This window comes from Clostridium pascui (assembly GCF_016908015.1).
GTDB classification, from domain to species: Bacteria; Bacillota; Clostridia; order Clostridiales; family Clostridiaceae; genus Clostridium_AK; species Clostridium_AK pascui.
This window is the reverse complement of the sequence record NZ_JAFBDB010000011.1, coordinates 1-52,194: the sequence shown is the minus strand read 5'-3', so window position 1 is coordinate 52,194 and position 52,194 is coordinate 1. Positions and strand designations below refer to the sequence as shown.

Below are 52,194 nucleotides of genomic sequence, written 5' to 3'. Positions count from 1 at the left end.
ATGTGTTAGGCACGCCGCCAGCGTTCGTCCTGAGCCAGGATCAAACTCTCAATTTAAAAGTTTAATCTGTTTCGCTCATCGCGTTTCTTAACATTAAATGTTAAGTAATTGACTGGTTTCTATTCTCTGTTCAATTTTCAAAGACCTTGTCGCTTTAAGCAACTCCTATATAATAGCATTTCTATTTATATTTGTCAACAATCTTTCAAAATGTTTTTCAAAGTATTGTTAACCACTGTGTTGCATGTCATTTATCTTAGCGACGAATATCATCTTATCATGGCTTGACTCATATACTATTACTATTTAATGGCTTTAATCCAAGCTAAGACGCATTATCCTTTATTGCTCGACCATATGCTTAATATCTCACATAGTGATACACCAGATAAAGTTTAAAGGAAATTGCACCGCAATTTCCTTTAATTATGAATGTTTTACATTCCAAGTAATTTTATAACTACCTTTATGTTTTCCTTCAACTTTTAATTTATAGGTGGAATCTTTTTCTATTTTAATTTTCTTGCTAATTAACTCATTAGGATTTTCAATTTTAAATAACTCATTATCATTTTTGTCAACCAAAGTTATTTTTAAGGTTCCCTCTTTTGTAACTATTTCAATATTTAAATTTAGTTCATCTCCTTCTTTAAGTTTAATAGAATTAAACTTGTGTCCGTCAAAACTTGAGTATGACATTTCCATACTGTTTTTAGTATTATTTTCAATAGAATTTGTTGATTTATAACTTCCTCCAGAACATCCTACTAAAAATAATATTATTAATGCATTTATTAATATCATAATTTTACTTTTGAACTTTTTAATCATCTCTTATATTTCCCTCCATACTTTGTAACAAAAATTAATTTACAACATTACACTTACGTCATATAAATTGAATATCACCTAAAATCTAACTTTCTTCTTGCTTACAAAGAATCATAGCAAATATATGCATATAAAGCCCTATGGATATAGTTATAAAACTTTTAACTGCATATACTATGATATTAGTATCAGGTATTACCTTTAATACACTTGCTATTAAACTCGTTATCACACCAATTATCGCTAACTTCCAAAAGTATTTCTTTCCTATCTTCCTACCTTCACTAAATGCCTCTTCTGCAGTTACATCATGATATATTAAGTAAGCTTCGCAAGGAATTACTGTTACTACTACATATGCAAGAAGGATCATAACTGCTATTATGAAGAAAGGAATCATTATACCAAAAATTGATAAAAGCGATATCCCTATAATTAAGGCCCCTATTATAATAGTCAATATCAAGTATCTTAGATAAAATGAAAAACTATCAATAAAAGTTTCCTTGTAATTTACTTCTTCATCTCTTACTATTATTTTTATAACTAAGTACAAAAACGAATAGACTAAAGGCATTACAAGAATAGAAATTATAATTAAAAATAAATTACTTATAACTGCAGTCTTAACATTTGCACCTGAAATATTTCTTAGCAGCGTTTCTCCTTCTGTTATCATATCGTATTTATCTAGTGTTACATTACTATTTGTAAACTTAAAACTAGAAATTTCAAATATTAGCTTTACTAAAATAAAGGGCAATAAAATCTTAAATCCTTTCCTATATTTTTCCCAAGCTTCTTTATACATTTACACCCATCCCATCTATAATGTTATACACTATTATTTTATCACAATATTCATACTATTACTTTTTAGTAAAACTTGTTCCTATTTTTATGATGCACTACCATCTATTGTTATAATTTATGTTTATAGAATAGAGAATATAATTTTTGTATATTTTTCTTATGATTACAGAAAATACTTTTATGGGAAAAAGATTTGTATTTTATGGTTTGTTAGGTTTTTGTATAGAGGTTCTTTGGACTGGACTTGGCTCTCTTCTTCGTGGAGATATAAAACTTACAGGCTTCACATATATATGGATGTTTCCAATATACGGTCTGGCATTGTTTTTAGAACCCATTCATGACAAGGTAAGGCATCTTCCTTTTTATATTAGAGGAGGGATATATACAGTACTCATATTTATAGTAGAATTTTCAACTGGAATGATTTTAAGAAAGGTTTTAGGTGTTTGTCCTTGGAATTATACCACTCAACCTCTATCAATATGTGGTTTAATCACATTAAGCTATGCTCCTGCTTGGTTTGTTGCTGGAATGTTTTTCGAAAGAGTACACGATACTTTAATAAGAATTCAGCACAGCTTAATATAACTCAAATAAGTTATAAAGTTGAATTTATTTTAATCAAGCTTCTTTATAAGCAGTTTTAGATCTCCTAGTAACTTTTCTGTAAATCCTAAAAAAGCAAGGTATGCTAAATTATAAGTTAGCGTACCTTGCTTTTTTATTCTAATTCTATATTATAAATCATAACAAAGCGATAATACAAATAATGACAGTTATCTATAAAGTTAAACAAAAACTTTAAATAGACAACTGTCATCATTTATAAAAGCATTATTTAATGCCCTTCATGTTTCCTTTAAGTGCCTTTACACGACCATTTACATAATTCATCAATTCGCGCTTATCATCCTTCACACTGTTAGGAGCATTGGACACTATATTAATAAGATCTAATCTATTCATCTTCACGTCTTCAGCAATTTTATAAGCTAAACATCTATTTTTTACTTTCCAGTAGGTATTATTAAACTCTACCGCTTGTCTTTTGTTATAATATCCTTTTTCTACGCCAAATTCAAATAAATCAGCAGCTACTTCTAGTTCCTCTAAATCTTGAACTTCTAGAGTTTCATTAATAAGATCTTGAAAGTTCTTCATTATAGCACCCTTTCTTTCATTATGTAATAATATTTTGCGCTTCTGCTCCTCATAATATACTTAGTATATTATTTTTACATAGTATAAACTTGAAAAAACCTGAAGACTTATCTTCAGGTTTTTATTATTTTAACAAATTAAAGTATTGTTATATCTTCAGCTTGAGGACCTTTTGCTCCATCAACAACATTAAAAGATACTTTCTGTCCTTCTTCTAAAGTCTTGAATCCTTCTTTGTTGATTTGTGAAAAGTGAGCAAATACGTCATTTCCCTCTTCTGTAGTAATAAATCCAAATCCTTTTTCTCCATTAAACCATTTTACTGTACCAGTCATTATTTCTTACCTCCGAAACTTCTATTCCTTTAATTCTTTATAAAAAGTAAATTACAAACAATTTTTTTCATAAAAATGTTTATTTAGTAAATCATTACTTCTGAATTAAGGTTCTATATTAGTATATACCATATTAAAAATTTTTCAAGTGTTTTTTGATAAATATATTTATGAAACTACAATATTTATTTTTGTAACTACCATATTAATTTAAATTTCCATTATGATAGGCAAAATAATTGGTCTTCGTTTTGTTTTTTCATATAAAAATCTTTCTGTTGCACTTTTCATATTACCTTTTAATACATACCATTCAATAACTTTATTTTCCAAGCAATTACCAAGCTCTTTTTTGACAATTTCTTTCACTTCATTTATCAAAGCTTCTGATTCCTTTGCATATACAAATCCCCTAGTTATTACATCAGGACCTGCTATTATACTATAAGTTTCTCTTTCTAAAGTTACAACAATTGTAAGCATTCCATCTTCAGCTAAGTGCTTTCTATCTCTAAGAACTATATTTCCAACGTCTCCTACTCCAAGTCCATCTACAAATACAGATCCTGTGTGAACCCTTCCGGATATTTTTGTTTCCTTATCTGACAGTTCTAAAACTTGACCTGTTTCCAAAGTAAATATTTGCTTTGCATCCATGCCTAGTTTTTGTGCTAGCTTTGCATGATGTTTTAAATGCCTATATTCGCCATGAACTGGCATGAAGTACTTAGGATGAACTAAAGTATGAACAAGCTTTAATTCTTCTTGATATGCATGCCCTGATACATGCACTTCTTCTAAATCATCATAAATTACCTCTGCTCCCTTTCTAAACAATTCATTAATTACTCTAGATATAAACTTTTCGTTACCTGGAATTGGAGATGCAGAAATAATAAATAAATCCTTTGGTTCAATTTTAATTTTTCTGTGATTGGAAAAAGCTATTCTAGCTAAAGCTGCCATAGATTCTCCTTGGCTGCCTGTAGTTATTATAGTGATTTTTTCATTAGTATAATTTTTAACTTCATCTAAAGTTATCATAGATCCTTCTGGAATATGTAAATATCCAAGTTCCATAGCTACCTTTGATACATTTTCCATACTTCTTCCGCTAAATGCTACTTTTCTTCCATATTCAACGGATGCATCTATTATTTGTTGCATTCTGTGAATATTAGAAGCAAATGTTGCAACTATTACCCTTCCTTCAGCATTTGCAAAAACTCTATTAAAGGTTTCTCCTATAGACTTTTCTGAAATTGTATGTCCAATACGCTCTACATTTGTACTATCAGCCATTAAAAGAAGTACTCCCTCTTTTCCTAAAGTTGAAATACGCTCTAGGTCCATTACTTTGCCATCAATAGGCGTATAATCTATTTTAAAATCGCCAGTATGCAATATTACCCCAATTGGCGTATGAATAGCAAGAGCACATGAATCTGCTATACTGTGAGTTACTCTAATAAATTCAATACTTAAATTTTCTAGCTCTACTATGTCAGAAGTATTTACTACGTTAAGCTGACAATCTGAAATCAATGCATGTTCTTCTAATTTAGTTCTAACCATACCTAATGTTAAATTTGTACCATAAATAGGCGCATTTAACTGTTTTAAAATATAAGGAAGTGAACCTATATGGTCCTCATGACCATGAGTTATAAAAAAGCCCTTTACCTTATCCTTATTATTTAGTAAATAAGTTATATCTGGAATGACTAAATCTACGCCATACATATCTTCATCTGGGAACGCTATACCACAGTCTATAACAATAATTTCATCTTTATATTCAATAGCTGTTATATTTTTCCCTATTTCCCCAAGCCCCCCCAAGGGAATAACCCTTACACTATCTTCATTTTTCACTTAATCACCTCATTCATTTAAAAACTTACTTAATTTTAATGACTATGCTCGTAATGATTAGAACAAGTGGCTTTATCGTGAACTAACTCACCTTTTAAATATCTTTGCATAATATCATCAATTTTCCCTGAAGCTCCACATACAACTCCTAATCCCTTTTCTTCTAAGGCATTGTATGCATTGTCTCCCATACCACCTGCAATAACTACTGAAACTCCCTCACTTTCAAGAAGATCTGCTAAAGCTTCATGGTTATGCTGTAAACCTTGTGCAGTAACTTCTCTAGTGTGAACAATTTTATTTTCTCTACCTTGCTCAACGTCTACAATAGTAAAGCATGAACTTCTTCCAAAGTGCTGATTTAACATTTCTCCATCTTTAGGCAATGCTATTTTCATTTAATTTCACCTCATATTTAAAATTTATTTTATAAATATAATTATTCTCATTTTTAAATATAATATTACATTATAAAAATAAAAAAAAATAAACCTTAGGATTTCTCCAAAGGTTTATTTTTTATTCATTACATGTTATAATAGAGGCTTTCTGAAGCATATATAGGATCACAAGTAATGTCTACTCCAAGCTTTCTAAAGGTTTGTTCATCATTTCCACTTATAATTGCAGTTGAATGAGCTTGACATCCTTTAAGCATTGATAATTTTTCCATAGCTACTTGCGCTGTTGGATTTGTAACAGCACATATGCTAAGTGCCATTAAGATTTCTTCAGCATCTAAAGATGTGCTTCTATTACCTAGTGTTTTTGATTTTAAATTTGTAATTGGTTCTAATACAACTGGTGAAATAAGATGTATTTCATCAGATATATTCCCAAGATATTTGATTGCGTTTAAAACTACAGCAGCAGTTGCATCCATAAGTTCCGAACCTTTACCTGTAACTATTGTGCCATCATTAAGTTCTAAAGCTACTACTGGACACACATCATTTTTATCAGCAGTTTCTTTTAGCTTAGCAGAATATTCTCTTGATGGAATAACTACTTTTCTATCCTCAGGTTTTAAATTAACCTCTTCCATGATAAGCTTTATTCTTTCAAAAGTTTCTTTATCTAAGTACCCTTTTTTATATTCACAGCTTGTTTTGAAATATCTTCTAATTATCTCTTGTTTAGAAGCTTCTTTAACAACTTTATCATCAACTATACCAAAACCTACTCGATTAACTCCCATATCTGTTGGAGATTTGTATACAGACTCCTTGCCAGTTATTTTTTCTATTATCTTTTTAAGAACTGGAAATAATTCTAGGTCACGATTATAATTTACAGACATCTCATTGTAAGCTTCAAGATGGAAAGAATCTATCATATTCACATCTTTTAAATCTACTGTTGCTGCTTCATAAGCAATATTTAAAGGATGCTTTAAAGGAACGTTCCATACTGGGAATGTTTCAAATTTTGAATATCCCGCAACTCTACCTCTTTTATTTTCATGATAAAGCTGGCTTAAACAAGTTCCAAGTTTTCCGCTTCCTGGTCCTGGTGCTGTTACAACAACTATAGGCTTTGAAGTTTCAATATATGGATTTGCTCCATATCCTTCGTCACTGACAATTGTATTCACATCTGTAGGGTATCCCTTAGTTGGAGCATGTTTATATACTTTTATTCCTCTACGTTCAAGCTTGTTTATGAATACAGTTGCAGCTGGCTGATTTTCATATCTTGTTATTACAACACTATTCACATCTAGCTCATATCCCCTAAGCTCATCGATAAGTCTTAAAACATCCATATCATAAGTGATGCCAAAATCTCCTCTTATCTTGTTTCTTTCAATATCTCCTGCATATACGCAAATAACTATTTCAGCTTTTTCTCTTAATTTATGTAGTAATTTAATTTTTACATTTTCATCATATCCTGGCAAAACCCTTTTTGCATGAAAATCCTGTAAAAGCTTTCCACCAAACTCTAGATATAATTTATCATAATTATTAACTCTTTCTAAAATATATTTAGATTGTTCTTCTAAATACTTCTTATTATCAAATCCTATATTCATTTTTAACGCCTCACTATCTATAATAATTATTTAACTATTTGGTGATTGATATAGTTTAGTAAATAGCAACAATTAATTCGTATTTACGACATTTTATTATGACATAAAACTTAATTAAAGTAAATAGAAGAAGGTAATTTACTGAGTATTTTTTATTAACTAAATATAAACAGTAATCAATTATAGGTGTTTTCTATGGCAAAACCACATTTTAATAGATACTGATTAATAAATAACTTCTAGCACTAAAAAAGTTGAGAATAGCAGACTATGCTATCCTCAACTTCTTTTTACTTAAATATGTCTCCACTTATAATTAGTTTCTGAATTTCATTTGTTCCTTCATATATTTGAGTTATCTTTGCGTCTCTCATCATTCTTTCAACATGATACTCTCTCATAAAACCATTTCCGCCCATCATTTGAACAGCTTCAACAGTTACATGCATAGCTGCATCGGTGCATGCAAGTTTAGCCTTTGCAGCCGAAACTGAATAAGGTTTTCCTTCATGCTTATCTATTGCCGCCTTATAAAGTAAATATTTTGCTTGTTCTATTTCTAAAGCTAAGTCAGCCATCTTAAAAGCTAATGCTTGATTTTTACATATTGGTTTCCCAAATTGAACTCTTTGTTTCATATATTCTTTTGCCATATCAAAAGCACCTTCAGCTATTCCCAATCCCTGAGCAGCTACTCCAATTCTTCCTCCATCAAGAGTTTTCATAGCAACCTTAAATCCTTGTCCTTCTACCCCACCAAGTAAGTTTTCAACTGGAACTTTTACATTATCAAATATAAGCTCTGCAACTTGTGCTGCTCTTATACCGCACTTATTTTCAAGTTTTCCTATTGTAAATCCTTCATATCCCTTTTCTAATATAAATGCTGATAGTCCCTTTACCCCCTTAGTCCTATCAGTCATAGCGTATACTACAAAGACATCTGCTAATGGAGCATTTGTTATGAAGCATTTTGAGCCGTTTAATATATAATAATCCCCTTCTCTAACTGCAGTCGTAATAGCATTTGCAGCATCTGAACCAGCATTAGGTTCAGTAAGTCCGAAGGAACCTAATTTTTTACCTGAAAGCAAATCTGGAAGATATTTTTTCTTTTGCTCTTCAGTACCACCATTTATTATTGAGCCGCAACATAAAGATGTAGTAACAGAATAACTAATACCTAATGATCCATCTATCTTAGAAATTTCTTCAACAGCCAATGCATAGGATAAATAATCTCCGCCAACTCCACCATATTCTTCTGCATAAGGTAGCCCCAAGAATCCCATCTGTCCTATCTTTTTATAAGCTTCTAATGGAAATCTGCTGTTTTCATCATTTTCTATTACCTGTGGTAATAATTCTTTCTGCGCAAAATCTCTAGCTGTCTTTTGGATCATTAGTTGATTTTCATTTAGTTCAAAATTCATACACATATCCCCCTAGTTTCCTATAATTTAAAAATTGGTTATGCTAATATATATGTCTTCCAAATGTTAATAATTACTATTATATACCAAATTATGTAAAATGTCTATATGAATTTATTGCTAAATTGTTTTAACTAATAGACAAATTACTCATACAAGGAATGCCATTCAGTGTCTTTACCTAGACAACCTTAGGCAAATAAGCGTATACTTAATTTATTCTTATAAATATTTCAAAAATATACATAAACAAAATAAATGTATCACTAGGAAATTTAATTCATTAGACTTTATCTCTTGTCCATAGCATTTAAGTGAAATTATTTGACAATACTATGTTAAAATAATAATTTAGGAAAGAAGGTATATTGGTGAAAAATCTTACTTATGAAGATATAAAAAACAATGTAGAAATACAATCATATATACAATGGGCAGATCATCTTTTAGAAGTCTTAGGCATAACGAAACATGACATAGGTCATGTTACAAAAGTTGCAGATACAGCTTCTAAAATACTAGCAGAACTAGATTATGATACACGAACAATAGAGCTTGCAAAAATTGCAGGATATATTCACGATATAGGTAATATGATAAACAGAGAAGAACATGCTCAAACAGGAGCTGTTTTATGTTTTAATATTTTAACAAGGCTTAATATGCCTCCGGATGAGATTGCACTAGTGGTGTCTGCTGTTGGAAATCATGATGAAGGTACTGGCTGTGCTGTTAATCCCATATCCGCTGCATTGATTTTAGCTGATAAATGTGATGTGCGCCGAAGCAGAGTTAGAAATATAGATTTTTCAACCTTTGATATACATGACAGAGTAAACTATGCAGTGGAGAATTCAGAAGTTTGTATTAATAAAGAGAATGGTTCTATTCTACTAGATTTAAAGATTGATACTACTATCGTTTCATTAATGGATTACTTTGAAATATTCTTAACTAGAATGACTATGTGTAGAAAAGCTGCAAATTTTTTGAATTTAAAATTTGAGCTTATAATGAATGGAACAAAAATAATCTAAACAAAAGACTGTTTCCAAATAATTAAAATGATTTTTTAGAAACAGTCTCTTTATTAAAGTTTAATTACTGTAGCTTTCTATTATTTAGCAGAGGCTTCTACTTCCAGATACTTATCATAGTCTTCTTTCCAATCAGCATATTTCTCATCATTTCTATGATCTTCTAAATCATATTTTTCTTTTAAAAGCCTTCCAAAGTGAGTTGAAACCTTATTAGACCCCCAAATATTCATATGCCCTTCGTTATACATATCATTTTTAAAGTTAAATCCTATTTCGTCAAATAGGTTATTATAATTTATAAATGGAATATTATTTGCTTTTGCAATTTCTTCTACCTTATTAAACATTTGAGCAGGTTCTTTATGCCAAGTGTCCATATTAGCTGTACTTGTATAATCATGTGGAGCATTGGTGAATATTAACCTAAAGCCTTCTTTTTGGGATAGCTCTATAATTTTATATAAATACTCTTGTGTTTTAGGAGGAAGCTCTGCAGTTTTTGTCTCTTTAATGTCTGACAAAGTGCCTTTTCCGTATACCTCACGACCGGCACCAAATCCTTTTTGATAATACGTAGTTGAGGTGTCATAATTAAAATCTTTCTCTTCTAGTTCCTTCCATCTATCATGATATTTGACAATTGGCAGTAAATAGCTTAACCACTGACCTTTTGGTGTACTGTTTACAACAGCTTCTATCTTATTTACTGAAAACTTCATATTATCTAAAATATATCTAATATATCCCTCTTGACCATACTCTTCCGTTAAACCTAAATAATATAAATCTACTACTACAATTGGATTTTTATGTTTTTTTAAAACTTCCTTAAGTAAATAATACGTAACATCTATGGGCTGTCCCCCAGTTCCGTAATTAAAACTAGTTATTCCATACTCATTCCATAGTACATTAGGATTGATGGACGAGTCCATATGACTAGACCCCATTAAAATAACATCGTATGTATCCCTATCTTCATATACTCCTTGAAATATTTTACCGCGATGACTTACTTTTAACACAAAGATAGAGTTAAGTATAGAAATAATCATGGTTAATATTATTACAAAAATAAATCCTTTTAAAACTATCTTTTTAGCCATGGGTATTCCTCCTAAAATTGAAAATAAATAAACTGCTGTTTACTATATCCTGGTCCATATACGCCAAGTATTAAAATAAAGATAATAGCCGTAAAATATACCGCCCATCTAAATCCTATATTTTGTTTTGAAAGATCTATACGGACACTTTCGGTTGCTTGAATATAGTTTATAATTAAAACTATAATTATACCTAGCACTGCTACTTTAAAATCTTTTGAATCCAATCCTAGACTATAAATCTCTCCTGAATAAAATATCCATGGATTGAAATAAAGCATATTCTTAATCAACATTTTTGCTCCAGTAAAGGAATTCGCCCTAAAAAATATCCATGCAAAATCAACTAATACAAAATTTATTAATACTTGAAAAAACTTAAAACTAAATATATCAGTTTTTATTTTAAAAGTATCTATAATTTTTTCTTTAACTGGTTTTAAAATATTTCCTATTACTTGATAAATACCGTGTAATCCTCCCCAAACTAAAAAATTCATAGATGCTCCGTGCCATAGTCCACTAACTAAAAATACAATCATTATATTAATATAATTTCTAAGCTTACTGCACCTGTTTCCTCCAAGAGGTATATAGAGATAATCTTTAAACCAGCTGCTAAGACTTATGTGCCAACGCTTCCAAAAATCTTTTATTGTTCTTGAAAAATAGGGCTGTTTAAAGTTTACAGTTAGCCTAAATCCCATAATTTCAGCAGCACCTCTTGCTATATCTGAATAAGATGAAAAATCACAGTATATTTGAAATGCATAAAATATAGTAGCTATAATTATTTCTAATCCTCTGTATTTATTGGGATTATTGTATACAGCATTAACTAATATAGCCAATCTATCTGCAATAACTATTTTCTGAAAAAAGCCCCACAGCATTAGAACTAAGCCATTCTTTACTCTATAGTAATCAAATTGATGCTTTTCATCAAATTGATGTAATAGGTTTTTCGATTTTTCTATAGGTCCTGCAAGCACTTGAGGAAAAAATGATACAAACAAGGCATATTTAACTATATTTTTTTCTGCCTTAACATCTTTTCTATAAATATCTATGACATAACTAAGAGCTTGAAATGTATAAAAAGATATTCCTACTGGCAACAAGTAATCAAATGATGGGATTATAACTGTAATATTAAATAAAGAAAATACCCTCTTTAAACTTGATATAAAAAAGTTATAATACTTAAATAAAAATAAAATACCTAAATTACTTATAAGACTCATTAGAATCCAAAATCTTTTAAACTTAATTGATTTTTCTTCATTACTTATTTTGCTTGCTTTTTCTATTAACAGTCCACCAAAATATGTTATTATTGTGCTTGTTCCAATTAAAATTGCATATTTAGGATTCCAGCTCATATAGAAATAATAACTACTTATAAGCATCCATACTTTACGAAATTTAAATGGTATTAAAAAGTATGTAAGGACTACAATGGGAAAAAATATTAAAAAATGAATTGAGTTAAATAACAAAATTATTTTACCTCCTTTAACTATTATCAGATTTCTTTTTAACTCTATACTTATTTTTATACGATTATCCAATATAGTTAACTTACCTAAATACTTGGTAACATCGTAATGTATTTTACCCTTCTATTGTTACAGGCTTGTTACAACTTTGTATTATTTTACTTATCATTCATATCTAAATATTTTTTTGCATAATTATACTAAATCTTGCTATTCCAAATGAATCTATGTAATGCACTGTAAAGTTGTGATAAAATACAATTAAGATTTAAACAAAGGAGTGCTTTACATGAATTATAACCAAGAACAAATTAAATATTACTTAAATAATATTTTGACTACACCAAGCCCTAGTGGATATACAAAAAAAGTAATAGATTACATAAAAAAAGAACTTGATATTATAGGTGTATCTTATGAGCTCACAAATAAAGGATGCATTTTGGTTACATTATCAGGAAAAGACAACGAAAATGGAAGAGTTCTATCTGCTCATATAGATACTTTAGGAGCTATGGTTAAAGGTATAAGATCTAATGGAACTTTGTCCCTTGCTGCTATTGGCGGTTATATGATGAACTCAATCGAAGGTGAAAATTGTATTATAGAAACTTTAGATGGTGAAGAATTTACTGGAACAATTCAAAGTATTAAGCCTTCTGTACATATAAGTGGCGATGAAGCTAGAGAACTTAAAAGAACTGTAGAAAATATGGAAATTGTATTAGATGAGAAAGTGTTTTCTAAAGAAGATATCTTAAAACTAGGGATTGAGGTTGGTGACTTTGTATCTTTTGATTCGAGGACCGTTTTTACTCCAAGTGGCTTTGTAAAAAGCAGGCACCTAGATGATAAGGCGAGTGCTGCAATACTTTTGTATGCTGTAAAATATTTGGTAGAAAATAATATAGCACTTCCTTATACTACAAGCTTCTTTATAACAAATTATGAAGAAGTTGGCCATGGAGCTGCCTCTATTCCTCAAAACACTAAAGAATTTATAGCTGTAGATATGGGTGCACCAGGACTTGAGCAAAACTCCTCTGAGTATGCTGTATGTATTTGTGCCAAAGATTCTTCTGGCCCATATGATTTAGAAATTCGTAAAAAACTTATAGATTTATGCAAGAAAAATGATATTCCTTATAAAATAGATATTTATCCTTACTATGGTTCAGATGCTTCTTCTGCCCTCCGTGCTGGATGGGATATCAGAACTGGACTTATCGGAACAGGAGTCTTTGCATCCCATGGATATGAGAGAACCCATATGGATGGGATTTTAGCCACATTAGATTTAGTAATTAATTATTGTAAAGAAAAGTAATGTACTCTACCTTGCTACAGTTTATATAAAAGTACATAACCCTATATTATAAATATATTGATCATTAATATGAGAAAGCTCCCATAATTTTCAGGGAGCTTTTTATCTTAATTTAATAAATGTGTAAATTTTTCCAAGTTGTTAGCAGTAAAAACTAAAATATCTCCTAACTTTATAATAGACGAGCCATTTGGTATAATTATTTCATCTTTTCTTTTTATCATAACAATTAATATTTCATTAGATATTTTTGATTCTGATATAGTTTTGTTTATTAAGTGATTGCCTTCTTTTACAGCGTATTCCATCAACTGCGTATGTATTTCATCTTGATAGTCATTAAAGGTTTTAAATACTGAAACTTCTGCTTCTACTAGATCTAATCCTTTTGCTATTGCTGGAATCATAGTTCCTTGAACGATAACTGAAAGTAAAGCTATAATAAACACAGTATTAAATATTTCATTTGCTATAGGAAGATTATTCGTCAGAGCGTAAGTTGCAAACACAATAGATGCTGCTCCTCTAAGTCCAACCCAAGATACTAATGCTTGCTGCTTTAGTGGAGTTTTAAAAAAGCTTAGTATACTTATAATTGCAATAGGCCTTGCTACTAATAGTAAGAATATAGCCACAGCCACCCCAGACATTAAAGCTGATGGTAATTGAGATGGAAAAACTAATAGTCCTAGAGTAAAGAATAATACAATTTGCATGAGCCATGACACTGCATCGAAAAAATGCACCAAGTTCCTTTTATATGGAATTTTACTATTTCCCATAATAATTCCAATTATATAAACTGACAAAAATCCATTTCCCCCAAGCCACTCGCTTATTGAGTATCCAAGTATAGCTATAGATATAGAAAGAATAGGATATAATCCATCTATTTCAAAATTGATATTTTTCAAAATAAACACAGAAATTATAGCAATAATAAAACCAATAGATAAGCCAAAAATAATTTGACGTGATAGTAGACTTATTATTGATTCCTGATGGTTATTTGTTATTAAAGACACCATAATAACTGTTAGCATATAAGACATAGGATCATTGCTTCCACTTTCCATTTCCAGCATAGAAGCCAATCCACCTTTTAAGTTCAATTTTTTTGATCTTAAAATAGAAAACACTGAAGCGGCATCTGTGGAAGAAACTACTGAACCTAAAAGCATTCCTTCTAATAAAGTAACCTTTAAAATAAAATGAGCAAATAAACCAACTAAAAATGCTGTCATTACAACCCCCAGTGTTGCCAAAAGTATTGCTTGAGGAGCTACAGATTTTGCAGACTTCCAGTTAACACCAAAACCACCATAGAACATGATAAACACAAGCCCTATATTACATATTTGTTGAGCAAGCATTGAATTATCAAAATATATTCCTCCTATCCCCTCTGAACCTAAAAGCATACCTAACGTTAAGAAAATCATTAGGGTAGGTATACCAAATCTATATAACAATTTGCTAGAAAGTACACAAATAAGCAATACTATCCCTGATAATAACATTATTTGAACCATAAAATCATCCTCTCATAAAAATGTTTGTACAAATAGCTGAATTATATAACATAATATTGTACAATAATTATACAATGTTTAAGCATAAATTAATGTACCAAAGAAATATATTTACTAAACATTCATATTTTCTCCAAAACTTTTAAAAAAGCACCTCCTAAAATTAGGAGATGCTTCGGATTTAACTGCTATTTTTTCCAAAACTCTGGTATAAAAAGTAATAATATAGGATAAATTTCAAGCCTGCCTATAATCATACACATAGATAATACTATTTTACTTAAATTGGAAAAGCCCGCAAAACTTCCCATAGGGCCAACCATTTCAAACCCTGGGCCAACATTCCCTATAGATGTTGCAACAGCTGATATAGTTGTCATTGTATCAACTTCTTCTAAGGAAACTATCAAAATTGCTCCAAGAAATATAGCCATATACATAAAGAAAAATGATGTTATACCCTTAAGAGTTTCTTCATCTACAGACTTACCCCCAAATTTTACAGTATACACTGCTTTGGGATGAATTATCTTTAATAACTCTCTTCGTATAATTTTGAAGAGTAGTAAAAATCTAATATTCTTCATTCCTCCTGCTGTTGATCCAGCGCATCCACCAAAAAACATTAAACTTAATAAAATCATTTTACTAAAAAGCGGCCATAGATTAAAGTCCGTGGTAGCATATCCTGTAGTTGTAACAATAGAGGCTACCTGAAAGGAGGAATGCCTTAAAGATTCTCCAATGGTTTTAAAAATACTTCCATGAATATTTAGTGTTATTAGTACAATAGAAGTAAAAATCAAGCTAATATAAAATTTAAATTCTTCGTCTTTAAAAATCCCCTTAATATTTCCCTTTAGTGCCTGATAGTATAGAGAAAAATTTGCACCACATATAAGCATAAAAAATGTAATTATAATCTCTATCCATACATTTTTGTATGCTCCGATACTCACAGCCTTATTAGAAAACCCTCCGGTTCCAACCGTTCCAAAAGTATGTATAAGTGAATCATACCAAGACATTCCAGCTATCTTAAGTGATATAGCTAAAATAATAGTAACCACTATATATATACCATATAAAATTTTTGCAGTTTGTCCAATCTTAGGTACTAGTTTACCTGGATTTGGCCCTGGACTTTCAGCTTTCATAATTTGAAGAGTACCCGCTCCTGCAGAAGGAAGTATTGCTAGCGTCATAACAAGCACTCCCATACCTCCAACCCAATGAGTAAAACTTCTCCAAAATAAAATGCCATGAGGTAATGCTTCAATATTAGTGATTATGGTTGCACCAGTAGTTGTAAATCCAGAGCTTGACTCAAAAAAACCGTTAATCATGGAAGGTATTGCTCCACTGATTACAAAAGGGAGCGATCCAAAAAATGAAGTAAGTAGCCATCCAATTGCTACAATTGCAAAACCATCTCTTGTATAAATATTTTTATTCTTAGGTTGCTTAAGTAAACCTAGTACACCTAGTGATAACAAAATTTCAATTGTAATAGCAAATGCTTTAGCATCATATCCCCCATGTATTATTGCTACCAAAAGCGATGGAATCATTACAATTCCTTCACAGGTTAATAATATTGCCAAGCTTCTTAATACCATTCCAAAATTCACTATTTATACCTCCATTTGAGCTGCTAATCAAGTCATGTAAATTATTTATATTTTTATCCTTTGCTATAACAATAACACGATCTCCATCTCGTATACTGTCATTACCATGTGGAATTATAATTTCGTCTTTTCTAACTATTGTTGCAATAATAACATCTTGCTTAAATTTTATTTGCCTTAATGGAGTATTCAAAAGTTTACTTTCCTTATTTGCAATAAACTCCAGTATTTCAACCTTTCCTTCAACTATTCTATATAAGGATTCTATATTATTGCCTCTAACATATTTTAAGATTTGATTTGTAATAATCTCTTTAGGGCTTATAATATCATCAATTCCCAAACTACTTACAATATTGTTGTATCTTGTTCTGCTTACTTTTGTAATAACCTTTTTAACACCATTTTGTTTGGCCATTAAAGAAGATAATAGATTTTCTTCATCCATTCCTGTAGCAGCAATAAATCCATCTACATCCTTTGCATTTTCAGACAGTAAAAATTCTTCATCTGTACCATCTGCATTTATAACAAGTGCCTTTGGTAAAAGTTCTGAAAGTTCTATACATCTTTCTTTATTGATTTCAATGATTTTTACGTTCATGCCCATATCGCATAAATTATTTGAAAGATAATAAGCAATTCTTCCTCCACCAAGTATCATAATATTTTTTAATCTCTGTGGTAAAATTCCGGATATTTTACAAAAATTATAGATACTAGAGGATTTTCCTATTACATGAATTTTATCATCTTTATTAATTATAAATTTTCCATTTGGAACAATTACTTTATTCCCTCTTACCACAACTCCAACTAGTACAGAAAGATTAGCTTTTCCCACAATTTTTTCTAGACTTTTACCTACAATAGGCATGTCCTTTGTAATTTTAAGCTGAACAAGCTTTACCCTACCTTTGGCAAAATGCTCTACATTTATTGCTGGAGAAAAATTAATCATTTGTGTAATTTCATCTGCTGCTGCAAGCTCTGGATTAATAATCATCTCAAGTTCTAACTCTTCCTTTAATAAGGAAAGCTCTCTTGCATATTCAGGATCTCTAATTCTTGCAACAGTATGAGCCGCCTTTAATTTCTTTGCAGTAAGACAACAAACCATGTTTACTTCATCACTATTTGTAACTGCAATTAGTAAATCTGCTGCGCTTACCCCAGCTTCTAGAAGTGTACTAGTGCTAACTCCACTTCCTTTAATACACATAACATCTAAGTTTTCTTCTGCTTTTCTTAAGATTCCATAATTTTTATCAATAATTGTTACATCATGTCCTTCCTTTTCCAGGTTATTTGCCAAATTATAACCTACTTTACCCGCTCCAATAATTATAATTCTCATCATAGCCTCCAAAGTTTTTCACTGCATTAAACGCCTCGTAAAAAATATGTACTTTTTGTTAATCGCTTATAATTAATATCATTATAAGACTTTGCTAGGTTTACTTCAACATTCTAACTTCTAAATGACATACAATTCCCTTAAGAAACAACTGTTTCTTTCTCTTTATTGTCACTTCTCTTAGTTTGAAGTAATTAAAATATATGTATTTAATGAAATAAATATGCTTCTAAGCAAACTAACTATTTACAAAACATAATTATAGGGGAGGTAGCTATAAAACTACCTCCCCTATAATTATACTTCTATACTTTTTTCAGATTCTTGTACAACCTCTTCTAAAATTACTTCTTCCTCAGTTATTCTTGCATTTACTATATTATCAGCATTTTCATCTAAATTACCTTCTTGTAATAAAATACCTTCTTCAACAACATCATTACAGTCACTATCTTTTCTAATAATCATTAAGCATTTTGAAGTCTTCTCATTGATTTCAGCTACACCCAATAAAGCAAAGGCAATACCTCCATATATTGCAACTGATTCACATACATTTGGCACTAACTGCGATGGAATTAGTTGACCTGTAACCATACTATATTCATAACCCTGGGCTACATATTGATTAACAGTATCCCTAAACAAAATAATATTGTTAACTAGTAAAGTAACTCCAGCTATAGCTACAATTAAAGCAGCAATATACATGATAATTGTAATAGGTGATTTTCTTGATTCTTTAAATACTTTTTTATCTTCTGTTTTCATAACAAGTTATCTCCATTTCTGCCATAAAGGCCTACGTTGTAAATTGCAAATTAATCATTTTTTGCATCAACATCTTCTATTAATTAATATTACTCAGTCATTGTCACAATTAGGTATCAATACTATTAACAATTTATAACGAAGATATCTACTTTTGATATTTATTTTTTGCTGCTAGCTGTATTTGTTACAAATATATACATATTTTTTCAACATTCCATATATCTTAACCTCTTTGTACCATGATATAATACAAAGGAAATATATTCTTTCGTAATACGACAATATTTTTAAGGAGTGATATAATGCATTCAAAAGAGAAGCATCAAGGCCGGCCTATTAGAGTAAAAATAATAAGTATATTTTTAATTCTACAACTAATTACACTTTCAGTTTTAACATGTATATCAATTAATACTTTTAAGGAAAAACAAGAAAGTCAGTTAGCAAATGATGGTTTGGATTTGGCAAATCAAGTTACTAGAGAACTAGAAATTAATAATTCTGCATTACATACTATAGAGTCGCAATTTGCAGATAAAGTTATAAGTATTGCCAAAACAGTTGCTGAAACTGAAAAGATAACTAATGAATATCTCATTGGTATTTCCAAGAAAGCTGACGTTTCAGAAATAAATATAGCAGATAAAAATAGGAAAATACTCTATTCTAATTTAAACGCTAATATTGGTTGGGTTTACCCTACAGATCATGCCACATATCCAGTTTTTACAGGTGAAAAACCTGAGTTAATTGAAGAAATACGACAAAGCGAAGTAGATAAAAAATATTATAAATATGCAGCATTACCTATTAAAGATGGTGGAATAGTTCAAGTAGGAATTATAGCTGACAAAATTAAGAACGTTGAAGCTGATTTTGATAAACAAAAGTTAGTTGAATCTTTAGCCAAAAGTGAAAATATCGTATATGCTCTTATAATAGATAAAAACTTAAAAGCTGTAGCTCATAGTAATCTCAATAGTATTGGAAAGCAGCTTTCAGATGCAGGTAGCAAATCTGCAGCTGTTGATAAAAAAGTGTATACAGGCACCTATTTTTATGATACGAAAAATGTTGAAGTCATGGATATACTAGTACCTTTATACGATAATGGAAAACATATAGGTGCCGTAAATATAGGTATATCTATGAAAAATCTTAAAGCAGGTATTACCGATATGATGAAGAAATCAATACTTATGGCTATCATTTCCTTTATCGTAATGGGATTATTAATGACCCTAGTTATCAATGCCATAATAAAGCCTTTGAATCTTTTAAAAGAATCTGCTGAGGAAGTTTCTGATGGGGACTTAACTAAAGAAATACCTATTAAAAGTAAAGATGAAATTGGATTGCTTACTAATGCTTTTAATAAAATGACAAAATCATTAAAAGATATTATTAAAGCAACTACTATAAGTGCTAATGATTTAAATGATTCAAGCCAGCATCTTTCAGCCACAACAGAGCAAGTACTCGCTCAAGCTGAAAATGTACATGCCACAGCTCAGCAAATAGCCTGTGGTATGGAAGAAAGTAGTGCCTCCGTAGAAGATATAGATTCATCAATTAATGAAGTAACCTTTGCTACTAGAGCGCTTACGAAGAAAGCTGAGGATGGCAACATAATATCAAAAGAAATAGAAGTTAGAGCCAGAAATTTAAAAAACAATGCTCAAGAATCAAGAAAAGCAACTACTGCCATGTATTCACAAAGACAAGATGCTATTTTAAAAGCTGTAGAAAAAAGCAGTGTCGTTAAAGAAATTGAACAAATGTCCAAAATCATTTCAGATATTGCAGCAAAAATAAATTTATTATCTTTAAACGCTGCCATAGAAGCTGCCAGAGCTGGTGATCAAGGCAAGGGATTTGCAGTTGTAGCTGCAGAAATAGGTAAGTTAGCTGAACAATCAACTAAAACTGTTTCTGGAATAGCTCCAATTATTAAAGATGTGCAATCTTCAGTAATAGCCCTTTCTGAAAATGCAAAGGGTATATTAACTTTTATAAATGAAGAAGTATCATTAAATAATGAACTATTAGAAAAAACTGGAGATCAATATATGAAGGATTCAGAAACTATAAATAATCTAGTGCAAGATTTTGCTGCAAGTACAGAAGAAATATTATCTTCAATGGAAGAAGTAACTGCTGCTATAGAAACTATGTCAAGTTCTATAGAACAATCTAATCTAGGTTCCCAAGATATTGCCTTAAGTATATCAGATATCTCAGCAGCAATACATGAGGTTTCAAAAACAACTCAAAACCAAGCAAAATCAGCACAGGAGCTTAATAGCTTAGTTGAAAAATTTAAAATTTGATATATAAATAAGACGTTACTAGTATAACACTACTGGTAACGTCTTATTTATATAATTACAAACATGCAACTATAATTTTGATAGTCTATGGATATCATTACAGTATTATCTATTTTTACACATAGTATTCTATATCGAATTCATTCTTCATTTTAAACTCTATAAACACTTTATCTCGTATTTTGAAGAATTCTTCGCTAGTTCTGTCTCTTTTCCTTCCCATAGGTATATTGATTATACTTTTTACTCTTCCAGGACCTGGTGTCATAATAACAATTCTATACGCAAGAAATACTGCTTCTTCATAGCATTTCCTCTACTACTGGATCTGGTGTTTTCTCAAGAACATCCTGCTTTTACGCAAAAGTTTTTCTATATTCAGATACTGCCTGCAAATAATCATTAACTTCTCCACCATGGTGATGATGGCTATGGCTATGTTCATAATTATGAGAATGAGTTTGATGATATCGATAACTTTCATTAAAATTCATATTTAAAAACCTTCTATATCTCTTACAACATTTAATTACAATTCATACTATTTCTATATGTTTTATTATATATCATCATCGCTTATATACCTTGTCAATAAAATATTATATCCTTATTCTAGAGCTAATCTTATTGAATTTCTTCGATAAGATTAGCTCCTTATTATAACTTCTCTTTCTACACACCTGTAATGAGCACTAAATTTCTAAAATAATCATATACTGCTAGTATCTATAAACGTTTAGGAGGTATTGTAATGAAACATTCACACAGTTATGCAGGCACAACATCCTTTGATGATTGCCATATTCATCATTATGGTGGTGTTACATCTAAGGCACCAAGTGGAGTCCCCCATACTCATTGTCTGAAAGGTGAAACAACCTATCTTGATGATCATGACCATGATTATGAAACTAGAACAGGTCCAGCTATAGTACTACCTGATGGGCTTCACTATCACTATTATGAAACTAAAGTAAGATGTGCAGATGGTCACATTCATTATATATGTGGTTGTACTAGTGCTGATTAACTTATAGAATTTTGTATATTGTTTATTTCTTTTAAAATAGCTGCCATCTTATATGGCAGCTATTTATTGCTTTGAAAATTTTCTATAATTCTGCGATATTGGGTTGACAAAATCATTTTAATATTATAACATGTTATCGATATAGTATTCCAATCAAAATAATAAGAATTGATAAATGCTGTGATAAGAAATAGTAGCATAAAGTAAGCTAACAGAGAAAAATCCTCCTAGCTGAAAGGGATTTTAAGTGTAACTTATGTGAATGCATCTTTGAGCACTGTCTTGAAATATAGTAGACGACAGCGTGTACGCACGTTAAAGCGTTGAGGTATGCATGTACCAAAAATGAGATATCATTGTATCTTTTTATTATACATATGATAATTAGAGTGGAACCGCGGAAGTTAGCTTCTGCCTCTAAGCTTTTAGAGGCAGGAGTTTTTTATTTGAAAAATTAATACACAGGAGGGCTATTATGAATTCTTTACAATACTTTGATTCCATAGCTAAAAGCTTGAACGTTATACGAAGTGAATATTTCGAAGAAATGTAAAAATGATTTAAGGATATACAAGTAGAAAATACAGATTAAAGCTTCAAAGGCTACTCAATAAGGAAGAGTTCGCTGAAACAGATATCTTCCTAGCTACATCAGCAAAATTATAATTTGGAGGGAAAACAGATGAAAATCGAATCAATTTTAATACACGGTGGAATAGATGGAGATGAACATACAGGTGCAGTAAATGTTCCAATTTATCAAACCTCAACTTACAAACAGCCTAGGTTTGGAGTAAATACAGGATATGAATATTCGAGAACAGGCAATCCAACACGAGAAGCTTTAGAGAAGCTTGTTGCAGACCTTGAGGAGGGATATGCAGGCTTTGCTTTTGCGTCAGGTATGGCTGCTATAACTGCAGTGCTTTCACTATTTAAGTCAGGAGATAAGGTAGTTATCTCAAATAACGTATATGGTGGAACATTTAGAGTTCTGGATAAGATATTCACAAACTTTGGTATTCAATATGACATAGTTGACACCTCAAATTTAGATGAAGTAAGAAACAGTATTGATGATACTGTAAAAGCTATTTATATAGAAACTCCAACAAATCCTCTTATGGATGTAACTGATATTGAAGCTGTGGCAAATATAGCTAGGGAAAAAAGTATATATACTATCGTTGATAACACCTTCATGACTCCTTATTTACAAAAACCAATAACTCTTGGAACTGATATAGTTATTCACAGTGCTACAAAATATCTTGGTGGTCACAGTGATGTAATTTCAGGTATTGTTGTTGTAAATAACAAAGATTTAGCCGAGAAGCTTCATTTTGTTCAAAATGCTACTGGAGGAGTTCTAGCTCCCTTTGATTCCTTCCTTTTAATAAGAGGAATTAAAACCTTGGCAGTAAGAATGGATAGACATAACTCAAATGCAAAGCTTATTGCTGAATTCTTAAAAAATAGAGAAGAAATAGAAAAGATATATTATCCTGGTTTCGAGAATCATCCTGGTTATAAAATTCAAACAAATCAAGCTAAGGGTTATGGTGGAATGATTGCCTTTGTCCTTAAGGAAGGCTACGATTATAAAAAATTCCTTGAGAGTCTTAATTTGATAACCTTTGGAGAAAGCTTAGGTGGAGTTGAATCCTTAATTTGCCACCCTGCTTCTATGACTCATGGTTCTATACCTTATGAATTGAGACAAAAGGTTGGTATTGTAGATAATTTAATAAGACTATCTGTAGGTATAGAAAATGCTGAAGATTTAATTCAAGATATCGAAAATGCATTAAAGGGAAGTATTTAATATAGTCGCTATTCTTCCCCATAAAGGCTATAGATATTTTGCAAAAATATTTATTAATTAAAAAAGAAGCGTATGTCTATTTAAACTAGACATACGCTATAATTATTAAACACTGTTTTTAACCTTCATATTATTTAATGCCTCAATAACATTTAAAGCAACTGTTTCTCTTAGCTCGATTATGGATTCTTTACTTGAATAGGAAATATGGGGTGTTACAATGATATTGTCTACATTTAATATTTCGCTTTCAGGATTTGGTGGTTCATTGCAAACCACATCTAGACCAGCACCCCTTATAACTCTATTTTTAACTGCTTCAATTAAGTCATTTTCAATAATAATTTCTCCTCTTGAGGCATTTATAAGCACAGCACTTTTTTTCATAAGTTTTAATTCCTTAATCCCAATCATCCCTCTTGTATTTTCGTTAAGAGGTACTGCTATGCTCACATAATCTGAAAGCTCAAGTCCTTCTTCAAGGGTTACTTTGCGTACTCCATAGTCTTTAAACTCAGTATCATTAACATATGGGTCATAAACTAATACATCCATTCCAAGTGCTTTAGCCTTCTTTGCTTCTAATTTTGCAATTTTACCAAATCCAACGAGGAATAGAACCGAATCTTTAATTCTTTTTGGAATATAATCCATGGCATCTACGCCCCAAAGTCCCTGTTTAATTTTATCCTTATAGGAACTAAGACTTTTGTAGAACTCAAAAATGAATGATATCACATGGTCTGAAACCTCTTCAATGCAATAACCTGGGACATTTGCAACTACTATCCCTTTGCTTTTAGCATACTTTACATCAATATTGTCATATCCAATTCCATACACAGATATTACTTTGCAATTTTCTAACTTATCAATGACATCTGAAGATATCTTAATATCTATCTGTGCAATAATAGCTTCAGCATATTTGCCGAAGGCTTCTAAATCATTATGAAAGTCTCTTCCAGAGTATTTTATTTCATGACCAGGTAAGTTTTCTTTTATTATTTTTTCTTCTATTTCATATTCCTTCCAATCTCCATCAATAATCCATATAGTCTTTAACATCTTGCACCTCATCTTACTTGCCACTTGTCATGTGGGTGGCACTTATTATCATTGGTAAACAATCTCCTCCGCGTGGTAAAACTCCAACTTTTCCTCCTGGAATTTCCTTTAAGGCATAGTTAACTGCTTCCTGTAGAGTTCCAATTTTTTTATAACCTAAAATTGAGATTTCTTTATCATCTAAACCTTCTGTAACAATAAGTATTTTGGCTCTTTCTCTTACTCTAGCATTACCCATTGCAATATCTGCAGCCACCAAGTCGGCCTCATCCTCATCTAAAGGAATTTTCCCTACGATATTTTTAGATTCTTCATAAGAAGCCTTTGCCCACTCTATTAACTTTGGATGATTATGCACTAATCCTTCATAACATGGAGCCACAAATATAATATATCCATCCTTTTTCACACTAAAATATGCAGATATAAGCCCCTTTTCAGCTTGCCAATAATCAATATCGCAAGGGCTAGAACTTACCACCACTATATCAGCAAGTTCAGGTATCTTTACTCCATAAACCTTTGCCGCAAGCTTTGCTCCTTCTCTATGAGCTTTTATAAAATCCCCAGCAAAAACTCCTGTAACCTCTCCATCAGGTGTCATAACCACATTTATAATAAACTTAAGTCCAACTATTTTTGCTACCTCTTCTATTCCCTTTCTACAAGGATTATCTTCAATATTTCCTAAGGGAATCCTTTCCATAAGGGCTCCTGCAACATGCGTAGCTGATGTAGTAGCAGAGCCGCATATTCCAGGCTGAACAATTTTTCCACCTCCTGAATAGCCTGCATCTGAGTGTGGTATTATATTCCCAAGTCCTATTATATAATCAACTTCCTGAACCTTTTTGTTAACATGAATAGGAAACTTCATTCCATTCGCTTCAATAGTTCCCATATCAATAAGTGCATTTTTATCTGTAAAATCATGCTGACTAATTTTAACTGTTTTAAAAATTTCTTCTCCAACCTTTTCGACTATTTCATCTTCTGTCATCACCCTATGAGTACCAGGTGCAGTTAGCACTTCAATATTTTCAAGAGGTATTCCCATGTCATTAGTAAGGTATTTTATTAATACAGGAAGTATCTTATTTACTGGAGTTACTCTCGTATTATCATCAATTAATATTAAAATCTTATCATCTTTTTTAACCTGACTTTTTAATGCTTCGCACCCAATTGGATGTTCCAGCTTATCTAGTAATATCCTTTCAAAATCCTCTATAGGTGAAAACTTTGTCATCTCTCCATTAAAGAGAAAGGATGTAGCAGGTATATAAGCCTGCATCTCCTTATCACCATAGGGAATCTTAATTATTTTTATATCTTCTTCGTTCATAATCAATACACCCTCTTATATTATCTATGAATTTTTCTATAGCTTATAGAAGTGTAATTTCTCCATTATTAGTGTCTATTCTAACCATATCTCCATCCTTAACAGTTTCGTAAAATCTTGAATCAACCTTATCTACCATTGGAGTTCCAATAATTATAGCGCTAGCTACAATTACTGTTTCTGGGTTTTTAATGATCATGCCCTTAGGCGCATTATTATTTAAAGTAAGTTGATAAAGTCCATCAGCTTGAACAACAGAACTTCCCTTCGAACCAGGAAATATCAATATTTTATTTGATACGTTTTTCCCCTCTAAAGAATGTCCCTTTTCAATACAAACACCTGTCTTTGGCTCAATTAAATAAAACATTATATCATCTGTTGAAATTAGAACTTCTCCTTCTACAATACCTTCAGAAATTTTATGGCAGGAAAATACTTCTTTACTCATTATTTTACTTCTCCTTTCAATGCTGCTTCAACGCATGTTTTTAAATCCCTGATTATTAGATTAATTCCTCTACGTTTTGGGTAATAAGCAAGCTTTGGGGAATCTGTAACTCCTACTTTCCCGCTTAAGAAATGCCAGCAAGGCTGATCGGAACAAGTATCTTCAATGATATCACCACCAGCTTCTTTAATAACTTCAAGTAATCCCATTCTATCGGCCATTTCTTTAGTATGACTAGAGGTCATCACCCAAAGCCCTACAGCCAGCTTCTTTCCTTTTACGATGCTTGCAATTTCTTGAACTTGATCTAGTGTAAAATGTGGACATCCAAATAGTGCAAAGTCAACTTTTCTATTTCCAGGCTCTGATATTTGTTCAAGTATATTTTCTAAGTCCTCATTAGTTATAACTACTTTTCTTTTAGGTTCTTTCCCTCCAAAAGCCATTTTAATGGTTGGTGCTTCAGGAGTTACTCCTACTATATGATACATTCCATATGCACCAGAAGTATTAAGTTGTGCTCCAAGATTCATAAGAGCTTCTTGAGAAATCGTTTTGGGTAGTCCTGTAAACACTGGAATTCCATTGCCGATTTTTTTACCCATATACCCTAAAAGATGATATTCAAAGTCAGACTTCATATCTGCTTGAACTTCAACAAGTATATCTCCCTTACGGTTTTCATCAAAGAGAAGACCATATTCTGGTACAAACCCAGTTATAGCAGCACAAAGTGCACTTTGTGCTGCTTCGCGATTACTTCTTGCTCCCCAAACCGAGTTAACATATGGAGTTGCACTAGATTCAGAAAATGCTACAACTTCTCCATAATGAGGAATATTCGTCCCTAAATAAGGTGTGCAATTGTATGATAAAATTGCACCTAAATTTTTATATGCATTATGAGTTCTTTCCATTAATGAGGCATACTCATCTGTAACTGTTCCAAGCTTTTTAAAATATGCCAAGCAAAAACCTGGATTAACTGTAGGAGCAATTTTGCAATGAGCTCCAGCCTTTAAAAGCCTTTCTGCAAACCATAAATCTGCCTCTTGGTTACTTAATGCAACATGGGCTCTAGTAATTGGCACCATACGTTTAGCATCAAAGGATTCACCAATTGCTACTTGAATTTTCATAGCAAGGGCAGTACCCTCACCATATTTCCCATCTAACATATCCTGTTGTTCTCTTGTCAATTCCATAACTTAACCCCCTAAAATCATAATTAAATAAATTTAGTTATATTTACTTCAATAACTTCACTAAAAACATCGTAGTTGCTGGTACATATGTTGTCATTGCCAGTGCAATAAATAATGCACCTAAAAACCACTTTATATACCTCATCATGCCTCCTATAGAAATATTCCCTACCGCTGACGCTACGAAGAGATTAATTCCATAGGGTGGCGTTACAAATCCAATTGCTAAATTCATTGTAAGCATAACACCAAAAGTTATTGGTGACATCCCAAGTTTTACAACTACTGGAAGTAAGATTGGAGATAATATAATTGTTGCAGGTATATTATCAATCAAACATCCAACTCCAAGTAAGAATAAATTTATTAGTAGTAATAGTAAAAACTTATTAGTGGTAATTCCAAGAAGTGTACCTGCTATAGCTGCAGGGATTTGTTGTAAGCTAAGATAACTTGCAAATGCCATGGAAAGCCCAACCATGAAAGTTGTTATCCCATTGATTACAATAGTGTCATATAAAGCTTTATAAGCTCCTCTTAAATCTAATTCTTTATAAACAAAGGCACCAATGATTAATGAATATACAACTGATACTACTGCAGCTTCAGTAGGAGTGAACATCCCTGAGTATATCCCACCTAATACTACCACAGGAGCCATGAGTGCCCAAAATGCCTCCTTAAAAGAAATCCATATTTCTCTTGGTTTTGGCCAGTATCCAGTACCTTTATAACCATGTTTCTTTGATAAAATATAGCAAGCTAGTATAAGTACTACTCCCATAAGTATTCCTGGAATGAGACCCGCGATAAAAAGATCGCTAATTGAGGTTCCGGTAACAACTCCATAAATTACAAAAGGAATACTCGGTGGGATAATAACTCCTATGGTTCCAGCCGCTGCTGCTAAGGATGCACTAAATCCAACATCGTATTTTTTTTCTTTCATAGCTGGTATCATAAATGCTCCAATTGCTGATGTTGTAGCAACTGCCGAACCAGATATAGCTGCAAAAAACATACATGTGACTGTAGTTACCATTCCAAGTCCTCCAGTAATAGCACCAAAGCAAAGACTTGCAAAATTTAATAGTCTCTTTGCAACACCACCTGTACTCATTAGGTTGCCTGCTAATATAAAAAATGGTATTGCCATTAAAGGAAAAGAGTTAATTCCTGTTATTGAATTTTGTGTAATAAGTACTAAAGGTATATCTGAAAATAATGCTAGTGACACAAGTGTTGCTATACCAATTGCAAATCCTACAGGAACACTGAGTAATATAAGCAAAGCAAATGAGCCAAATAATACGATAGCTTCCATGTTAAACATCACCCTCCTTTGCCTTAGGTCCCTTTATAATTATTTCATATATTTGACCTAATAATCTTAGTGCCATAATACATGCACTAAAAGGTAATGCAGCATAAACAAAATACATAGGAATCCTCATTCCAGATGATACAGAACCTTTATTAACTAAATCCATTACAAGTTCACTTCCATTGAAAACCAAGAAAATACAGAAACCAAGCAAAATAATTAGTGCAATTGTGTTTATAACTCTTTGTCCCCTTTCTTTAAGAATTCCATTTAAAAGTTCTATATTTATATGCTTACGCTCTCTAAGCCCTACACTTGCACCTAGCCATGTCTGCCATATAAAAATATAACGTGTTAATTCTTCACTCCAGGATAATGAAGAATTAAATAAATATCTCATTATTACTTGTATGAAAACAATAATTACAGTAAAAATCAAACTAGCAACTAACAAATATTCTTCTAACTTATTGTAGTAGCGTGACAATTTACCCAATTGCAACCATCCCCCATATTATGTTTATTTGAGGAAGGGAAGTATTTTCCCTTCCCTTTTATTTGTTAGACTTAGCTGCTAAATCAAACATATCTTGTCCAATTTCTTTTTTATATTTTTCATACATAGGTTTAACTGCTTCTACGAACTTAGCATGATTTTCAGGTGTTACTTCATTTACCTTCATGCCCTCTGATTTAAGCTTTTCAATATATTTATCATTATCTGCAAGTTCTAAATTTCTTTGATAATCAATCAAATACTTTTTAGCACCCTCACCAACTATTCTCTGAATATCTTCTGGTAGCCCCTTGTAGAACTTGTCATTTATAATTACAGCTAAAAATCCATAGGTATGGTTTGTTAGACTAAGATATTTCTGCACTTCCTGAAACTTAGTTGCATAGATCAATGAAGCAGCATTTTCTTGTCCATCTACAGTTCCCTGTTGTAGTGCAGTAAATAATTCTCCGAATCCCATAGGAGTTGCATTTGATCCTAGGCACTTAAACATATCGATAAATACTGGGCTTTCCATAACCCTCATCTTTACGCCTTCAAGGTCTTTAGGTTCATTTATTGGACGTTTGCTATTAGTTATATTTCTTACACCATTATAATTGTACCCAAAATTGTGAATACCCACCTTATCTAAATTTTTGCTAAGCTCAGTACCAAGCTCAGAATCTACAGCTTTAAATGCAGACTCAGCATTATTAAATATAAAAGGCATATCAAGTATTCCAAATTTAGGGCTGTATGTGGTAAGTACTGATGTGGATGGCATAGTCATTTGTATAGTTCCAAGTGCCACAGCTTCTGTCATTTCTCTATCACCGCCAAGCTGCGCATTTGCATATATTTCTACAGTAACTGCGCCCTTAGATTGTTCTTCAACATACTTCTTAAATTCTAAAGATGCCTTATGTGTTGATCTGTCTTCCGCCTCAACATGCCCCAGTTTAATTACAACTTTTTTAGTACCGCTTGTCTCCTTTGATTCCCCACCTTTATTTGAGCAACCAATCATAAGAGAACAAGCCAAAGAAACAGTTAATAAAATTGATAATAACTTTTTCATTTTCATACTAATTTTCCCCCTTCTTAATTAAACCCACTGTAAACAAATTAACTTTTTATAATTAAACTAATTTTCTTTGTTTAACACCTCCTGGTTTTCTAACTATAATTGTTTGAGGATTTTATGTTAGTTTAATGTGTTAACTCTGTAAATTAATAATTCCAATCAGGGTTATTAGCAATATTTTCACCTGCTTTTTTAATATGAATTCTTAATAACTCTGATAACTTATCAATATCTCTTTCTTTCATTACCTTTAAGATTTCCATATGCTGGTTAATAGTATCCTTTTCATTGCCTAATGATTTAGCCGACATACGTTGGAATCTTAAGATTTTTAATTTTATACTACTCATAATATCAATTAAATAATTATTTTTACACTTCCTAACAATAAGTGAGTGTAATTCATTATCCCAATGCGCAATTTCGCCTAAATCAATTTTTTCACCTATATCAGCTCTGTTCTTTAACTCTATCCACTCTTTTTCAATATGATTTATTTCATCTTCTGTGATATTTTCCAATGATGATCGTAGTGCAGTACACTCCAATGCCGCCCTTACCTCAAATAATTCATAAATATCTTTTATAGTAACATGTTTAACAAAAATTCCAACGCCATTGTGTACCTCTACTAAGTCTTCACTTTCTAAAATTTTAATTGCTTCTCGTATAGGGGTTCTACTCATCCCTAAAGTTTCTGCAATTGTAGTTTCACTTAAACGATCCCCAGGTTTAATTTCATTATTTATAATAGAATTTTTTATTGTCTCATAAGCAATACTAGTAAGGTTTTTAATTTCATTCTTTTTCATACCTTTTAAACTTGCGTATTCTGCCATTAACAAGCCCTCCTTAATGTAATTATATGCAGCTATATTCTACTAATATACCACCTGTATACAGGTTACTACATTTTGGAATATTTTTCAAGTATCATTGTGAATTATCATTCCATTTTTCCGTATATATTTTGGTACATTATTAGTATGAATATTTAATATTTTAATTACTATATAAAATTACAGAAGAGATTCCTTCATGAATGTCATACATATGTTATAATTTTCAAGATATGAAAGAGCCTCCTATTTCCTAGGAAGCTCTTTGCTGGTATTATAAACTTTTTATTTAACTTGTCATTAGGCCAGTATCTTTACTCATATATATCCAATATTTCACCGTTTATACCTAAAATAAAAACTCTAGTATTCCCAGTATTAAGTAAATTATTAGATTTATCGATATTTAGTCTATTTTTATTAAAATAGTTGCTAAATGTATAATTTTTCGTCTCCATCCCATCTTCTTCCAACGTAATACTACTAGGATTAAATCTATTTGGCGAAATGGATTTAATTTCTCCGTAAACAATATTATTATATACGTAAATAAAGCTATTTCTTTTCCATAAATCAGAAACTAAATAAACTACATCATTGTCATAATATGTTATTTCATCACTAGGCAAATACTTACGTCCGTCATTATCTCTAATTCTATAAATATAGTCATAGTTGGCATCGCTCATCAATTTAGTAATTTCTTTATTATCATATTTATATATTAAAGGTTCATTACTGAAAACCGGATCAATAATAACACAATAATCATTATCACCATTGCCATCCTTCGCTAGTATTATTGAAGAATATGGCTGAAGTGCTTTAATCGCAACATTATAATCTATATTTTCTCCATGATAATAATATGCTGAAGCCTTTGGCAGTGACATAGTTTGAGATGAGCCATTTTCATCAATATAAGTTATAGTCGAATCGGATACTTCTGATACAGCATAATTTACCAAAGTATTTTCTTTTGGTGAAACCTTTGTAATAACAGTACCATCAATATATAGTTTATATTTGCCCCCAATTTCAGGTGCTGCAACTCCTCTTTTTAATGTATAGCTACCTGTATCTGTTAATATTTGACTTTCTGATAGATTATCTGAAGTCTTTGAATTTCCAAGTATTAAAGTCTCAACTAATTTTCCTGTCACTGTAGTATCACTATAGTAATTATCTGAGAAAAACTTATCACTTTCTGTTGAACTTGATTTCTTCATTACAGAATCAAAAAGTCTATCAAGCATTAGTGCTTCCACTCCAACAGTTAATTTATCATTTTTATTCAATGTAATACCTTCTGTTAAGTCCAGTGTTGATGCTTCTTGAATATAATTATTTGGCCAGGATGCTCCCTGTAATTCCTCATCTGAGTCTTTATACCCAAGAAGTCTTATAAGCATTGTGCAAGCTTCTCCATAACTCACAGCTTTATCTTCTTGAAAAGTTCCGTTTGGAGTACCATAAACTACTCCTTGATTTACTCCCTGCTTAGTTCCTAAATTAAGGCCAACATTTATATATCCACTTAGTTCGCTATTTGAATCTATATCCGGGAATATAGTTGTTCCCTTGGAATTTTTAGCCGTATTTCCTAAACCCTCAGCTATAACTATAGACTTTACAAACTCTCCTCTTGTAACAATCTTATTAGAATCAGTTACAGATGAATTAATAATACCCAGTCCCTGCAATCTTGTAAGTGCTGATGTATACTCTAAAGTTTCTGCAGAAACCAAGGAAGATCCGATTATAGTAAATAACATTGCAAGAGCTAACATCAAGCTAATTCTAGACTTTTTTAGTTTCATTTTCACACCATCCTTTATTGCTATTTTATTCATACATTAATGCATCTACTGGATTTAAATTTGCAGCCTTGTTTGCAGGATACATTCCGAAAATTATACCTATTACAAGTGAGATTGCAAAGGAAGCCACTATCCATGGTATGGAATATACTTCTGGTGCAAGGTTAAATCCACCAATAACAAATTTTATAACACCTACTCCAAAGAAAATCCCAGCTATTCCACCTATTCCAGTAATTACTATAGATTCAATTAAAAATTGAGTAAGTATATTTGATTTTTTTGCACCTATAGCCTTTCTTACTCCTATTTCTCTAGTTCTTTCAGTTACAGATACTAGCATAATATTCATTATACCTATACCGCCTACTATAAGAGATATAGCTGCTATACCTGCAAGCACTGTAGTCATAGTTGACGTAACAGAATTAAGCGTTTCTAGTACTTGCTCCATATTTGTTACTCTAAATGCATCAGAGTTCTTAAAAGTTTTAGTAAGAAATTCTGTTAAAATTGTAACTGCCTCGTCTACAGTTTCAGCACTAGTTGCTTTAGCTGAAAAATTTCTTATGGTTGCTGATTGGCTTAGTCTTGTTGCAAGGCTTACTGGTATAATGACTCTATCATCTGTTGAGGAATCTGCTCCATTTGCAGTTTGCGTAAGCACACCTACCACTTTAAACTGCTGCCCAGATATTTTAATATTTTTGCCTATTGGGTTATCCCCACTAAAAATGTCGTTTATAACTGCTGTGCCTACTACTGCTATCTTTTGGTTGTAATCTAAATCTAGCTGCATTAAAAATCTACCGTCTTGGACAGTAACACTATTAATATCTGCATATTCAGGGCTAGTACCTAAAATAGCAGTGCTTCTGCTTTTATTGCCTGCTTTTACTGTAGCATTAGTAGAAGCCTGAGGAGATATACTTGCAATTATATTACTATTTTCCTTTTGAAATTTTGAAAGATCATCGTAACTAACATTTCTATTACTTCCTCTCCCAATTATATTAATATTAATTAAGTTTGTACCAAGACTAGAAAGAGAATTAGTTATATTACTAGTACTGCCTTGAGCAAAGCCTACAGCAATAATTACCGAAGAAACGCCAATAATAACACCTAGCATTGTAAGAAAAGACCTTACTTTGTTTGCAGCAATGCTCTTTATGGCCATTTTATAGATTTGTGCAAATCTCACTATATCATCTCCTTATCCTCGATAATTTCTCCATCTTGTATTCTTATAATACGTTTAGCCTGCATAGCAAGACTATTATCGTGAGTTATAAGTACCACTGTATGTCCTTCTGAATTAAGTTTCTTCAAAATCCCAATTACTTCTATACCTGTTTTGCTATCTAGTGCTCCAGTAGGTTCATCAGCTAATAACACTGGTGCCTTTGTAACTAAGGCTCTTGCTATGGCTACTCTTTGCTGCTGTCCTCCAGAAAGCTCATTGGGTTTATTGTTCATTCTTTCACTAAGACCAACAATTTTTAAGGATTCCTTGGATCTTTTCTTAGCTTCCTTAGCATTTATACCTTGATAAAGCAGTGGAAGTTCTACATTTTCTAAGGATGATAACTTTTGAAGTAAGTTATATTTTTGAAATATAAATCCAATTTTACAGTTCCTTATTTGAGCTAATTTATCTTGTTTTAATTTGCTAACTTCTTCACCATCTAACTTATAACTACCTGAAGTGGGTACATCTAAACATCCCAACATATTCATAAGTGTGGATTTACCTGATCCTGAAGGACCTACTATAGCTACAAATTCATGAGGTTTTATATGCAAATTTATATTATTAAGTGCTATTACCTTATTTTCGCCCATGGTATAGATCTTAGACATATTGGTTATGCGAATCATTAAAATCCACCTCCAGGGCCTTGTTGAACTCTAACCCCACCTACAGGCATCCCCCCACTCATACCGTTTTTATTAGTTGTTTTCTCACTTGCACCTGAAGCTTTATTTTGAGGTAAAATCACTACATCTCCTTCATTTAACCCACCTTTAATTTCAATATAGGAATCATTGTTTACTCCCATTTGAATTTCTTTTCTTACTGCATTGGCATAATAGTTTTCAGATCCACTAGATCCATTATTCTGTTTTAAATCTTGCAAAACTGCATTCCCTCTCTTGTTACTATCGTTGCTTAATGCTCCATTTTTATTTTCAGTATTTTGTGGAGCGGTTCCTGACTTAGTATTGCCTTCTCCTTCTTTAACCCAAACATAGTTTTTCTTCTCAGATGTTGTTACAGCTTCTATTGGAATATATAAAACATTTTGCTTATTGTTTACTTCTATTTCAGCATTTGCATTCATGCCACCTTTAATCTTATCAAGTTTATCATCTATTTTTATAGTTACTGGAAAACTTGTTACTCCATTAGATGCAGTCCCTTCAACAGCAATCTTAATAACCTTTCCAATTAGGGGAGTTGCTTCCGTCTCTTCCATTGCATCAATAGTTATATTTACCTTTTGGCCAACAGAAATCTTTGCTATATCAAGTTCATCTACAGATACATCAAAATCCATTTCAGTAGGATCTGAAACATTAGCTACTTCATCTCCAGACTTTACAGTGTCACCAACTTTAAAATTAATCTTTGTTATAACTCCGTCAATAGGCGAAACTATTTTATAGTATTCAAGCTGCTTTGAACTTAAAGCAATTTTTTCTTGTGAACTTGTTATTTTTAAATCTGAAGATTGCTTATTTCTAATTAGGTCGTCATTTTCCATCTTCATTACTACAGTACCAGCTGAAATTTTTTGATTTTCTCTAACAGAAATACTTTTAACTGTTCCTCCAGTTACACTTGTAACTGTTTGTTTGTTTATATAGCTTAATGCTGCTGTATTTGTACTAGATACCTCTCCTTTTGAAGTATTAATTTCTGCACTAGCAGTCATTCCTTCAGTTAGTGTACCTGGATTATTCATTTGAATCTCAACAGCGTAAACCTTTCCACCAGCTGTAGCAACAGTTGGCTCACTGCTTATATAAGTTACAATTCCATTTACTGACTGCATTAAGGAAGTTAAGTTTACATTTGCTGATTGCCCCTTAGAAACCTTTTTAACATCTGTTTCATTATATGTTAGCGTTACCTTTAACTTAGAAGTATCAGTTATAGTGATCACTGTTCCTCCAGCTTGAACTTTATCTCCTTCACTAACTGCTATATTAGTTACATTGCCTGTTAGAGAAGCTTTTATCGTCAGATTTTCTACAGCTTCATTGTTCGCACTAGCTGTTAATTGATTTTGTAGAAGTTCATTAGTACTTGTAGAAAGAGTTGACTCAAAATCTGAAGCATCAAATTCAGCTATTATATCTCCAGCTTTAACAGTATCCCCTTCTTTAAAATTTATTTTTGTAACTGTAGCGCCAATTTTGGAATAAAGTATTTTAGAATTGGGGAAATAAATAGAATTAGAGCCAGACACAAATTCTTGTATATTACCTCTTTTTACAGTTGCTGTTCTTTGAACCACTGCTGTCTTTTTTCCAAATAACTTTTGCTTAATAGTTTTGTTCGTAAAAGCTAAGCTAGTCAATAAAGCTAATATAGCAAGAACAATCATTAATTTAAAATACTTTTTTACAGATAAGTTCTTGAGTTTTTGCTTTAAATTTGCTTCCAATACTTGTCACCTTCCATTCTTTTTAATAATGTTTATATTTAAATAAACTTGTCCAAATTTTAAAGTTTGTGCCCACTTTATGTACATATTGTAACAACTATAGAAAATCATACACTTTAATTCCTTATATTCTAATGTTTTCCATAAATATATTATCAAAGCAATATAACAGTTATATCTCATTTTTATTAATATTTTGTTAATAACTTTCACCTATAGGTATAGTTTTTTTCTATAAAATGGGCTGTCGCACTAAAAATTAGTACGACAGCCCATTTTATAATATTTTTAATTTTCTTTAAGTTTTCCATTGAAAAATTCAATGAAATCTTCGCCGCACATAGGCCTTCCAAAAAAATAACCTTGCATTTCATCACAAGTATTTTCTTTTAAAAAATCAACTTGCTCTTGAGTTTCTACACCTTCAGCAACTACCTCTAATTCAAGGCTTTTCCCTAGTGACATAATTATTGAAGCAATTATGGAATCATTTTTTTCTCCACCTATTTCACTTACAAAAGACTTATCTATTTTTAATTTATCTACAGATAAACTATTTAACTTACTTAAGGATGAGTATCCGGTTCCAAAATCATCTATAGAAAATTTTACCCCCATTTCCTTTATTTCATTAATAGTTTTAATAGTATACTCTACATTTTGCATAGCTATACTTTCTGTAATTTCTAGCTCTAAGTATTGAGGCTCTAATCCTGTTTCCTTTAATACTTCCTGTACAACCTTTTTTAAATCTTGTAAATGAAATTGAAGTGTGGAAAGGTTAACAGATATAGTTAAAGGAGGAAATCCTAAGTCTTGTAGTGCTTTGTTCTGTGTGCAAGCAGTACGCAATACCCACTCTCCAATAGGTATAATTAATCCCGTTTCTTCAGCTAAAGGTATAAATTTATCAGGTGCAATCAATCCTAAACTTGAGTGTTTCCAGCGTATCAAAGCTTCTGCTCCAATTAACTTCTCTGTTTTAGCATGCACCTTAGGCTGATAATATACTGTAAATTCATTTTTTTCCAAGGCATGACGTAAGCTATTTTCTAAATTTAATCGCTCTAGAGCTTTTTCACTTAAAGACTCTGTATAAAATTCAAAGCTACTTCTACCCATTTTTTTAGCTTCATACATAGCAACATCAGCATTAGATATTAAAGTGGTACTATCTTCACCATGTTCTGGATAAATAGCAATTCCAATACTTGCAGATATATAAATTTCATGAGAATCTATCATTAATGGCTCTTTAACCACACTAATAAGCTTTCTTGATAATTTGATTATATCTTCCTTACAAGTGATTTTAGACAATAAAATTATAAACTCGTCGCCTCCTATTCTAGCAATAGTGTCAGCTGGAAGTATATGTTTTTTTAATCTTTCAGCAATTTGTTGCAATAACTTATCTCCAACATCATGCCCAAGAGTATCATTTACAAACTTAAATCTGTCTAAATCAAGATACAATATAGCAAATTTTCTATTAACAGACTTACTTTTAGCAATTTCGATGTTTACGCGTTTTTTTAATAAAAACCGATTAGGTAGTTCTGTTAGATAATCGTAAAATGCATGATGTTTTATTATTTTCTCATAATTTTTTCTTTCGGTAATATCTCTAAAAATAAGAGTGAAAAATTCCTCCTCACCTACGCCAAACTTGCTTATCGTAAGTTCAAGAGGTAAAATTGACTTATCTTTTCTATAACCATTTAACTCTATATTATTATTTGCTAATGTATTATGTCTGTAATTAAATTCTGAAATAAGTATATTAATGTTTTTCCCAACTAATTCTCTAGAATTATATTGGAATATTTGTTGAACCGCATTATTGATGTATTTAATATTCCCATTACTATCTATGCTTACAATTCCTTCAGTAGCATTATCAATTATTGAACTTGCAAATGCCTCCTCCTGATTAAGATTTTTTTCAGTATATTTTGTATATAGTAACCGACTTATACGTTTTCGTAAGACAGCCCAATTTATTGGTTTGCTAATATAATCAGTAGCTCCAGCTTCAAAGGCTAGATTTATGGAGTCTTCATCTTCTATGGAAGTAATTATAATAACAGGAGTGCTATTTCCTCCAGGCAATTTCTGCAGCCGTGCGCAAGCATTAATACCATTTAAATCTGGCATTAAATAATCCATTAAAATAATGTCTGGTTTCTGCTCTAAAAAGAGTTTGAGTGCTTGATTACCATTTTCTGCTTCAATAACATTATATCCTTCTTCTTCTAAAAGATTTCTCATTGTATATCTCATAAATCTAGAATCATCTGCTACTAGTATCGAAAAGTTTCTTTTCTCAAATATTTCTGCAATCATGTTATTTTAATGCTCCTATTATTCTATAATTTTTTCTCTAGCAATATCTAAAAAGCTACAACTATTCCGCCATCATCTGCATATGTTGAGCTTAATCCACCCATTTCAACAATAACTATATCTTTAAAATTATATTTCCTTAGTATCTCGTCCTTAAAATTCAAGGCCTTGTCTAGAGCATTACAATGTGCAATTCCAAGTACTTTTTCTTCTAGGTTACTGCCCTCTTCTCCAATAATTTCTACAAATCTTTTAAAAGCTTTTTTATATCCTCTTGTTTTTTCAACCAACTTTATAGTGCCTTCTTCTGTAGCTCCCATAATAGACTTAATGGATAACATGTTTGCGAGTTTAGCAACAATAGGATTTAGTCTTCCTGCCTTTGCTAGATGATCTAAGCTTTCTAATAAGAAAAAAGTCTTCATTTCTTTTATATAACTTGTAACTTTTTCTAGAATTTCTATATCGCTAAGGTTTTTCTTAGCCAATTCATTGATTTTAAGTGCAATTAAGGTTTCCCCAGCTGAAGCACTTAAAGAGTCAAATACATGAATAAACTTTTGGCCTACTTCTTCTAAAAATATGTTCTTAGCTAGAATTGCGCTATTATAGCTTCCACTTAATTTATTGGATAAGGTAACTACAAAAATACTTTCATCCCCTTGGTATCTTTTCATATAATCTTCTGGAGATGGGCACGATGTTTTAGGTGAATTTTCACTCTCACCCATAGCCTTAACATAGTCTCTTATATCTAAGCTTTCATCATCTAAATAATTTTTATCTCCTAATTGCAAAATTAAAGGAGCAATGTCAATATTCATATTTTCCTTCAATTCCCTTGATAAATCACAACTACTATCTGCAACAATCTTTACTGCCATGTCTGTCCGCCCCCCTTATTTGTTTGATAGTCAATTATTTACATAATATGTAAATTTCATCGTTTTTTTATGTATTAAATACATATTTCTCCACTATATAGTATATTATATCATATGAAACACTTAATATTTCCATGAAATTAATTAATCTTTATATTATATTTATACTTAAATTTCACACAAAAAAAGAACCACCTTTAAGCAGTTCTTTTTGATTGTCTATTAACTTAAATTTCTATTGTAATATCATCTTTATTTGTCAACAACCCACTAACAAGCGTGTAGTATTCTGGTAATTTTCCATCCTTTGCCCATTGAAGTTCTATCCCTAGCAATTTGCTTAATGTCTTTCCTACATCTCCCCCAATAGACTCTATGGAGTATCTCATCTTATCAGGATGAATACAATGCTTATCTATCTTTCTTTGACAAATTTTACAAAGCTTGCAGCTTCCTGCAGCTAAACTGATAGCACCTGGATAATCTTCTTCTAGCTTCCAAAGCTTCTCCATTAAAACTTTCTTTTCCTTCCAAAGAGCTTCTTGCATTTGCTCTTTTGCTATCTCTATATCCTCTAAACTATTGATTACATCTTTATCAAATATAACCTTTGTTCCTATTATGTAAACATACTTATACTTTTCCCATACTCCTTCAGCGTCAAAATTAAACTCTGGACAAGACCAATTTTTCCCGTAACTATCACACTTCTTACAGTAACCTAAAAATTTAGGTACATCCACATAATTTTCAATGTAATCCTCTGTTGTTGTCATAACTACATGAGATTCTATTTTATACATTCATAACCCTCCTAATCTAAAAACCTATTTAATAGTATTCTACATAAAACAAAAGTACCCTTCATAAATCTTCTGAAATTATTTGGCTTATTAACAGATTTAATTGCATAAAAAACAGCCCATATGGACTGCTTTTATTTTTATCAGTGAATTATTTTATTCTTTTGGCAAATACCATTAACTTGCCACTTGCCACGTGGGTGGCACTATTCTATTATCTTAAACTCCTTAAGCATGTTATCCATTCTTGCTCCATGTCCCTCTTCAGCTTCAATAAATAACTGCTGTTTAATTACAAAGGTTCCTCCCTTTGTATTATCAACTAAATAGTATCTTAGAACTGTGCTATTGAAATTCATTCCGCTATTTGCATATATTAATGTAGACTTTAGTGGATAATTAACTACGCCCCTATTTTCAACCTTTTGATATTTGCCCTTAAGTTCGTCTTGAATTTGAGAAGCTATTGCATCTGGCTTTTTTCCCTCTACTTGGGTAATTTCCATAAACACTTCTGGTGTATTTTCTCCCTTTATCTTTGCAGCTATTTTATCATTTCCATCCATTTTTGTCATAGTGTATCTTTCTTCATCAATATAAATTATATATTTTGCTGAGCCCTCCTTTAAAGCTACATTGCTATCTTCATCCATACCTTCTATTTGCTGTTTAACAACTTTATTTGGAACAAATAATTCTTTTATTTTATCCACTGCAGCCTGACCATACTCTGTATTTAAGCCTATAACAAGTGTAATTGCTGCTGCAATGCTCCCATATTTCATGAAACTTGACATTTTATTTCTCTTCCTTTTAACAATTTCCTTTCTCTTCATATCTAAATTCAATTCTCTTTCAATATTACTCCATACCATATTTTTAAGTTCTGTAACCTCTTTTGTTCCTTCAAGAAGAGCATCTTTTATTTTTTTATCTTCTATTTGATTCATAATTTTCACTACCTCTCTCAAGTTTTTCTATTAATGTTTTAAGTCTTTGTCTACCTTTAAAGAGCCTAGATTTTATTGTATTTACATTAATACCCAATATCTCAGCAATTTCGTTTTCTTTAAATCCCTTTAAATATTTTAAAATTATAGGAATCTTATTATTATCATCAAGACTTTCAATAGCTTTATAAAGACTTTCGTATTCCTCAAATTTACGCTGATCTTCTATAACCCCTTGTAAATTATTTTGGATAAAATCATCTACAAGTATTGTATTTGAGTTTTTACTAAGTATTCTGTTACATTCATTGACTAAGATTCTATAAAGCCAAGGCTCAAAAGGTTTATCAAAATCAAAACTTCCGACATTTTTGTAAATTCTTATAAAAGTTTCTTGAACAGCATCTGCAGCATTCATTTTATTTCTTGTGATAGCCGATGCAGTTCTTAATGAATACTCTGCATACTTGTTATACAATTGTTGAAAAGCTTCTTTGTCCCCCTCCCTGATTTTCTGCAATAATTCTTTATCCAAATTTGCCACTCCTATCTCAAACATAATTTATCCGGATTAATTAATGTTCTTACTATATATACCCTAATAAGATGAAATAAGTTTTTTGTTCCATGTATGGAATTTTATTATAAAATTTTCTCTAACAGTAGTACTTTAACTTATCACTAAAAAAGTAAATTGCAATGCAATTTACTTTTTAGTACCTCTTATTATTTCTCCATTTACCGGTGTATAATAATCATTTGAAACTAATTCTGTATTAATTAGTTTTCCGTTTTCAAAGGTTTTTCTATACACATTTACTTTATATCCATTAGAACCATATTTGGTCACTAAATTATCACCTTCTAATCTGCTATCATCATCGGTGTATTTAATAGTTGGCTGTACTACTGAAACCTCTGTAGCCATTTCATAGGATCTTTTTTTCAACTCCTTATCAGCATATATATTGAAGTATACATTTTTGTTTTGTACATATCCTTCAATATATATAGGTGTATTTAAAGTGTTCTTAAATTTAAAATCTATATTTCCCCAATCTACTGTAGCATCTAGTCCCTTAGGAACATAGGCTAAAGATAATGTGTGATTTCTTCTCTCAGAAGATTTGATACCAGACTTTAACATGGCATTATATAAGGTGCTTGATACCTGGCAAATGCCTCCACCAAGACCTGATTCTACTTTATCTCCTATAATAACTCCCGCTGACTTATATCCTCTTTCAGCTGTGCGTTCTCCTACTATTTCATTAAAGCTAAAGGTTTCCCCTGGCATAAGAACAGTTCCATTGATAGCATTAGTTGCTAGTTTAATATTATTAATTCTATTTGCCGTTGAAGTAGAAAAGCTTGTACTATAAGAAGCAATAGGGCTATTAATAGCAGCTAACTTTTCCTGAGTAATCTCTGGCTTAATAGTTTCAATTGGTGCATTAATCTTAATATTTTCTTTTGAAATTTCTCCATTAATCTGTGCTGCAATAGCTTGTCTTAATTTATATTTTTGAAGTTCTACTCCATTAACTTCAGGAGTAATCATTATATTTCCATTGGTTATAGATATTCTTGCATTTTCAGGATTTCTATTTATCTCTTGTTCTATTTTATTAATTAATTCATCTACAGGCTTTGAATTATAAGTAAAACTTAATTTATATTCTTTCTTTTGGTCTCCCTTAATAAGCTTATATTTTTCAATTACATTTCCTTGTTTTCCATAACTAAAAGCTTCTTTTACAACATTATTGATATTATATTTAGCTTCAATCTTTTTATAATCTAATACATATATCTTATCATTTACATGAATTTCAACTTTTTTTGCAAGTAATGCTTTTCCATACTTTTCATTTATAAGTTTTTCTGCCTCTACAAACTGTTTACCGCTTACATCTATGTTCTCTATATAAACTCCTGGGTAAATAACATCATTCCAATTGTCTCCTGTAGCATATACATAACGTACTGGAACTATACCCATTGTTAATAATGCTAATATAGTAGTTGTAATAATCATCTTTTTCTTCATCTGTGTGTTCCCCCTTGTTTAATTCTTATATAATATATACCCAAGAGGATTTGAAAAAGTTTTTTGAGTTAATGTAAAATGCACAAATTAAATTAATCCAGTATCTCTAAACTATGGATATACTGGATTATTTAAGTTACATATTCATTTATTCAACACTACTAGTTTCAGTAATATCAGCTTTCAGAAAAGGATTAGAAATCTTTAAGAAATCAAAAATCTTTTTTATGCATTCTTCCATGTCGACATTCTCTATTTTATAATCGCAATGTTTATTATATAATTCATACCTATCTTTAAAAAGTTCATATAGTTTTTCAGGCCCATCTTTTAACAAAGGTCTGTTTTTTATATCCACATCCTGTGCTATGTTATCTACAGGTCTATTAAGAAATACTATAATCCCATTTTGTCTTAAAGCTTTTATGTTTTCCTCCCTTTTTATAACCCCACCTCCTGTAGCTATGACCTGAGGAACTTTAGATGATACCTCTTTCACTGCTATGCTTTCAATACTTCTAAAATGCTCCTCTCCCTTTTGGAAAATTTCCGGAATACTTTTACCATCTTTTTTAGTTATATATTCATCTATATCACAAAACTCTATATTTAGTCTTTTAGATAACTCTTTTCCTATAGTACTTTTACCCGAGCCAGGCATTCCAATTATCACTATATTCTTAGTTAACCTACTATCACATAATCCTTTCATATACATTATCCACCGTTTCACTATTAATCTTTATATAAAGTACACTATTTAATTATTTATTAATACTGTGTGCTCTATAGTTTCCAAGCAGCTTAAAATCATAGCTATTGTTTCTAAGCTCTCCCATAGCCTCTTTTACAGATTGACTATCTAAATTTCCTTCAAAATCAATATAAAAAAAGTATTCAAAGGACTTATCTACAATAGGTCTTGACTCTATTTTTAACAAACTTAAGTTATATTCAGCAAAAATGCTTAAAATATTATAAAGAGAGCCTGCCTTATGGGGAAGAGTAAGTATTATACTAATCTTATCATAATCACTTTGTAACTCTAAGTTCTTTCCAATAACTATAAATCTTGTATAGTTATTCTTATTATAATTTATATTTTCCTCTATTATATCCAAATTATAAATTTCTCCAGCTCTTTTACTGCCAATGGCAGCTTTTAATTTGCTGTTTTCATTTTTTATTAACTCTGCGCTAGCTGCTGTGTTTCTATAAGGTATTTTCTCCCAATTAGAATAATCCTTTAGAAACTCTCCGCTCTGCTGCAAAGCTTGAGGATGAGAATATACTTCTTTTATATCTTCTATTTTGGTTCCCTTTATTCCTAAAAGATTGTGATTTACCTTTATAGTTCTCTCTCCAACTATGAAAAAACCGTATTTTCTTAAAAGATCATATACTTCTACTATACCTCCTGTGGATGAGTTCTCAATAGGAAGCACTCCGTAGTCTATTTCATTATTTTTTAGTGCTCTAAATATATCTTCAAATTCTCGCACATTATGGATAGTTACCTCATCTCCAAAATACTCTAATAAAGCTTCTTCGCTAAAAGAACCTGGTACCCCTTGAAAGCCTACATTTATTTTATCTTTTTTCGGTACACAGGCAGCTTCATTACTTACTAAATACTCAAGTTCACTTTTTTTATCATCTTTCATCTCTATATTATATTCAAAAATTTCCTTTGCTTGAGCCTTTCTGCTAATGGTCATTACACTTTTTAAAAATTCTGCCTCTGCCCTCTTAAATCCTTTATTTTTTAAGAACTTTACGTTTTTTTCAATAACCTCATCTTCTCTACTTTTATTTAATATAGGTATATTATTTTCCTTCTTATATTGAGCTACCTTTAAAACTGTCTCCATTCTCTTTTCAAATAACTCTACAAGCTGTTTATCTATTTCATCAATTTCATTTCTCAAATTCTGCAAAATGTCCATTAGATTATTCCCCTTTACACTAATTCTAATATACCCATAGCTGCTGCTGCTTCTACCACTGGCACAGCCCTCTGTACAATACAAGGATCATGCCTACCCTGAATTTCTATTGTAGTATTTTCATTCTTACAAATATCTACTGTTCTCTGCTCTTGTGCTATGGATGGAGTCGGCTTAAAGGCTGTTCTAAATATCACTGGCATTCCGTTTGTAATTCCACCTAAGATTCCACCATTATTATTTGTATAAGTTTTAATTATCTTATTTTCAATATAAAACTCATCATTTGCCCCTGAACCTTTCATTTTAGATATTCTAAAGCCTGCTCCAAACTCAACCCCCTTAACTGCTGGAATTGAGAATAAAAGACTGCTTAGCATGCTCTCTACTGAGCCAAAGAATGGTGACCCCACCCCTGGCGGCAAATTTAAAATTGCACATTCTACTATTCCGCCTATTGAGTCTAAGTTTTCTCTTGCATTTAATATCTCTTCCTGCATACTTAAACTTTTTTCTTCATCTATAGTTGGAAACTCTTTTTGTGATAGCTCCTTTAATAAATCTTCTTTAATATTAACTTCATCGAAATATTCTTCTTCAACAGTTCCAATAGACTTTATATGACTCCCAATCATTATTCCTTTTCTGCTTAGAATTTGCTTTGCTAAAGCACCAGCAAAAACGATAGGTGCAGTAATTCTTCCTGAAAAATGCCCCCCTCCTCTATAGTCATTGAAACCGCTAAACTTTACTTTTCCTGTATAATCAGCGTGTCCAGGCCTCATTAAATCTTTGGTTTTTTCATAATCCTTTGAGTGATGGTCACTATTTCTTATTACAGCACAGAGTGGAGTTCCAGTAGTTTTATTATTAAAATAACCACTTAAAATCTGAAATTCATCTTTTTCTTCCCTAGATGTAGACAACTTGTTTTTCCCTGGAGCACGTCTTCTCATTTCTCTATTTATCTCCTCTAAATCCAGCTCTATTCCTGGCTCTAAACCATCTATTGTAATTCCTATTGCCTCTCCATGAGATTCACCAAAAATTGAGTATTTTATTTTGCTACCCCACACTCCACTCATCTATATTCCCCCCCAGCATCTTAAAATCTTTCCAGAATTCCGGATAGGATTTTGTAACTGCATTACTATTTGTTATTATAATAGGTTCTTCGCATTTAATTGATGCTACTGCCATTGCCATTGCTATTCTATGGTCATTCCAGCTGTCTACAGTTCCACCCTTTAATGAGCTCTTTCCCCTTATTATTAATCCATCTTCAGTTTCTTCTATATCCGCTCCTACTTTAGTAAGCTCTGTTTGCATAGCCTTAAGTCTGTCACATTCCTTTATTCTAACTCTTTCAGCGTTTATTATTTTTGTAGTACCTTCACTTAATGCTCCTAGTACTGAAATTATAGGAACAAGATCTGGACATTCTGAAGCATTAATTACAATTCCTTTTGTTTGAGACTTACAAACTTCTATAGTATCTTCACTAATCTTAATATTTGATCCCATTTCTTTTACTATATCAAGTATTATTTTATCTCCTTGGAGAGAATTTAAATTTAAATCCTTACATTTTATATTAGCTCCAAGGATACCTGCAACTATCCAAAAGGCCGCCTGCGAAAAATCTCCTTCTACTCTGTAATCTCTGCTTATATACTTTTGATTTCCTTTAATATAAAATTCTTTATAACCCTTATTTTCTATTTTAACTCCAAACTTATCCATGCAATCTATAGTTAAATCTACGTACCCTTTAGACTCTAATTCTGTGGTTACTATTATTTTAGAATCTCCTTCTAATAATGGAAGCGCAAACATAAGTCCAGTAACAAATTGAGAACTTACATTTCCCTTAACATAAAAGGTACCTGACTTTAGGAATCCCTTTACCTTTAGAGGCAGCTGTCCATTATTGTTTTCATATTGTATGTTTTGATTTTTGAACATTTCATAATATACATCTAAGGGTCTCGACACAAGCTTTCCTCTTCCTTCAAAACTTATCTCTTCTCCAGTAAGTAATGCTAATGGTATTAAAAATCTCAAAGTAGAACCAGATTCATTACAGTTTATCATACTGTTTACCAAGCTTAATTTTGATTTGCCCTTAATATTTATACTTTCATCCTTTCTATTAACTTCTATTCCAAGGCTCTCCATACCCATTGTGGTAGCCTTAATGTCCTCTGAAAATATAATGTTATCTATATTACTTATCCCTTCTGAAAGTCCAGCACATATAACAGCCCTATGAGCTAAGCTTTTTGAAGGTGGAATTTTTATATCTCCTTTTAAAGGTGATGGTGTAATTCTTATATTCCCCACTATGTCATCTCCTTTCGTGCTTGTATATTTTTAAATAAAACTACTTATTTTTTCTTTTTCGATTTTGTGTATAAAGCTTTCTCCAATATCTTTTAGGAGTATTATATCTATAAATTCTCCTTTGCTTTTTTTATCAAAAGAAATTGCTTTAAGTATACTCTCCCTATCTTCTAGGTAAATTTCATGTTCAAGGTTATGTTTACTTAGAACTTCCCCTATCAATTCAGCAGTTCCTTTTTTAGTTAGATTCATTTCCTCACTTTTTTTAGTTATGATGTACATCCCCAGTGCAACAGCTTCCCCATGGGTATATTTTTCAAAGTTATAGTATTTTTCAATAGCATGCCCTAAGGTGTGTCCAAAGTTTAAAATCATTCTATCATGATTATCCTTTTCGTCTTTTTCAACCACTTCTTTTTTTATACAGCAGCAAGTATAAATTATATCTTCAATGCTTTCTAGAATCCTCTTCTCATCACATTCCATTAACTTATAAAACAATTCCTTATTTTTTATACATCCATATTTTATTACTTCTGCCATGCCATCATAAAAAAACCTTTTATCCAAAGTATCCAGTACATCTGGATCTATGAAAACTGCCTGTGGATGATAAAAGTTTCCAACCAAGTTCTTTCCTCTTGGTAAATCTACAGCAACTTTTCCACCAATACTACTATCTATCTGCGCTAGAAGGGAAGTTGGTATCTGAATATATGGAATTCCCCTTAAAAGTGTAGAGGCTGCAAAGCCTGTTAAATCACCTACAACTCCTCCACCAAGAGCAATTATAAGATCTCCTCTTGTAATTTCTGCATCTAAAATATTATTATACAAATTCACAAGTTCCTCTATTGATTTACTTTTTTCCCCTGGTTTTACTACTATTTTAAAGACTTGAAAGCCTGACTTTTCTAGCGTAGATTTTACTTTCTCTCCATAAAATTTGTCTACATTTTCATCTGTTACTACAGCAATTTTTTTATTAGAATATATTTTCTTTATTTCTTCTCCTAATCGTCCTAATACCCCTCTTCCTATATAAATGGGGTAACTCTGTTCAGTAAGATTTATCCTAAGTTCCATAAGTTAGGACATCTCCTCTCTTTTTTTTCTTGCCTTGTTTAAAATTTGTCCTAAAACCTCAGCTTCATCATTTATTAAAGCATTTTTTATATTTGCTATATTTTCTTGAAATTTCTCTATTTGAGCAATTAAATTATCCTTATTTCCCATAAAAAGTTCAGCCCATAGCTTTGTATTTATTCTAGCAATTCTAGTAAGATCTCTATAACTATCACCAGTAAATTTCCCTATATCAACACCAAGGTTATCACTATTTACCAAAGATACTGCTATTACATGAGGAAGCTGGCTTGCAAAGCCAATAACTTCATCATGTTTTTCTATGCTTAACCTTTCTACATTTTTAAAGCCAATACTTCTTGAAACATTTTCTATTAGTTCTATGCTTTTTTCTTTATTTTTATCTGTGGGAATTATTATATAGTTTGCTCCTTTAAATATTTCCTCGGAAGCATATTTTACTCCCTCAAATTCCTTTCCTGCCATTGGATGTCCAAAAACGAAATCTATGTCTTCTCTTAAAACATTATTTATTTCCTGAGCAAATTCCTTCTTTATTCCTGTAATATCTGTTATTACTGCTCCTGACTTAAAATTATCTATATTATTCTTAATAAAGTCTTTTATCATTTTAGGATAAACGCATATTATTACTAAATCTGATTCTTTTAGAGGAATCTCAGGATCCGTGAAGCCTTTATCAATAATCCCACTCTTCTCCCCAAAGCTTAAGGCTTCCTCATCTATGTCAATAGCGTAAATCTTTTTTGGCTTTAATTTTTTTAGGGCTAGGGCATAGGATCCTCCCATAAGCCCCAGACCTACAATTGTTATATTTAAATCTAGCCCCCTCATATTTGCCCCCTATTAATATCCTTAGATTTCTCTATCTACTGCATTTGCTATTATAGATAATGTCTGCATAAGTGAACTGAACTTTTCAGGCTTAAGGGATTGCGATCCATCACTTAATGCCTTTGCAGGATTATTATGAACTTCTATCATAAGTCCATCTGCTCCCACTGCTACAGCTGCCTTTGCTAGTGGTTCTACAAGCCACCAAATTCCTCCTGCATGACTTGGATCCACAATTACTGGTAGATGACTGTGTTTCTTTATTATAGGAATGGCACTTAAATCTAAGGTATTTCTTGTGTAAGTTTCATAGGTTCTTATTCCTCTTTCACATAAAATAACATTTTCATTTCCACCTGCCATTATATATTCTGCTGACATTAAGAATTCATCAATAGTAGCAGCTAATCCTCTCTTTAAAAGTATTGGTTTATTTGTTTTACCTAATTCCTTTAAAAGATCGAAGTTTTGCATATTTCGTGCTCCTACTTGAATTACATCTACATCCTCTACAAATCTTTCTATATACTGTGGAGACATAATCTCGCTCACTATTGGAAGTCCTGTCTTTTCTCTAGCTATTTTTAAAAGTTCAAGTCCTTCAAGTCCCATCCCTTGGAAACTATATGGTGAAGTTCTTGGCTTGAAGGCTCCTCCTCTTAGGAATGTAGCTCCTGATTTTTTAATTTCTTCTGCAAGTCCTACGATTTGTTCTTCACTTTCTACTGAACAAGGTCCTGCCATAACAGCGAGCTTAGTGCCCCCAATAAGTTCACTGCCTACAGGTATTATTGAGTCTTCAGGATGGAACATTCTATTTGCCTTTTTATAAGACTCTTGCACATGAATTATCTTTTCTACTTCTTCATTTGCTTCTATTTGTGCTGGGTCAATGATACTTGTGTCACCAACCAGACCAATTACGCAGCGCTTTTCTCCTTTGATTTCCTCTGCTTGAACTCCTTTTTCAATAATTTCCTTCTTGATTCTCTCGATACTTTCTCTTGATGCATTGTGTTTCATTACGATAATCATTTAAATAGCCCCCTAAAAATTTTTTTATAAAAAAAGAAGACCCTTTTTAATGAGTCTTCTTTAAATATCTTTATAATGTAATACACTATGACTTTGTAGTTACAGAAAATTTATTTCTTGTGTATTAATTAACTCATTAGAATTAAACCATATAGATTTTTGCCAAGCCAAATAACCAGCGTTAAAAAAATAACCCCAGTTTCTAAAGTAATATGCATATTGACTTGTCATTCCTCTTTTAATTAGGTTTTCCATGAGTTTTTCCTCCAAATAGTCATATTAATAACTTGATTTTGTTATTGTGTTAAATTATACCACCATTTAGTCTCATGTCAATACTTAATTTTAAAAAAATTGCATGATAACGATTTACAGTTTTAAAAAATTATATGATAACGATTTACTAAAGGAAATAAAAAAAATCCTGTAGTAAAACCACAGGATTTTTTTATCTGGCAACAACCTACTCTCCCACCGGGCCTCCCCGGCAGTACCATTGGCGCTTTGAAGCTTAACCTTCGTGTTCGGAATGGGTACGGGTGTTACCTTCAAGCTATAATCACCAGATATTATAGAAAGAACTATGTTCTTTCAAAATTGCACAGAGTACTATAAATTAGATCAAGCCCTCGACCTATTAGTATCAGTCA

Annotated in this window: 47 protein-coding genes, 1 rRNA gene, 1 pseudogene and 1 other annotated feature; of the genes and pseudogenes, 7 read left to right on the top strand and 42 right to left on the bottom strand. The window is 31.4% G+C overall.

Annotation, left to right across the window (positions count from 1 at the left end; all coding sequences use genetic code 11):
- Positions 1-426: 426 nt before the first annotated feature.
- On the bottom strand, positions 427-831 hold the full coding sequence (locus JOC70_RS18230; RefSeq protein ID WP_204600298.1) for a hypothetical protein: 405 nt from the start codon (positions 829-831) through the stop codon (positions 427-429).
- A gap of 85 nt (positions 832-916) precedes the next feature.
- The gene (locus JOC70_RS18225) at positions 917-1,642 is read right to left on the bottom strand and encodes a hypothetical protein (protein ID WP_204600297.1); all 726 of its coding nucleotides are present in this window, start codon (positions 1,640-1,642) and stop codon (positions 917-919) included.
- A gap of 146 nt (positions 1,643-1,788) precedes the next feature.
- On the opposite strand from JOC70_RS18225, the gene JOC70_RS18220 reads away from it, so the two are divergent.
- Positions 1,789-2,235, top strand: a complete 447-nt coding sequence (locus JOC70_RS18220) for a putative ABC transporter permease (RefSeq protein ID WP_341534922.1) — start codon at positions 1,789-1,791, stop codon at positions 2,233-2,235.
- A gap of 246 nt (positions 2,236-2,481) precedes the next feature.
- Here JOC70_RS18220 and JOC70_RS18215 read toward each other — a convergent pair whose 3' ends face one another.
- From JOC70_RS18215 to JOC70_RS18190, 6 genes are all read right to left on the bottom strand, one after another.
- A complete protein-coding gene (locus JOC70_RS18215) occupies positions 2,482-2,808 on the bottom strand; it encodes a hypothetical protein (protein ID WP_035311832.1) in 327 nt (108 codons plus the stop codon).
- 137 nt (positions 2,809-2,945) lie between these two features.
- Positions 2,946-3,143, bottom strand: coding sequence for a cold-shock protein (locus JOC70_RS18210; protein WP_035311833.1), 198 nt, complete (start codon positions 3,141-3,143; stop codon positions 2,946-2,948).
- 210 nt (positions 3,144-3,353) lie between these two features.
- Positions 3,354-5,018: an RNase J family beta-CASP ribonuclease gene (locus tag JOC70_RS18205; RefSeq protein ID WP_204600296.1), complete on the bottom strand. Its 1,665-nt coding sequence runs from the start codon at positions 5,016-5,018 to the stop codon at positions 3,354-3,356.
- 35 nt (positions 5,019-5,053) lie between these two features.
- Complete coding sequence (locus JOC70_RS18200; protein WP_204600295.1) at positions 5,054-5,416, bottom strand: NifB/NifX family molybdenum-iron cluster-binding protein; 363 nt, start codon at positions 5,414-5,416, stop codon at positions 5,054-5,056.
- Between the two features lie 128 nt (positions 5,417-5,544).
- Positions 5,545-7,053 (bottom strand): DUF1846 domain-containing protein, encoded by a 1,509-nt coding sequence (locus tag JOC70_RS18195; RefSeq protein ID WP_204600294.1) that lies wholly within the window; start codon positions 7,051-7,053, stop codon positions 5,545-5,547.
- 290 nt (positions 7,054-7,343) lie between these two features.
- On the bottom strand, positions 7,344-8,486 hold the full coding sequence (locus JOC70_RS18190) for an acyl-CoA dehydrogenase family protein (RefSeq protein ID WP_204600293.1): 1,143 nt from the start codon (positions 8,484-8,486) through the stop codon (positions 7,344-7,346).
- Positions 8,487-8,857: 371 nt separating this feature from the next.
- Here JOC70_RS18190 and JOC70_RS18185 point away from each other — a divergent pair, with 371 nt between their 5' ends.
- On the top strand, positions 8,858-9,523 hold the full coding sequence (locus JOC70_RS18185; RefSeq protein ID WP_204600292.1) for an HD domain-containing protein: 666 nt from the start codon (positions 8,858-8,860) through the stop codon (positions 9,521-9,523).
- An 80-nt stretch (positions 9,524-9,603) separates the two neighbouring features.
- Here the strand turns inward: JOC70_RS18185 and JOC70_RS18180 are convergent, their stop codons facing one another.
- Complete coding sequence (locus JOC70_RS18180) at positions 9,604-10,632, bottom strand: hypothetical protein (protein ID WP_204600291.1); 1,029 nt, start codon at positions 10,630-10,632, stop codon at positions 9,604-9,606.
- Between the two features lie 11 nt (positions 10,633-10,643).
- Entirely contained in the window at positions 10,644-12,131 is a 1,488-nt protein-coding gene (locus tag JOC70_RS18175; protein WP_204600290.1) for an MBOAT family O-acyltransferase, read from the bottom strand.
- Positions 12,132-12,420: 289 nt separating this feature from the next.
- On the opposite strand from JOC70_RS18175, the gene JOC70_RS18170 reads away from it, so the two are divergent.
- On the top strand, positions 12,421-13,458 hold the full coding sequence (locus JOC70_RS18170) for a M42 family metallopeptidase (protein WP_204600289.1): 1,038 nt from the start codon (positions 12,421-12,423) through the stop codon (positions 13,456-13,458).
- 107 nt (positions 13,459-13,565) lie between these two features.
- Here the strand turns inward: JOC70_RS18170 and JOC70_RS18165 are convergent, their stop codons facing one another.
- The 4 genes from JOC70_RS18165 to JOC70_RS18150 all read right to left on the bottom strand — a co-directional run bounded on the left by JOC70_RS18165 (position 13,566) and on the right by JOC70_RS18150 (position 18,749).
- Positions 13,566-14,990 (bottom strand): potassium/proton antiporter, encoded by a 1,425-nt coding sequence (locus JOC70_RS18165; RefSeq protein ID WP_204600288.1) that lies wholly within the window; start codon positions 14,988-14,990, stop codon positions 13,566-13,568.
- 188 nt (positions 14,991-15,178) lie between these two features.
- Positions 15,179-16,621, bottom strand: a complete 1,443-nt coding sequence (locus tag JOC70_RS18160; protein WP_204600287.1) for a TrkH family potassium uptake protein — start codon at positions 16,619-16,621, stop codon at positions 15,179-15,181.
- A complete protein-coding gene (gene trkA, locus JOC70_RS18155) occupies positions 16,572-17,978 on the bottom strand; it encodes a Trk system potassium transporter TrkA (protein ID WP_204600286.1) in 1,407 nt (468 codons plus the stop codon). Before trkA ends, JOC70_RS18160 begins: the two co-directional genes overlap by 50 nt.
- Before the next feature lie 297 nt (positions 17,979-18,275).
- Complete coding sequence (locus JOC70_RS18150; protein WP_204600285.1) at positions 18,276-18,749, bottom strand: hypothetical protein; 474 nt, start codon at positions 18,747-18,749, stop codon at positions 18,276-18,278.
- Between the two features lie 305 nt (positions 18,750-19,054).
- Here JOC70_RS18150 and JOC70_RS18145 point away from each other — a divergent pair, with 305 nt between their 5' ends.
- Positions 19,055-21,082 (top strand): methyl-accepting chemotaxis protein, encoded by a 2,028-nt coding sequence (locus tag JOC70_RS18145; protein ID WP_204600284.1) that lies wholly within the window; start codon positions 19,055-19,057, stop codon positions 21,080-21,082.
- A gap of 115 nt (positions 21,083-21,197) precedes the next feature.
- On the opposite strand, the gene JOC70_RS18140 is transcribed toward JOC70_RS18145, so the two are convergent.
- Positions 21,198-21,350: a hypothetical protein gene (locus JOC70_RS18140; RefSeq protein ID WP_204600283.1), complete on the bottom strand. Its 153-nt coding sequence runs from the start codon at positions 21,348-21,350 to the stop codon at positions 21,198-21,200.
- A gap of 483 nt (positions 21,351-21,833) precedes the next feature.
- On the opposite strand from JOC70_RS18140, the gene JOC70_RS18135 reads away from it, so the two are divergent.
- The 3 genes and pseudogenes from JOC70_RS18135 to JOC70_RS18130 all read left to right on the top strand — a co-directional run bounded on the left by JOC70_RS18135 (position 21,834) and on the right by JOC70_RS18130 (position 23,937).
- A complete protein-coding gene (locus JOC70_RS18135) occupies positions 21,834-22,112 on the top strand; it encodes a YmaF family protein (RefSeq protein WP_204600282.1) in 279 nt (92 codons plus the stop codon).
- 171 nt (positions 22,113-22,283) lie between these two features.
- Positions 22,284-22,534, top strand: a binding site (T-box leader).
- Between the two features lie 53 nt (positions 22,535-22,587).
- A pseudogene (locus JOC70_RS19655) lies at positions 22,588-22,659 on the top strand (class I SAM-dependent methyltransferase); the annotation flags it as partial.
- Between the two features lie 135 nt (positions 22,660-22,794).
- Positions 22,795-23,937, top strand: a complete 1,143-nt coding sequence (locus JOC70_RS18130) for a trans-sulfuration enzyme family protein (RefSeq protein ID WP_204600281.1) — start codon at positions 22,795-22,797, stop codon at positions 23,935-23,937.
- Positions 23,938-24,042: 105 nt separating this feature from the next.
- Here the strand turns inward: JOC70_RS18130 and JOC70_RS18125 are convergent, their stop codons facing one another.
- The 27 genes from JOC70_RS18125 to rrf all read right to left on the bottom strand — a co-directional run bounded on the left by JOC70_RS18125 (position 24,043) and on the right by rrf (position 52,111).
- A complete protein-coding gene (locus JOC70_RS18125) occupies positions 24,043-25,005 on the bottom strand; it encodes a C-terminal binding protein (protein ID WP_204600280.1) in 963 nt (320 codons plus the stop codon).
- Positions 25,006-25,018: 13 nt separating this feature from the next.
- The gene (locus tag JOC70_RS18120; RefSeq protein WP_204600279.1) at positions 25,019-26,350 is read right to left on the bottom strand and encodes a nickel-dependent lactate racemase family protein; all 1,332 of its coding nucleotides are present in this window, start codon (positions 26,348-26,350) and stop codon (positions 25,019-25,021) included.
- A gap of 43 nt (positions 26,351-26,393) precedes the next feature.
- Positions 26,394-26,801 (bottom strand): aconitase X swivel domain-containing protein, encoded by a 408-nt coding sequence (locus tag JOC70_RS18115; RefSeq protein ID WP_204600278.1) that lies wholly within the window; start codon positions 26,799-26,801, stop codon positions 26,394-26,396.
- Positions 26,801-28,006 carry an aconitase X catalytic domain-containing protein gene (locus JOC70_RS18110; RefSeq protein WP_204600277.1) on the bottom strand — a complete coding sequence of 402 codons (1,206 nt, stop codon included), beginning with the start codon at positions 28,004-28,006 and terminating at the stop codon, positions 26,801-26,803. Before JOC70_RS18110 ends, JOC70_RS18115 begins: the two co-directional genes overlap by 1 nt.
- A gap of 43 nt (positions 28,007-28,049) precedes the next feature.
- A complete protein-coding gene (locus tag JOC70_RS18105) occupies positions 28,050-29,330 on the bottom strand; it encodes a TRAP transporter large permease (RefSeq protein ID WP_204600276.1) in 1,281 nt (426 codons plus the stop codon).
- Position 29,331: 1 nt separating this feature from the next.
- Entirely contained in the window at positions 29,332-29,826 is a 495-nt protein-coding gene (locus JOC70_RS18100) for a TRAP transporter small permease (protein WP_204600275.1), read from the bottom strand.
- Positions 29,827-29,884: 58 nt separating this feature from the next.
- Complete coding sequence (locus JOC70_RS18095; protein ID WP_204600274.1) at positions 29,885-30,913, bottom strand: TRAP transporter substrate-binding protein; 1,029 nt, start codon at positions 30,911-30,913, stop codon at positions 29,885-29,887.
- 146 nt (positions 30,914-31,059) lie between these two features.
- Positions 31,060-31,752, bottom strand: a complete 693-nt coding sequence (locus tag JOC70_RS18090; protein ID WP_204600273.1) for a GntR family transcriptional regulator — start codon at positions 31,750-31,752, stop codon at positions 31,060-31,062.
- Between the two features lie 314 nt (positions 31,753-32,066).
- Positions 32,067-33,572, bottom strand: coding sequence for a hypothetical protein (locus tag JOC70_RS18085; RefSeq protein WP_204600272.1), 1,506 nt, complete (start codon positions 33,570-33,572; stop codon positions 32,067-32,069).
- A 25-nt stretch (positions 33,573-33,597) separates the two neighbouring features.
- The gene (locus tag JOC70_RS18080; RefSeq protein WP_204600271.1) at positions 33,598-34,776 is read right to left on the bottom strand and encodes an ABC transporter permease; all 1,179 of its coding nucleotides are present in this window, start codon (positions 34,774-34,776) and stop codon (positions 33,598-33,600) included.
- Positions 34,776-35,453: an ABC transporter ATP-binding protein gene (locus JOC70_RS18075; protein WP_204600270.1), complete on the bottom strand. Its 678-nt coding sequence runs from the start codon at positions 35,451-35,453 to the stop codon at positions 34,776-34,778. Before JOC70_RS18075 ends, JOC70_RS18080 begins: the two co-directional genes overlap by 1 nt.
- Positions 35,453-37,246, bottom strand: a complete 1,794-nt coding sequence (locus JOC70_RS18070; protein WP_204600269.1) for an efflux RND transporter periplasmic adaptor subunit — start codon at positions 37,244-37,246, stop codon at positions 35,453-35,455. The genes JOC70_RS18075 and JOC70_RS18070 overlap by 1 nt, the downstream gene beginning before the upstream one ends.
- A gap of 288 nt (positions 37,247-37,534) precedes the next feature.
- A complete protein-coding gene (locus tag JOC70_RS18065; RefSeq protein ID WP_204600268.1) occupies positions 37,535-39,592 on the bottom strand; it encodes a GGDEF domain-containing response regulator in 2,058 nt (685 codons plus the stop codon).
- Positions 39,593-39,639: 47 nt separating this feature from the next.
- On the bottom strand, positions 39,640-40,476 hold the full coding sequence (locus JOC70_RS18060) for a DegV family protein (protein WP_204600267.1): 837 nt from the start codon (positions 40,474-40,476) through the stop codon (positions 39,640-39,642).
- Between the two features lie 227 nt (positions 40,477-40,703).
- Positions 40,704-41,279: a DUF2284 domain-containing protein gene (locus tag JOC70_RS18055; protein ID WP_204600266.1), complete on the bottom strand. Its 576-nt coding sequence runs from the start codon at positions 41,277-41,279 to the stop codon at positions 40,704-40,706.
- Between the two features lie 206 nt (positions 41,280-41,485).
- On the bottom strand, positions 41,486-42,229 hold the full coding sequence (locus tag JOC70_RS18050) for a hypothetical protein (protein ID WP_204600265.1): 744 nt from the start codon (positions 42,227-42,229) through the stop codon (positions 41,486-41,488).
- Positions 42,210-42,764 (bottom strand): RNA polymerase sigma factor, encoded by a 555-nt coding sequence (locus JOC70_RS18045; protein WP_243429189.1) that lies wholly within the window; start codon positions 42,762-42,764, stop codon positions 42,210-42,212. Before JOC70_RS18045 ends, JOC70_RS18050 begins: the two co-directional genes overlap by 20 nt.
- A gap of 171 nt (positions 42,765-42,935) precedes the next feature.
- Complete coding sequence (locus JOC70_RS18040) at positions 42,936-44,279, bottom strand: VanW family protein (protein WP_204600263.1); 1,344 nt, start codon at positions 44,277-44,279, stop codon at positions 42,936-42,938.
- Between the two features lie 148 nt (positions 44,280-44,427).
- Positions 44,428-44,991 carry a shikimate kinase gene (locus tag JOC70_RS18035; RefSeq protein WP_204600262.1) on the bottom strand — a complete coding sequence of 188 codons (564 nt, stop codon included), beginning with the start codon at positions 44,989-44,991 and terminating at the stop codon, positions 44,428-44,430.
- Positions 44,992-45,043: 52 nt separating this feature from the next.
- The gene (pheA, locus tag JOC70_RS18030) at positions 45,044-46,225 is read right to left on the bottom strand and encodes a prephenate dehydratase (RefSeq protein ID WP_204600261.1); all 1,182 of its coding nucleotides are present in this window, start codon (positions 46,223-46,225) and stop codon (positions 45,044-45,046) included.
- A 14-nt stretch (positions 46,226-46,239) separates the two neighbouring features.
- The gene (gene aroC / locus JOC70_RS18025; protein WP_204600260.1) at positions 46,240-47,310 is read right to left on the bottom strand and encodes a chorismate synthase; all 1,071 of its coding nucleotides are present in this window, start codon (positions 47,308-47,310) and stop codon (positions 46,240-46,242) included.
- The gene (aroA, locus tag JOC70_RS18020; protein WP_204600259.1) at positions 47,291-48,568 is read right to left on the bottom strand and encodes a 3-phosphoshikimate 1-carboxyvinyltransferase; all 1,278 of its coding nucleotides are present in this window, start codon (positions 48,566-48,568) and stop codon (positions 47,291-47,293) included. Before aroA ends, aroC begins: the two co-directional genes overlap by 20 nt.
- 30 nt (positions 48,569-48,598) lie before the next feature.
- Entirely contained in the window at positions 48,599-49,654 is a 1,056-nt protein-coding gene (gene aroB, locus JOC70_RS18015) for a 3-dehydroquinate synthase (RefSeq protein WP_204600258.1), read from the bottom strand.
- Positions 49,655-49,657: 3 nt separating this feature from the next.
- On the bottom strand, positions 49,658-50,509 hold the full coding sequence (locus JOC70_RS18010) for a prephenate dehydrogenase (RefSeq protein ID WP_204600257.1): 852 nt from the start codon (positions 50,507-50,509) through the stop codon (positions 49,658-49,660).
- 21 nt (positions 50,510-50,530) lie between these two features.
- On the bottom strand, positions 50,531-51,544 hold the full coding sequence (gene aroF, locus JOC70_RS18005; protein WP_204600256.1) for a 3-deoxy-7-phosphoheptulonate synthase: 1,014 nt from the start codon (positions 51,542-51,544) through the stop codon (positions 50,531-50,533).
- A 99-nt stretch (positions 51,545-51,643) separates the two neighbouring features.
- Positions 51,644-51,799 carry a hypothetical protein gene (locus tag JOC70_RS18000; RefSeq protein WP_204600255.1) on the bottom strand — a complete coding sequence of 52 codons (156 nt, stop codon included), beginning with the start codon at positions 51,797-51,799 and terminating at the stop codon, positions 51,644-51,646.
- Positions 51,800-51,994: 195 nt separating this feature from the next.
- Positions 51,995-52,111, bottom strand: a 5S ribosomal RNA gene (gene rrf, locus JOC70_RS17995).
- Between the last annotated feature and the right edge of the window lie 83 nt (positions 52,112-52,194).

Excerpts from the sequence above, each read along its gene's own strand:
- JOC70_RS18200 (WP_204600295.1), bottom strand. The coding sequence starts at position 5,416 with ATGAAAATAGCATTGCCTAAAGATGGAGAAATGTTAAATCAGCACTTT.
- trkA (WP_204600286.1), bottom strand. The coding sequence starts at position 17,978 with ATGAGAATTATAATTATTGGAGCGGGTAAAGTAGGTTATAATTTGGCA.
- JOC70_RS18170 (WP_204600289.1), top strand. The coding sequence starts at position 12,421 with ATGAATTATAACCAAGAACAAATTAAATATTACTTAAATAATATTTTG.
- JOC70_RS18215 (WP_035311832.1), bottom strand. The coding sequence starts at position 2,808 with ATGAAGAACTTTCAAGATCTTATTAATGAAACTCTAGAAGTTCAAGAT.
- aroF (WP_204600256.1), bottom strand. The coding sequence starts at position 51,544 with ATGATTATCGTAATGAAACACAATGCATCAAGAGAAAGTATCGAGAGA.
- JOC70_RS18150 (WP_204600285.1), bottom strand. The coding sequence starts at position 18,749 with ATGAAAACAGAAGATAAAAAAGTATTTAAAGAATCAAGAAAATCACCT.
- JOC70_RS18050 (WP_204600265.1), bottom strand. The coding sequence starts at position 42,229 with ATGAATCAAATAGAAGATAAAAAAATAAAAGATGCTCTTCTTGAAGGA.
- JOC70_RS18195 (WP_204600294.1), bottom strand. The coding sequence starts at position 7,053 with ATGAATATAGGATTTGATAATAAGAAGTATTTAGAAGAACAATCTAAA.
- JOC70_RS18115 (WP_204600278.1), bottom strand. The coding sequence starts at position 26,801 with ATGAGTAAAGAAGTATTTTCCTGCCATAAAATTTCTGAAGGTATTGTA.
- JOC70_RS18135 (WP_204600282.1), top strand. The coding sequence starts at position 21,834 with ATGAAACATTCACACAGTTATGCAGGCACAACATCCTTTGATGATTGC.
- aroB (WP_204600258.1), bottom strand. The coding sequence starts at position 49,654 with ATGGAACTTAGGATAAATCTTACTGAACAGAGTTACCCCATTTATATA.
- JOC70_RS18065 (WP_204600268.1), bottom strand. The coding sequence starts at position 39,592 with ATGATTGCAGAAATATTTGAGAAAAGAAACTTTTCGATACTAGTAGCA.
- JOC70_RS18230 (WP_204600298.1), bottom strand. The coding sequence starts at position 831 with ATGATTAAAAAGTTCAAAAGTAAAATTATGATATTAATAAATGCATTA.
- JOC70_RS18110 (WP_204600277.1), bottom strand. The coding sequence starts at position 28,006 with ATGGAATTGACAAGAGAACAACAGGATATGTTAGATGGGAAATATGGT.
- JOC70_RS18210 (WP_035311833.1), bottom strand. The coding sequence starts at position 3,143 with ATGACTGGTACAGTAAAATGGTTTAATGGAGAAAAAGGATTTGGATTT.
- JOC70_RS18090 (WP_204600273.1), bottom strand. The coding sequence starts at position 31,752 with ATGGCAGAATACGCAAGTTTAAAAGGTATGAAAAAGAATGAAATTAAA.
- pheA (WP_204600261.1), bottom strand. The coding sequence starts at position 46,225 with ATGGACATTTTGCAGAATTTGAGAAATGAAATTGATGAAATAGATAAA.
- JOC70_RS18120 (WP_204600279.1), bottom strand. The coding sequence starts at position 26,350 with ATGAACGAAGAAGATATAAAAATAATTAAGATTCCCTATGGTGATAAG.
- JOC70_RS18190 (WP_204600293.1), bottom strand. The coding sequence starts at position 8,486 with ATGAATTTTGAACTAAATGAAAATCAACTAATGATCCAAAAGACAGCT.
- JOC70_RS18180 (WP_204600291.1), bottom strand. The coding sequence starts at position 10,632 with ATGGCTAAAAAGATAGTTTTAAAAGGATTTATTTTTGTAATAATATTA.
- JOC70_RS18040 (WP_204600263.1), bottom strand. The coding sequence starts at position 44,279 with ATGAAGAAAAAGATGATTATTACAACTACTATATTAGCATTATTAACA.
- JOC70_RS18085 (WP_204600272.1), bottom strand. The coding sequence starts at position 33,572 with ATGAAACTAAAAAAGTCTAGAATTAGCTTGATGTTAGCTCTTGCAATG.
- JOC70_RS18010 (WP_204600257.1), bottom strand. The coding sequence starts at position 50,509 with ATGAGGGGGCTAGATTTAAATATAACAATTGTAGGTCTGGGGCTTATG.
- JOC70_RS18130 (WP_204600281.1), top strand. The coding sequence starts at position 22,795 with ATGAAAATCGAATCAATTTTAATACACGGTGGAATAGATGGAGATGAA.
- JOC70_RS18095 (WP_204600274.1), bottom strand. The coding sequence starts at position 30,913 with ATGAAAATGAAAAAGTTATTATCAATTTTATTAACTGTTTCTTTGGCT.
- aroC (WP_204600260.1), bottom strand. The coding sequence starts at position 47,310 with ATGAGTGGAGTGTGGGGTAGCAAAATAAAATACTCAATTTTTGGTGAA.
- JOC70_RS18035 (WP_204600262.1), bottom strand. The coding sequence starts at position 44,991 with ATGAAAGGATTATGTGATAGTAGGTTAACTAAGAATATAGTGATAATT.
- JOC70_RS18125 (WP_204600280.1), bottom strand. The coding sequence starts at position 25,005 with ATGTTAAAGACTATATGGATTATTGATGGAGATTGGAAGGAATATGAA.
- JOC70_RS18225 (WP_204600297.1), bottom strand. The coding sequence starts at position 1,642 with ATGTATAAAGAAGCTTGGGAAAAATATAGGAAAGGATTTAAGATTTTA.
- JOC70_RS18145 (WP_204600284.1), top strand. The coding sequence starts at position 19,055 with ATGCATTCAAAAGAGAAGCATCAAGGCCGGCCTATTAGAGTAAAAATA.
- JOC70_RS18060 (WP_204600267.1), bottom strand. The coding sequence starts at position 40,476 with ATGGCAGTAAAGATTGTTGCAGATAGTAGTTGTGATTTATCAAGGGAA.
- JOC70_RS18140 (WP_204600283.1), bottom strand. The coding sequence starts at position 21,350 with ATGACACCAGGTCCTGGAAGAGTAAAAAGTATAATCAATATACCTATG.
- JOC70_RS18055 (WP_204600266.1), bottom strand. The coding sequence starts at position 41,279 with ATGTATAAAATAGAATCTCATGTAGTTATGACAACAACAGAGGATTAC.
- JOC70_RS18165 (WP_204600288.1), bottom strand. The coding sequence starts at position 14,990 with ATGGTTCAAATAATGTTATTATCAGGGATAGTATTGCTTATTTGTGTA.
- JOC70_RS18000 (WP_204600255.1), bottom strand. The coding sequence starts at position 51,799 with ATGGAAAACCTAATTAAAAGAGGAATGACAAGTCAATATGCATATTAC.
- JOC70_RS18105 (WP_204600276.1), bottom strand. The coding sequence starts at position 29,330 with ATGGAAGCTATCGTATTATTTGGCTCATTTGCTTTGCTTATATTACTC.
- JOC70_RS18075 (WP_204600270.1), bottom strand. The coding sequence starts at position 35,453 with ATGATTCGCATAACCAATATGTCTAAGATCTATACCATGGGCGAAAAT.